Source organism: Qiania dongpingensis (genome assembly GCF_014337195.1).
GTDB classification, from domain to species: domain Bacteria; phylum Bacillota; class Clostridia; order Lachnospirales; family Lachnospiraceae; genus Lientehia; species Lientehia dongpingensis.
Genome location: NZ_CP060634.1, coordinates 2,479,011 through 2,536,681, shown reverse-complemented (window position 1 = coordinate 2,536,681; position 57,671 = coordinate 2,479,011). Strand labels below are relative to the sequence as shown.

At 51.3% G+C, this 57,671-nt stretch carries 55 protein-coding genes (2 of these 55 cut by a window edge); 11 read left to right on the top strand and 44 right to left on the bottom strand.

The annotated features are described in order from the left end of the window. From uvrA to uvrB, 3 genes are all read right to left on the bottom strand, one after another. A protein-coding gene (gene uvrA, locus H9Q78_RS11825) for an excinuclease ABC subunit UvrA (protein WP_249301927.1) crosses the window boundary here: on the bottom strand, positions 1-54 show its 5' end (the start). The gene continues 2,778 nt to the left of window position 1, outside the view; the window shows 54 of its 2,832 coding nt (coding positions 1-54); the start codon lies at positions 52-54; its stop codon lies beyond the left edge, outside the window. 6 nt (positions 55-60) lie between these two features. Continuing rightward, positions 61-873: a hypothetical protein gene (locus H9Q78_RS11820; protein WP_249301926.1), complete on the bottom strand. Its 813-nt coding sequence runs from the start codon at positions 871-873 to the stop codon at positions 61-63. 105 nt (positions 874-978) lie between these two features. After that, on the bottom strand, positions 979-2,973 hold the full coding sequence (gene uvrB / locus H9Q78_RS11815; protein ID WP_249301925.1) for an excinuclease ABC subunit UvrB: 1,995 nt from the start codon (positions 2,971-2,973) through the stop codon (positions 979-981). Positions 2,974-3,385: 412 nt separating this feature from the next. Here uvrB and H9Q78_RS11810 point away from each other — a divergent pair, with 412 nt between their 5' ends. Then, positions 3,386-3,838, top strand: coding sequence for a MarR family winged helix-turn-helix transcriptional regulator (locus H9Q78_RS11810; protein WP_249301924.1), 453 nt, complete (start codon positions 3,386-3,388; stop codon positions 3,836-3,838). 2 nt (positions 3,839-3,840) lie between these two features. Further along, positions 3,841-4,440 (top strand): nitroreductase family protein, encoded by a 600-nt coding sequence (locus tag H9Q78_RS11805; RefSeq protein ID WP_249301923.1) that lies wholly within the window; start codon positions 3,841-3,843, stop codon positions 4,438-4,440. 334 nt (positions 4,441-4,774) lie between these two features. Here H9Q78_RS11805 and H9Q78_RS11795 read toward each other — a convergent pair whose 3' ends face one another. The 9 genes from H9Q78_RS11795 to H9Q78_RS11755 form a co-directional block, all read right to left on the bottom strand. Continuing rightward, positions 4,775-7,492, bottom strand: coding sequence for a sensor domain-containing phosphodiesterase (locus tag H9Q78_RS11795; RefSeq protein WP_249301922.1), 2,718 nt, complete (start codon positions 7,490-7,492; stop codon positions 4,775-4,777). A gap of 294 nt (positions 7,493-7,786) precedes the next feature. Next, positions 7,787-7,966 carry a hypothetical protein gene (locus tag H9Q78_RS11790; protein WP_249301921.1) on the bottom strand — a complete coding sequence of 60 codons (180 nt, stop codon included), beginning with the start codon at positions 7,964-7,966 and terminating at the stop codon, positions 7,787-7,789. Between the two features lie 490 nt (positions 7,967-8,456). Then, positions 8,457-9,659 (bottom strand): S41 family peptidase, encoded by a 1,203-nt coding sequence (locus tag H9Q78_RS11785; protein WP_249301920.1) that lies wholly within the window; start codon positions 9,657-9,659, stop codon positions 8,457-8,459. 112 nt (positions 9,660-9,771) lie between these two features. After that, entirely contained in the window at positions 9,772-11,148 is a 1,377-nt protein-coding gene (locus tag H9Q78_RS14505; RefSeq protein WP_283245049.1) for a murein hydrolase activator EnvC family protein, read from the bottom strand. Positions 11,149-11,196: 48 nt separating this feature from the next. Continuing rightward, complete coding sequence (gene ftsX, locus H9Q78_RS11775; protein WP_249301919.1) at positions 11,197-12,105, bottom strand: permease-like cell division protein FtsX; 909 nt, start codon at positions 12,103-12,105, stop codon at positions 11,197-11,199. Then, entirely contained in the window at positions 12,095-12,793 is a 699-nt protein-coding gene (gene ftsE, locus H9Q78_RS11770; protein ID WP_147595009.1) for a cell division ATP-binding protein FtsE, read from the bottom strand. Before ftsE ends, ftsX begins: the two co-directional genes overlap by 11 nt. Positions 12,794-12,806: 13 nt before the next feature. Continuing rightward, on the bottom strand, positions 12,807-13,895 hold the full coding sequence (locus H9Q78_RS11765) for a PucR family transcriptional regulator (RefSeq protein ID WP_147595010.1): 1,089 nt from the start codon (positions 13,893-13,895) through the stop codon (positions 12,807-12,809). Positions 13,896-14,102: 207 nt separating this feature from the next. Next, on the bottom strand, positions 14,103-15,077 hold the full coding sequence (locus tag H9Q78_RS11760) for an ABC transporter ATP-binding protein (protein WP_249301918.1): 975 nt from the start codon (positions 15,075-15,077) through the stop codon (positions 14,103-14,105). Between the two features lie 206 nt (positions 15,078-15,283). Then, entirely contained in the window at positions 15,284-15,574 is a 291-nt protein-coding gene (locus H9Q78_RS11755) for a hypothetical protein (RefSeq protein WP_249301917.1), read from the bottom strand. 230 nt (positions 15,575-15,804) lie between these two features. Here H9Q78_RS11755 and H9Q78_RS11750 point away from each other — a divergent pair, with 230 nt between their 5' ends. Beyond that, positions 15,805-16,251, top strand: coding sequence for a helix-turn-helix domain-containing protein (locus H9Q78_RS11750; protein ID WP_249301916.1), 447 nt, complete (start codon positions 15,805-15,807; stop codon positions 16,249-16,251). A gap of 223 nt (positions 16,252-16,474) precedes the next feature. Here H9Q78_RS11750 and H9Q78_RS11745 read toward each other — a convergent pair whose 3' ends face one another. From H9Q78_RS11745 to H9Q78_RS11690, 12 genes are all read right to left on the bottom strand, one after another. Next, entirely contained in the window at positions 16,475-16,942 is a 468-nt protein-coding gene (locus H9Q78_RS11745; RefSeq protein WP_249301915.1) for a hypothetical protein, read from the bottom strand. A gap of 59 nt (positions 16,943-17,001) precedes the next feature. Further along, positions 17,002-17,865, bottom strand: coding sequence for a DUF4367 domain-containing protein (locus H9Q78_RS11740; RefSeq protein WP_249301914.1), 864 nt, complete (start codon positions 17,863-17,865; stop codon positions 17,002-17,004). Between the two features lie 20 nt (positions 17,866-17,885). Continuing rightward, positions 17,886-18,440, bottom strand: a complete 555-nt coding sequence (locus tag H9Q78_RS11735; protein ID WP_249301913.1) for an RNA polymerase sigma factor — start codon at positions 18,438-18,440, stop codon at positions 17,886-17,888. A 95-nt stretch (positions 18,441-18,535) separates the two neighbouring features. Beyond that, positions 18,536-20,326: an aminopeptidase P family protein gene (locus tag H9Q78_RS11730; protein ID WP_249301912.1), complete on the bottom strand. Its 1,791-nt coding sequence runs from the start codon at positions 20,324-20,326 to the stop codon at positions 18,536-18,538. A 122-nt stretch (positions 20,327-20,448) separates the two neighbouring features. Then, complete coding sequence (hemL, locus tag H9Q78_RS11725; RefSeq protein ID WP_249301911.1) at positions 20,449-21,726, bottom strand: glutamate-1-semialdehyde 2,1-aminomutase; 1,278 nt, start codon at positions 21,724-21,726, stop codon at positions 20,449-20,451. A gap of 28 nt (positions 21,727-21,754) precedes the next feature. Then, positions 21,755-22,738: a porphobilinogen synthase gene (hemB, locus tag H9Q78_RS11720; protein ID WP_249301910.1), complete on the bottom strand. Its 984-nt coding sequence runs from the start codon at positions 22,736-22,738 to the stop codon at positions 21,755-21,757. Between the two features lie 32 nt (positions 22,739-22,770). Further along, on the bottom strand, positions 22,771-24,273 hold the full coding sequence (gene cobA, locus H9Q78_RS11715; RefSeq protein ID WP_249301909.1) for a uroporphyrinogen-III C-methyltransferase: 1,503 nt from the start codon (positions 24,271-24,273) through the stop codon (positions 22,771-22,773). A 35-nt stretch (positions 24,274-24,308) separates the two neighbouring features. Beyond that, positions 24,309-25,220, bottom strand: coding sequence for a hydroxymethylbilane synthase (hemC, locus tag H9Q78_RS11710; RefSeq protein ID WP_249301908.1), 912 nt, complete (start codon positions 25,218-25,220; stop codon positions 24,309-24,311). After that, positions 25,220-25,678: a precorrin-2 dehydrogenase/sirohydrochlorin ferrochelatase family protein gene (locus H9Q78_RS11705; RefSeq protein ID WP_249301907.1), complete on the bottom strand. Its 459-nt coding sequence runs from the start codon at positions 25,676-25,678 to the stop codon at positions 25,220-25,222. The genes hemC and H9Q78_RS11705 overlap by 1 nt, the downstream gene beginning before the upstream one ends. A 41-nt stretch (positions 25,679-25,719) precedes the next feature. Beyond that, on the bottom strand, positions 25,720-26,958 hold the full coding sequence (hemA, locus tag H9Q78_RS11700) for a glutamyl-tRNA reductase (protein WP_249301906.1): 1,239 nt from the start codon (positions 26,956-26,958) through the stop codon (positions 25,720-25,722). Between the two features lie 152 nt (positions 26,959-27,110). After that, positions 27,111-28,031: a LysR family transcriptional regulator gene (locus tag H9Q78_RS11695; protein WP_249301905.1), complete on the bottom strand. Its 921-nt coding sequence runs from the start codon at positions 28,029-28,031 to the stop codon at positions 27,111-27,113. 167 nt (positions 28,032-28,198) lie between these two features. Further along, positions 28,199-28,702 carry a hypothetical protein gene (locus H9Q78_RS11690; RefSeq protein WP_249301904.1) on the bottom strand — a complete coding sequence of 168 codons (504 nt, stop codon included), beginning with the start codon at positions 28,700-28,702 and terminating at the stop codon, positions 28,199-28,201. Between H9Q78_RS11690 and H9Q78_RS11685 the strand changes: the two genes are divergently transcribed. The 5 genes from H9Q78_RS11685 (at position 28,701) to H9Q78_RS11665 (ending at position 31,351) form a co-directional block, all read left to right on the top strand. Continuing rightward, positions 28,701-28,826 (top strand): spore coat associated protein CotJA, encoded by a 126-nt coding sequence (locus H9Q78_RS11685; protein WP_249301903.1) that lies wholly within the window; start codon positions 28,701-28,703, stop codon positions 28,824-28,826. The two genes, H9Q78_RS11690 and H9Q78_RS11685, sit on opposite strands and share 2 nt — an antisense overlap. Next, positions 28,823-29,107, top strand: a complete 285-nt coding sequence (locus tag H9Q78_RS11680; protein ID WP_249301902.1) for a spore coat protein CotJB — start codon at positions 28,823-28,825, stop codon at positions 29,105-29,107. Before H9Q78_RS11685 ends, H9Q78_RS11680 begins: the two co-directional genes overlap by 4 nt. Beyond that, positions 29,071-29,694, top strand: a complete 624-nt coding sequence (locus H9Q78_RS11675; RefSeq protein ID WP_249301901.1) for a manganese catalase family protein — start codon at positions 29,071-29,073, stop codon at positions 29,692-29,694. Before H9Q78_RS11680 ends, H9Q78_RS11675 begins: the two co-directional genes overlap by 37 nt. A gap of 3 nt (positions 29,695-29,697) precedes the next feature. Continuing rightward, positions 29,698-30,195: a superoxide dismutase family protein gene (locus H9Q78_RS11670; protein WP_249301900.1), complete on the top strand. Its 498-nt coding sequence runs from the start codon at positions 29,698-29,700 to the stop codon at positions 30,193-30,195. Positions 30,196-30,361: 166 nt separating this feature from the next. Beyond that, on the top strand, positions 30,362-31,351 hold the full coding sequence (locus H9Q78_RS11665; RefSeq protein WP_249301899.1) for a diguanylate cyclase domain-containing protein: 990 nt from the start codon (positions 30,362-30,364) through the stop codon (positions 31,349-31,351). A gap of 40 nt (positions 31,352-31,391) precedes the next feature. On the opposite strand, the gene H9Q78_RS11660 is transcribed toward H9Q78_RS11665, so the two are convergent. The 7 genes from H9Q78_RS11660 to H9Q78_RS11630 form a co-directional block, all read right to left on the bottom strand. Further along, positions 31,392-32,186 (bottom strand): SH3 domain-containing protein, encoded by a 795-nt coding sequence (locus H9Q78_RS11660; protein WP_249301898.1) that lies wholly within the window; start codon positions 32,184-32,186, stop codon positions 31,392-31,394. Positions 32,187-32,234: 48 nt separating this feature from the next. After that, on the bottom strand, positions 32,235-33,029 hold the full coding sequence (locus H9Q78_RS11655) for a PHP domain-containing protein (RefSeq protein WP_249301897.1): 795 nt from the start codon (positions 33,027-33,029) through the stop codon (positions 32,235-32,237). Positions 33,030-33,252: 223 nt separating this feature from the next. Further along, positions 33,253-34,323: an ABC transporter substrate-binding protein gene (locus tag H9Q78_RS11650; protein WP_249301896.1), complete on the bottom strand. Its 1,071-nt coding sequence runs from the start codon at positions 34,321-34,323 to the stop codon at positions 33,253-33,255. A gap of 6 nt (positions 34,324-34,329) precedes the next feature. Next, a complete protein-coding gene (locus H9Q78_RS11645; protein ID WP_249301895.1) occupies positions 34,330-35,115 on the bottom strand; it encodes an ABC transporter permease in 786 nt (261 codons plus the stop codon). Then, complete coding sequence (locus tag H9Q78_RS11640) at positions 35,115-35,927, bottom strand: ABC transporter permease (RefSeq protein ID WP_147595032.1); 813 nt, start codon at positions 35,925-35,927, stop codon at positions 35,115-35,117. The genes H9Q78_RS11645 and H9Q78_RS11640 overlap by 1 nt, the downstream gene beginning before the upstream one ends. Continuing rightward, complete coding sequence (locus H9Q78_RS11635) at positions 35,920-36,993, bottom strand: ABC transporter ATP-binding protein (RefSeq protein ID WP_249301894.1); 1,074 nt, start codon at positions 36,991-36,993, stop codon at positions 35,920-35,922. Before H9Q78_RS11635 ends, H9Q78_RS11640 begins: the two co-directional genes overlap by 8 nt. Positions 36,994-37,004: 11 nt before the next feature. Then, complete coding sequence (locus H9Q78_RS11630; RefSeq protein WP_147595034.1) at positions 37,005-37,538, bottom strand: cupin domain-containing protein; 534 nt, start codon at positions 37,536-37,538, stop codon at positions 37,005-37,007. A gap of 296 nt (positions 37,539-37,834) precedes the next feature. On the opposite strand from H9Q78_RS11630, the gene H9Q78_RS11625 reads away from it, so the two are divergent. Next, complete coding sequence (locus tag H9Q78_RS11625) at positions 37,835-38,890, top strand: lactonase family protein (RefSeq protein WP_249301893.1); 1,056 nt, start codon at positions 37,835-37,837, stop codon at positions 38,888-38,890. A gap of 17 nt (positions 38,891-38,907) precedes the next feature. Here H9Q78_RS11625 and H9Q78_RS11620 read toward each other — a convergent pair whose 3' ends face one another. After that, positions 38,908-42,216, bottom strand: coding sequence for a PAS domain-containing protein (locus H9Q78_RS11620; protein WP_249301892.1), 3,309 nt, complete (start codon positions 42,214-42,216; stop codon positions 38,908-38,910). 31 nt (positions 42,217-42,247) lie between these two features. Continuing rightward, positions 42,248-43,099, bottom strand: coding sequence for a Cof-type HAD-IIB family hydrolase (locus H9Q78_RS11615; RefSeq protein ID WP_249301891.1), 852 nt, complete (start codon positions 43,097-43,099; stop codon positions 42,248-42,250). Positions 43,100-43,190: 91 nt separating this feature from the next. Here H9Q78_RS11615 and H9Q78_RS11610 point away from each other — a divergent pair, with 91 nt between their 5' ends. After that, entirely contained in the window at positions 43,191-43,745 is a 555-nt protein-coding gene (locus tag H9Q78_RS11610) for a manganese efflux pump (RefSeq protein WP_249301890.1), read from the top strand. Here H9Q78_RS11610 and radA read toward each other — a convergent pair whose 3' ends face one another. The 8 genes from radA to H9Q78_RS11570 all read right to left on the bottom strand — a co-directional run bounded on the left by radA (position 43,746) and on the right by H9Q78_RS11570 (position 52,629). Beyond that, positions 43,746-45,137 (bottom strand): DNA repair protein RadA, encoded by a 1,392-nt coding sequence (gene radA, locus H9Q78_RS11605; RefSeq protein ID WP_249301889.1) that lies wholly within the window; start codon positions 45,135-45,137, stop codon positions 43,746-43,748. A gap of 114 nt (positions 45,138-45,251) precedes the next feature. Then, a complete protein-coding gene (locus H9Q78_RS11600; protein ID WP_249301888.1) occupies positions 45,252-45,665 on the bottom strand; it encodes an endosialidase in 414 nt (137 codons plus the stop codon). 76 nt (positions 45,666-45,741) lie between these two features. Further along, positions 45,742-48,186 (bottom strand): ATP-dependent Clp protease ATP-binding subunit, encoded by a 2,445-nt coding sequence (locus H9Q78_RS11595; protein WP_249301886.1) that lies wholly within the window; start codon positions 48,184-48,186, stop codon positions 45,742-45,744. Between the two features lie 17 nt (positions 48,187-48,203). Then, on the bottom strand, positions 48,204-49,241 hold the full coding sequence (locus H9Q78_RS11590) for an ATP--guanido phosphotransferase (RefSeq protein WP_249301885.1): 1,038 nt from the start codon (positions 49,239-49,241) through the stop codon (positions 48,204-48,206). Next, positions 49,228-49,785, bottom strand: coding sequence for a UvrB/UvrC motif-containing protein (locus tag H9Q78_RS11585; RefSeq protein WP_249301884.1), 558 nt, complete (start codon positions 49,783-49,785; stop codon positions 49,228-49,230). The genes H9Q78_RS11590 and H9Q78_RS11585 overlap by 14 nt, the downstream gene beginning before the upstream one ends. A gap of 39 nt (positions 49,786-49,824) precedes the next feature. Beyond that, positions 49,825-50,232, bottom strand: a complete 408-nt coding sequence (locus H9Q78_RS11580) for a GntR family transcriptional regulator (RefSeq protein ID WP_249304821.1) — start codon at positions 50,230-50,232, stop codon at positions 49,825-49,827. A gap of 149 nt (positions 50,233-50,381) precedes the next feature. Continuing rightward, complete coding sequence (locus tag H9Q78_RS11575; protein WP_249301883.1) at positions 50,382-52,058, bottom strand: cadherin-like beta sandwich domain-containing protein; 1,677 nt, start codon at positions 52,056-52,058, stop codon at positions 50,382-50,384. 202 nt (positions 52,059-52,260) lie between these two features. Further along, on the bottom strand, positions 52,261-52,629 hold the full coding sequence (locus tag H9Q78_RS11570; RefSeq protein ID WP_249301882.1) for an arsenate reductase family protein: 369 nt from the start codon (positions 52,627-52,629) through the stop codon (positions 52,261-52,263). Between the two features lie 417 nt (positions 52,630-53,046). Between H9Q78_RS11570 and H9Q78_RS11565 the strand changes: the two genes are divergently transcribed. Further along, positions 53,047-53,358 carry a hypothetical protein gene (locus H9Q78_RS11565; protein ID WP_249301881.1) on the top strand — a complete coding sequence of 104 codons (312 nt, stop codon included), beginning with the start codon at positions 53,047-53,049 and terminating at the stop codon, positions 53,356-53,358. 64 nt (positions 53,359-53,422) lie between these two features. On the opposite strand, the gene glyA is transcribed toward H9Q78_RS11565, so the two are convergent. The 3 genes from glyA to hisS all read right to left on the bottom strand — a co-directional run. Then, positions 53,423-54,661 carry a serine hydroxymethyltransferase gene (glyA, locus tag H9Q78_RS11560; RefSeq protein WP_249301880.1) on the bottom strand — a complete coding sequence of 413 codons (1,239 nt, stop codon included), beginning with the start codon at positions 54,659-54,661 and terminating at the stop codon, positions 53,423-53,425. Between the two features lie 63 nt (positions 54,662-54,724). Continuing rightward, on the bottom strand, positions 54,725-56,524 hold the full coding sequence (gene aspS / locus H9Q78_RS11555; protein WP_249301879.1) for an aspartate--tRNA ligase: 1,800 nt from the start codon (positions 56,522-56,524) through the stop codon (positions 54,725-54,727). Positions 56,525-56,561: 37 nt separating this feature from the next. Further along, positions 56,562-57,671, bottom strand: the 3' portion of a protein-coding gene (gene hisS / locus H9Q78_RS11550) for a histidine--tRNA ligase (RefSeq protein ID WP_249301878.1). The gene runs 147 nt beyond the window's last position; the window shows 1,110 of its 1,257 coding nt (coding positions 148-1,257); its start codon lies off the right edge, out of view; the stop codon is at positions 56,562-56,564.

Here is a 57,671-nt window from a genome sequence, read left to right as displayed (position 1 = left end):
CTTCAGATTGTGCTCGTTGGCACCACGTATTTTGATATATTGCTGCTTTGCCATGTCTTTTCACCTGTCCAATTCCCAATATTCTTCCCTGGTAACAAAAGACGGTTCCAGATACAATATGCTGAAACTGTCCTCTCCATCTTTGATCTCTGCCGCGTACTCAGCAGCAGACTCCAGTGCCGGCTTAACCAGCTCGATGAATAAGTGCGTTACTGAGCTGTCCTTTTCCAGAAGAGAAGGAACCTCTTCCTCCGTGACATATACAAACACGTCATTCGGATCAATCCCTTTCTCTGCGCAGACCTTCTCTATTTCCCGGAGGAAGAGTGAATCATCTGTGGAGCCGGAGCCGGATACCGCCGCACATTTCCCAAATCTTTTCTTTCCGCCCACAACAAGTTCATCCAGAACTTCTTCGATCCTGGCATAATCATATGAAATATAGATTGCCTTGTAAATTCCCTCCGGCGGTATCATCGCCAGCGCGATCTCGTCGGAAGGAGAATGATTGAAGATGAGCACCGGTGTCTCCTCCGATACTTCCTTCACGATCTTTTCCGCTTTCTCCTTATCCATCGGAGCCGCCATGATGATATCAGCGCGCTCGCCTCTCAGTTCTTCCAGGCTTCCGGTGATGACCGTGATCCCTTTCGCCTCCAGACATGCAGTCAGATAAGGAGCGAACTTTGTCATGATTGCTTCATCATCACCCGTCAGACATAGTCCTGCCCGGAATCCCATTTCTTCATTCGCAGCGGAGCGTCCGTCTTTTAATGCCGGAGAACCGCCTTTTATTTCTTTTTCATCACAACCCAGCAGAAAACATAAAACCAAAACCGTTATGCACGCAGAGATCCTGCGCCTCCTTTTCACATTCATTCCCTCATCTCAATCTCAGTGATCACTGAATCCTTTTTTCCCCGGCGTTTTCTGCTTTTTCAATACTCTTGTTTCTCAATCCCCCATACGGCCGGCCTGTCAGGCCTCCGCCGAATATAACTGCTTCTTTAAAAGCATCATCTGATCTCTCAGCTCGGCCGCCTGCTCAAAGTCAAGTTCCGCCGCCGCCTGCTGCATCTTTTTCTGAATGCTCCCGATCAGCTTTTGAAGCTCCTTGCTGCTCATGGACTCCGGATCTTTATCCAGCTTAATGCCACGCGCAGGTTTTTCCTCCGACTTGGAAATACTGATCAGATCCCTTACCGCCTTTTTAATGGACGTCGGCGTGATGCCGTGCGCCTCATTGTATTCCTGCTGGATCTTCCGCCGCCGCTCTGTCTCATCTATGGCCACGCGCATGGAGTCTGTGATCCTGTCCGCATACATGATGACATGTCCGTCCGCGTTCCGGGCCGCCCTGCCAATGGTCTGTATAAGAGAGGTTTCCGAACGCAGGAAGCCTTCCTTATCTGCATCCAGTATGGCCACCAGTCCGATCTCCGGTATATCCAGCCCCTCCCGGAGCAGGTTGATTCCCACCAGGACATCGAACATATCCAGTCTCATATCCCGGATGATCTCACTCCGTTCCAATGTATCTATATCAGAATGCAGATATTTGACACGGATTCCAACCTCCCGCATATAATCGGTCAGATCCTCCGCCATCCGCTTTGTCAGGGTCGTCACCAGGACCTTCCGCTTCTTTTCTACTTCTTGATTTACCTCGGAGACCAGGTCGTCGATCTGTCCTCCCACTGGCCGCACCTCTACTCTGGGATCCAGAAGCCCGGTAGGACGGATGATCTGCTCCGCGCGCAAAAGCTCATGATCCGCTTCATACGCGCCCGGAGTGGCGGACACGAACAGAAGCTGATTGATCCGTTCCTCAAACTCTGAAAAATTAAGAGGACGGTTGTCCAGGGCGGAGGGAAGACGGAATCCAAATTCCACGAGAGTCGTCTTCCTGGACCGGTCCCCCGCGTACATTCCCCGAATCTGAGGGATGGTAATATGAGATTCATCTATCATGATCAGGAAATCGTCCGGGAAATAATCAAACAACGTGCACGGCGGCACTCCCGGCTCCTGCCCGGTAAGGTGCCTCGAATAGTTCTCTATGCCGGAGCAAAATCCGGTCTCCTTCATCATCTCGATATCAAAATTGGTCCGTTCCGAGATTCTCTGGGCCTCCAAAAGCTTGTCCTCACTCCGGAAATATGCCACCTGCGCCTTCAGCTCCTCAGCGATGGTTTCAGCCGCCTCCAGCATCTTATCCCTGGGGACTACGTAATGGGATGCCGGAAAGATGGCGATATGCTCCAGGCGGCTCTTCGCCTCACCTGTCAACGGATCTATCTCCGTGATCCGGTCCACTTCATCACCGAAAAATTCAATACGGTAAGCGACTCCGTCGCAGTAGGCCGGATATACCTCCAGCACATCGCCTCTCACCCGGAAAGCGCCTCGTTTGAAATCCATGTCGTTCCTGTTGTATTGGATCTCAATCAGCTTGTGCACCACCTCATCCCTGTCACGGATCATGCCGGGCCTCAGGGATATCACCATGTTCTTATAATCGATGGGGCTTCCCAGGCCATAAATACAGGAAACGGAAGCAATGATGATCACATCCTCCCTCTCCGACAGTGCCGCCGTCGCCGAATGGCGGAGCTTATCGATCTCGTCATTGATGGAGGAATCCTTTTCTATATAAGTATCCGTGGAAGGCACATAGGCCTCCGGCTGGTAATAGTCATAGTAGGACACAAAATATTCCACCGCATTGTTGGGAAAAAATTCCTTGAACTCCCCATATAGCTGCGCCGCCAGCGTTTTGTTGTGTGCAATGATGAGCGTCGGCTTCTGAAGCTCCTGGATCACGTTGGCCATCGTAAAGGTTTTTCCGGATCCTGTGACACCCAGCAAAGTCTCAAACTGGTTCCCTTCCTTAAATCCCTGGACCAGTTCTTTTATAGCCTGCGGCTGATCGCCGGTAGGAGTGTATTCTGACACCAATTCAAATTTGTTCACCGCAGCAAACCTCCTTACTGTTTATACTGCCTCCGGAAGCTTCTTGCATGAATCCCCAATTCCTGCATATACCCGCCAAAAACAACATAAAACCCTCAATGGTATAGTATACCATAGTTCATCCCATATTAACACGCTACGCGTTAAAAACCCATGCCGCAGAAAAACAGATCCGTCTGCCGCCCTCAGAACATACGTTCATTTACCAGTATAACTGCTATTCCCTTTCACGTCAATAGGCGAAAATCCGGCGGCTGTAACGGATCTGCGCCGACCATCAGAGCTAAAAAAGAGCGTTCGGAAAAGGTATATTTCCAGGTAATCTTTAGAGCTTGAAATAGAATCAGAAGTATGCTATACTTTCATAAGTAAATTAATTGACAGTAAATAAATAGACAAAGGACAGTGAGTTATGACTAAGGAAGATAAGAAAAACGCATATTTGTATTGTAAGTTCAGAGACGAGCAATTTGCCTTATATGACGAATACGCCAAACGCCACGGGATGCTGATGAAAACACTGTTGGTCGTCAATGCCCTCTTTTATGCAGAGGGCGGAATGACGCAGACAGAAATATGCAGGCGAACATTTCAGTCAAAGCAAACGGTGAATTTAATCATCAAAAATCTTCTGGCCGATCACTATGTCACCGTTACGGAAATGCCGGAAAACAAGAGAAACAAAACCGTAAGGATGACAGAGGCCGGCCGGGCATATTGTGAAAAGGTAGTTCGTCATATCACATGGGCAGAGGACACGGCGATGTCAATGTTTACAGCAGAGGAACAAAAGCGGCTTATTGATTTGTCAAGGACATTTACCAGGAACCTCACCATGCTGGTGAACCAAGAAACGGAGAATTAAAAATGGAATTTTACGATGTGATCAACAAGAGAAAAAGTATTCGCCAATTTGCAGATAAAGAGATCCCGCAAGAGATATTGGAACGGATTTTGGATGCAGGGTTAAAAGCGCCTTCTTCCAATCATCAAAGAAGATGGGAATTGGTGACGCTGACAGAAAAGGCCGTCATTATGGAGCTGGCTAAATTTATCCGCCCTTACCCCTGCCGGATTCAGGAACCAAAAACTCCGCAGCAGGAGATGTTTAAGATCGCTTATCCGCGCCAGCGCAGCATGATCGAAGAATCTGCCTGCGTGATTTTGCCCTGCTTCAAACAGAAGTATACCTTTGACAATGATAAAAACGGCTACGGCCTTATGGATTACGGCGCAGCATGGGCTCTGATAGAAAACATGCTTCTGGCGGCAACCGCCGAGGAGTTGGGCTCTGTCGTACACATCCCTGTCAAAAAGGAGCCGGAACAGATCAAAACGTTTATGAAGATCCCCGATAGCTACTACCTGCCTGCCATGGTTATTCTCGGTTATGCGGCAAAGGATGCGCTCCTGCCTTCACAGGTCAAAGCAACAGTGGAAAACAAAGTTCACTGGAACAGGTGGTGATTCAGCAAAAAGAGGTGCAGAACAATGGGGAACCTTTTTAGATGTAAAGGTTTGGCCGGCGATCAAGAATCCCAGCAAATATGCAGGCAAAGAACTGTTCATCGGTTCCGTCACAGACCCCTATCTGCCGCAGGGGGAACAATACGGGCGCACACGCGCTTTGCTGGAGCAGCTTCAGGGCAGCGGCGCAAAGCTGAATTTAGTAAACAGCTTGCGGGACAAGCTATTAACCGTATGGAACGCTTCTCCGATACCCCGTCGTTTTGGGCGGTTATGGCTGCTGAGAAAAAATGAAACGGACCGGTACAGCGGGATTGAAAAGCAAATCGTATCCTTACTGCAGATATTCCTTCTCATATTCCTCGATTGGAATCGGCTCGCTGAACAGATATCCCTGAACCAGTTCTACACCGCAGGATTTTAAAGCTTCCAGCTGCTCTTCCTTTTCAATTCCCTCCGCCACCAGTTTAATCTTCATCTTCTTACAGATATCCACGATCGCTTTTATGATCTCCCGGGTTTTCCCATTCTCGGCCACATCCCTCACCATGCTCCTGTCCAGCTTGAGAACATCAAATTCCACGGCCGAAAGCAGGGACAGATTGGCGTAATTGGTGCCAAAATCGTCGATTGTCACCCCGAAGCCTTCCCCGCGAAGTGCCGTTATCAGCCGGCTGATATCCGTCCCTTCCACATCTCCCACATATTCCGTAATCTCAATTTCCAGATGCGTAGGCGATATGCCGTGCTTCTGGCAGATTTCCTTCAGCCTCTCCAGAAAATTTGGCTGTGTCAGAGAAAAGCGGGAGAAATTGACCGACACCGGGACACTCCGCTTTCCACCCTCCAGCCATTCTTTGATCTTCGCACAAACGAGATCAAATACATAAAAGTCAATCTGGCTGATGGTCTTCGCTTCTTCCAGTACAGGAAGGAAATGTCCAGGCAGGACCAGGCTTCCATCCTTTGACAGATATCGAATCAGTGCTTCCGCACCGACTGCAGTGCGGTCGGAAGAAGATATCTTCGGCTGAAGATAGACCACAAACTGCTGCTTATCGATTTCTCCCTGCAGCACCACCGGATTTGCCAGCTGCAGTACTTCGTCACTATGATGGCGGTATCTGCCCGCTTTTTTGTTCTTTCTGTAAAACAGTTTCTTGTCTTCGTACATACTGGCATCCGCGTCTGCCACGATCTGGTTGATATTCAGTGCGGAATCAGACCACCGGCTCCCTATCGCTGCCCTGCATTCATCCTCATATTCAAAGCTTCGCCTGAGCTCCGCCACTTTTTCCCCGAACATTTCCTCTGATATATTCAAAGAAATAATGACAAATTCATCACCGCCCACCCGGTAGCAATCATCTTTTCTGAATACGGACTTCATCTTATCTGCCGCCCGGATTAGCAGCCTGTCTCCTTCACTGTGTCCCAGCCTGTCATTCACTTCCTTCAGGCCGTTTACATCCAAATAAACAATGCCAACCGGACTGTTCTCCCGGGACAGCATCTCCAGATCTTGCATATATTTATTACGGTTATAAAACGATGTGAGGGTATCATGAAAGCTCAGTGTCGAGAGCTGCCGCTCATTTTCCGTCCTCCTATAAGCCAAAAGCAAAAAATAACACAGAGACTGGAGAGGCGCGCTTATATTCTCTATCTTTTCAGCCGGCGGATTATCCACTCCCAAAGCTCCTGTCAGAACTCCGTCAGTCTCCATTGGGGCGACCACGAGACTTTTGATATTCTGCACCTTGAGCGCCTCATATTCTTCCGGAGAACTGTCTTTGTAAGCCTCCACGTCCTCGATCACAACACATTTCTGCTCAGAAAACACCGGCAGCCAGCGGTCGATGATAGAAATCGGCAGATTTTGCAGCATCTCCTTCTGCGGCTCTACTCCCTGCCTGCACCACTCATAGTCGTTGTTCAGCATATCATCTTTGAAGCTGAATATGTAAGTACGCTCTGCCTGAAGGAACTCTCCAACCAATCTAAGGACTTGATCCACCGCCTTGTCCAGATCCCTCCCCTGATACAGTATCCTTATACATTCCACGACCATATTTTCCATATCAAGCGCATATTTCAGCTTTTCCTTCTCCGTCTCCACCTGAGTCATATCAAAAGCTATTTCCATCCGCGCTTTCCGTCCGTCCCACTCTATCAGCCTGTCTTTCAGCATATAGTGGCATTTCGTCAGAGGATTCGTGATCTCCCAATTATAATTCTCTCCCGGCTTTAACCTGCCGTTGGTGCAAAAAGAACAGGGAGAATCCATTCCCTGAAGGACCTTATAGCATTTTTTTCCGCTGATGTCGTCCACATGAAACGTTTTTTTGCCTGCTTCGTTAATAAACAAAAGATCGTAGTTCTCCAGGTCAGACACATAGATGAGCTCAGAAATCTCATTCATAGGCGCCTGTATCGCCCTTTCCATTTGGGAAAGACGCTCCTGTTTCTTTCTGTTCTCCGCTTCTGCTTCCTGCAGGACCTTCTGCCTCTTACTCTGAACCGAACTGAGCCATACCAAGGCGCACGCGACTACGATAAAAAATGCGGTCAGCGCCAAAGAGCAGATTTCCGCAATCTCCGCGTTTTTTTCTGAATACTGCTCCGCCTCCGTCACAGTCTGGTCCGCCAGCTCAAAGTATTCCTGGCTGATAACAAACAGGGCCTCCTTGTCTCCGCCCTGACGGACCGACATGATTGCCTCTTTCAATTCCTGAAAGCGGTCCTTCATCTGAGTCATCAGGCTTTGAAAGTCCTTGTCATTCAGCCGTATCAGCCCCAGCTCCCCCTCGCCGGTCAGCAGTTCTTCTATGATATCATCCAGGCGCCGAATGAGCGCATCATCCTGGGTCCCCTGCAGTTCTTCTTTGATCAGCTTCTGTGTGCCTCCGCGCACCACCCCCGCATAATTGATCACTCTGGCGTTTCCCTGCAGTTTTCGTATTGAAATAAATGAAAATATCCCCACAAACGCCACCGCGACGGCTAGTACGACAACGATCATTTTCCTCTGTATTGTACTGTTTCCAGTCATAATCTCTTCCTTCCGGGCCGGGCAGGAAATTCCACGCTAATTCCGCCCCTTGGCCTGTTATACATTAAATAAGTCCATGATACTCCTTTTTCATCACTTTGTATACCGATATCTTTCTGGGTACGATACAAGATACTTTTTGAAATCATTTCTTGAATTTCCAGCCAAATACCAGCAGAAGTTCCGGACCGTCACGATTTCGGTTCGCTGGCGATGCAGGGGCCGCTTTATCCCTGCTCCGAGAGTACCGCTCACATGTCGACGGGAAAATCTTTATGATTTCCCGTCTCCGGTTCACTCAGAAACGAAATCGGTATTTTTCGTTTCTGTCTCCCTCCGCCTGGGGAACACCGGCCGCTGCCCTGCGGCGCTCACCTTTAGGCCGGCCCGGAATCTTTCTGCCGGTATTCTTTCTGCCGCACCGTTTCGGATGACTTCCATCTCCCTGATTTCATTAAAGGATCGGATATCCACACAGCCCGCGCGCCTTATGGCTGCGGGCTGCAGTGGGCCGCCCCAATAGCTTTCAAGGCAATCGGAAAATACTTTGGTGCGGGAGGAGGAGCAGGAGGAATGATCCGATTCCATCGTAAGGCGAGCGCCGCAAAGGCGTTAGCAGGATCTTCCCGGCCGCAGGGAGGTAAAAACCGAATTTCATACAGGTTTTTATTGGAATCTGACATGGAAAAATATCGATTTATCCATGTCAGTTGGAAAGGACCGACTGGAGGCCGTAAAGATCCTGGTTACGGCTGCCAGCGAGCCGCCTGGATGGAATCGGATTTCCTCCTGTTTCATTTGATTGAATAAGATAAGTTTGTTTCAAAGATATTCAAAGGTGTACACTAACAGACGTCCGCCGCGGCACCGTGTACTAATTCAGGGCAGATGTCTCCATCTGCCCTGTGTCTTTTATTCCGTCATTCTGCCGATTTGCCGATGGCCGCGGATTCCGCGGGATTCCTCACTGCATTTTCCCTTTTATGATCTCCACAGCCTTATCCAGCTGATTGTCATTCTCGCCTTTTTCCGCCTCGATCACTACGTCCGGCTCGATCCCCACTTTATGGATATTGGTCCCATTCGGAGAATAGTAATTGGAAACTGTCATTTTCATAGCGGTCCCGTCTCCCAGAGCCACAATGTTCTGGACGATTCCTTTTCCATAAGTGGTGGTCCCTACTATGGTCCCCTTCTGGAAATCCTTGATGGCGCCTGTCAGCACTTCTGAAGCGCTGGCAGAATTCCCGTTGACCAGAACGGCGATCGGACCGTCATATTTCATATCCGCATCCGACTCAAAGGTACTTCCCTCTCCATTTTTATCCTTTGTGGATACGATGGTTCCCGCCGGAAGCAGATCATCGGCGATCTCTATCACACTGTCCAGAAGGCCGCCCGGATTATCCCGCAGGTCAAGGACAAGCCCTTTCATCCCCTGGCCCTCCAGCTCCTCCAGAGCCTGTGAGAACTGGGCATAGGTAACGCCGTCAAATTCTGTTATCTGGATATAACCGATGCCTCCGTCCAGCATCTTCCAGTCTACAGTATCCATGCTGACCTCCCGCCGTACCACATCCATGGAAACATAATCTGCCGCCGATTCCCGGTATACTTCGATATTGACCGTGGTCCCGTCTCCTCCGCGGATACTTGACACCACATTGTTGATATCTTCCTGGGTGATATCCACGCCGTCCACTTTATACAGTATGTCTCCCGGCTGCATCCCCGCTTCCTCCGCGCCCGAACCCCGGAACACGCGGATCACCGTGATCAGGTTCGTCTTAACATTCTGGCTGATCTGGACTCCGATTCCTTTATACTGCCCGCTGGAGGACTCCAGGAGCTTATTGTACTCCTCTTCCGTGTAATATACGGTGTACGGATCGCCCAGGCTGCTGATATAGCCTTTGTAGATGCCCTCCGTCATTGCGTCTTCATCCACGTCAAATAAAAAGCCCTGGTCTATCTTTCCTTTCAAAAGGCTCAGCTTTTTGTCTATCTCCTGATAATTCAGCCCTATTTCTTCACTCTTTGCAGCATCTTCCCGGTTCCTCGTCTCAAGCATCGAGTATAGTCCCCAGGTAGCCGCCGCCACTACGATGAGACTGCATAAAACTCCGGTCAGCAGTCCTTTCAGAAAGCGGTTGTCACGTCTTTCCATGCGTTATTCCTTCTTTCATTCTTTATTGCCCGAAATCCGCATCCGCGCGTAAATGGGCCGCATGCTTTTCCGTTCACTCATCCCCCCGCCGTCTGGCTCCCGTCCTCCGCTGTCATGGCGGCGATACATAATTCAGAGGGTTCCGGGAATAGGCGGAGGTGCTGAACCCTCCTACCCTTACCTCAAAATGCAGGTGCGGGCCTGTGGACCAGCCTGTGCTCCCGACCAGCCCTATGGTTTCCCCCTGGCTCACCGTATCTCCTGCCGATACCAGCAGCTTCTGGCAATGCATATATACGGTATAAGTACTGTTTCCATGATATAAGATGATCCAGTTTCCCGCCGAGGAACTAAAGCGGGATATGATCACCTCTCCGTCCGCCGCGGCTACAATGGATGCGCCTGCCAAAGCGCCGCCGGGCAGGGCGATGTCGATTCCGTGATGGTCGCTTAAGGTTCCGTCGGATTCACCGGTGATCGGATCGTCCCTTCCTCCGTAGCCGGAAGAAATCCTGCTGCAGCTGGGCACCGGCCAGATAAATCCGGTATTTACCACCGGCGGCTTCGTCGGCGCTTCCGTCGGGGCCTTTGTCGGAGCATCCGTCTGAGTCGGCTGCGTCCCTTCGCTGCTCTCCGGCTTCTCCGTGGAAGCAGCAGTGGGTTCTTCCCCTCCGTCTGCCACAAGCGTTGTCTCGGCCTCCGTCTTCTCAGCCGCGAGTGAAGCTTCTGCGCTCTCCTTGGCTTCTTGTTCCCGGATGGCCTCTTCCATGACCCGGAATTCCTCCAGCTCGCCTTTCAGCGCTTCGTCATAATCTGCCATCAGGTCCTGATTTTCCGAAATCTGCTCATTCAGGTTCTGAAGCTCTTCTGTTTTGGCCTCCTGGAGAGTCACTAAAGACTCCTGCTTTGCCACCGCTTCTTCCTTAAGAGCATCCAGGCCGGCATAAGCCGTCTCCAGTTCTTCCGTCTTATCCGCGATGGTCTGCTTCGTCTCCTGATAGGCAGTCAGCATATTCCTATCATATTCGGATATCCTGGAAATATACTCGGCCTGATTCAGGAAATCACTTAAATCTGCCGAATCAAATAAAAGCTCCAGGAAATACGTATCCCCTTTTTCATACATATACTGGATTCGGAGCTTCATCTGGTCATACTGCTCCGTCTCCGTCATTTTCGCAGCCTCCAGCTCCGCCTGAGCTGCCTCTATTTCCGCCTGTGTTTCCTCCATCTTATCCTGGAGCTCATTCAGGCTGTCCTCTGTCTGAGACACTTCTTCATTGATGCCTTCAATGTAAGCGCTGGCATCTTCTCTGTTTTCGTTCAGTTCATCCAGTTTTTTCTGTACCCGGTCCTGTTCTTCTTCAATGGCGTCGATCCGGTCCTGCCGGCTTTCCAGGTCCCCTGATGCGCGCACTCCGGGCATGCTTCCTGCCAGGAGAATAAACGCCCCTGCCAGGCATATCAATCTTCTGTACCGTGATCTCATTTTCTCCTCCATCAGCCTCTGTCCAGTGTATGCCTTGCCCGTCTGTCCTCAGGCCCTGAGGTGCTTCCGGACGGAAAAGAGACTGCCAAACAGGCCGATGCCAAGCCCAAGGCCCAAAGAAACCGGGACCAGCACCTGGAACACCTGGCCGACCGGAAGGAGCGTCAGGATCCTGGACAGGATACTAAGCCTGCTCAGGCAGAAACGGACAGCATATTCATACGCATAGTATACGAGGATCAGGGGAAGCCCCGCCCCCAAGAGGCCAATAATCAGCCCTTCCACCACAAAAGGCGCGCGGATCAGATAATTGGTGGCGCCTATCATCCGCATGATCTTGATTTCTTCTTTTCTCGCTGTAATGGTTATGGCGATGGTATTGCTGATGAGGAATACCGCTACCCCGAGGAGGATCAGGATGATCCCCGCCGACACATAGCCCACCACATTATTTACACTGGCAAGCCCGGTGGCCGCCATTTCCGAATAATTGACCTTTCGGACGCCGTTTATGGATTTCAGATATTCCACAAAGCTCCCCTGATCCTCAATATCGTTCAGATACAGCTCATAGGAAGCGGAATTAGCCAGGGGGTTGTCCTTTGCAAATCCCTCCGCCAGCTCCGGCGCGTCTGCGAAATAATCTGTTTTGTAGCTCTCCCACGCTTCTTCCGCCGACACATATTTCATATCGGCCACCTCAGCCCTGGCGGAGATCATGTCTCCGATGGACTGTATTTCTTCCTCCGGCAGCCCCTCCTCAAAAAATACGGTCACGCCGACCGTGTTCTCCACCATTTTCACCATATTCTGTACGTTCACCACAATGGAATAAAAGATGCAGAACAAAAATACGCAGGCCGCCATGGTTCCCACGGACGCCAGGGAAAATAATTTATTCCGCCGGATACTCTGGAGGCCCTGTTTTATACAATACCAAAACGTACTAATCCTCATTTCCGTACCCGCTTTCTTCCTTGTCATTCACGATCACGCCATGCTTCATCGTGACCACCCGCTTCTTCATCCGGTCAACGATTTCCTTGCTGTGCGTCACTACGACCACAGTGGTCCCCATCTGATTGATCTCCTCCAGAAGCTTCATGATCTGCCAGGCATTGCCCGGATCCATGTTTCCGGTAGGCTCATCAGCCAAAAGGATCTCCGGACGGTTGACCAGCGCTCTCGCGATGGCCACTCTCTGCTGCTCTCCGCCGGACAGCTGACTGGGAAGCGATTTATATTTGGAAGACAGCCCGACCATGGAAAGGACCTCCGGCACCCGTTTTCGGATTTCTCTGGTGGGGGTCACCACGACCCTCTGGGCAAATGCCACATTCTCGTAGACATTTTTATCCTTCAGCAGACGGAAGTCCTGAAAAACAACGCCCAGGCGCCTTCTGTACCTGGGTATCATTTTGCGCTTCATTCCAGTAATATCCGTGTCGCCGACACGGATATTACCGGAAGTAGCATCGATTTCTTTTAACAGCAGGCGAATCAGCGTCGTCTTCCCCGATCCGCTGTTCCCCACTATGAAAACAAATTCTCCCTTCTCGATCTTCAGGCTGATATCACGGACCGCTTTCGTTTCCCGGTCCGTAGATCTGTCATAAGTCTTGCATACGTGTTCAAACTCAATCATAAAAACCTCAATTCTAATTATCCAATGTCTCAATATAATTCATATATTTGACTACCATCAGTGCTATCTTAAATGTAATGGCATCTTCAAACACACGCAAATCCAGCCCCGTACTCTTCTGCAGCTTATCCAGACGGTAAACAAGCGTATTCCTGTGGATATAAAGCTGCCTCGATGTTTCTGACACATTCAGATTGTTTTCAAAAAATTTGTTAATTGTGACAAGCGTCTCCTCATCCAGATCGTCGGGAGACTTGCCGTCAAATATCTCCTTGATGAACATCCGGCAAAGAGATAAAGGGAGCTGATAGATCAGCCGGCCGATGCCCAGGTTGTTGTAGGCCACAATGTTTTTGTCACTATAAAAGATCTTTCCCACGTCCAGGGCCATCTTGGCCTCTTTATATGAGCGCGACACTTCCTTTACCTCGTTCACGATGGTCCCGTAAGCCACATGGACCGTCGCCATCGCCTCGGTATTCAGCATATCCAGGATCATCTTGGCTACTTTATCCATATCCTCGTAGCCCTCGTTGGACTTAAGCTCCTTTACCAAGATGATGTTTTTCTCATCCACAGCGGTGATGAAATCCTTCGACTTGGCGGAGAACATACTCTTCACCGTCTCAAGGGCCACCGTGTCATTTTCTGTCTGCGTCTCGATGACAAACACCACCCGGCGCACATTGATATCAATATGCAGCTTTTTCGCCCGGTTGTAAATATCCACCAGGAGCAGGTTGTCAAGCAGCAGGTTCTTTATAAAATTATCCTTGTCGAAGCGTTCCTTGTAGGCCACCAGCAGGTTCTGGATCTGGAATACCACGACCTTGCCCACCATATAGGCGTCATCCCCCGAACCTCTGGCCAGGAGAACGTATTCCAGCTGGTGCTCATCAAACACCTTAAAGAACTGATAGCCCTGAATCACCTGGCTGTCCGCCGGAGATTCCACAAAGGCCAGCACGGAAAACTCATATTCTTCCGCATCGGGAAACGTGGTCGCAAGGACCTTCCCCTCCGTGTCGCAGATACAAAGCTCGATCCTGGTGATTCCCTTTAAGCCCTCAATCGTATTCTGCAAAATCTGATTCGATATCATAGTTTCACTCCCTGATACATTCTCAATCCACATCTATTAGTTATATTTTTTATCTACACCTTGCAAACCCTTCTATTATCTTAATGCAAAATGCGTAAAAATAAAAGAGTTTTTTGGATATTTTTCATGTTTTTTTAACAGAAAAAGAGATTCGGCCTCTTTTCCCCCTGTTATTTCAGGAAAAAACGCCGAATCTCATTGCGCATATTACACAATAACTTTTTCTGTTTCTTTGTCGAAAAAGAACACCTTGGAGTCCGGCTCCGGGGCCATTTCCTCCGGCATGTCCTCATCCTCTGGAACATTACCCGCCGTGACCGTATAGCCCATCAGAACTCTGCGGCCGATACAGCCGGCCCGTTCCAGCTTCGGCACCCATTCTGACGGCACATCCAGGCTGAATTTATCTCCCAGGGCCTCCACAGCGGTATGGCCCTTTACAATCTTTACTTCACTGGTGTAAAATCCCGGTTCATTCATGAACTGTGCCACGAACAGATTGCACGGAGATTCCAAAAGCTCCTCCACAGTTCCTGCTTGTTCGATCTGTCCGTGATGCATCACGACGGTACGCGCGCCCATATGGGCCGCTTCCTGTGCATTATCCGTCACATAGATGAGCGTAGTGCCAAGCTCTTTGTATAATTCCTTAAGGCGGTTCCTGGCTTTCGCCCTGGCTGAAAATTCCAGATTCCCCAAAAGATCCAATAGTAAGAACGCCTCCGGATGGTGTACCTGTGCCCTTGCCATGGCCACATACTGCTTCTGCAGCTCCGTGAGTTCCCTGGGATAACAGGACAGCAGCTTTTCTATCCGGAACAACGCCGCAGTCTCCTCCACTGCCCGGCGTATCTCTTCTTCCGGCACCCGGCGAAGCTTCATGGCAAACGCCATATTATCATACACCGTCATACCCGGATACAAAGTAAAATGCTGAAAGATCATCCCCACATTCCGCTTCTGTATCTTTCCATCTTCCACAAGCTCACCGTCAATCCGCAGCTCACCCCCGCTGACCGGCTCCATGCCTGCGATCATCCGCAGCACCGTCACCTTTCCGGAACCTGAGGGACCTGTCAGTACCAGGAATTCCCCGTCTGCAATATCCAGATTGAAGTTCTTCACTGCCGCTTTTCCGTTGGGAAATGTCTTCGTCACATTCCGGAATGAAATATCTGCCATTCGCCAGCCTCCCGTTATCGTATATTTCTGTGCTTCTCCAGCCCTGATGCTTTGTTCCAAGACAGTTAAATTCATCATATCCTATCGCCCTGTAAAAAGCCATGACCGAAATCCACAAAAAGCCTTTTTACTCTTTAGCAACTTTGTACACCCGTTCTCACAACCGCCAATCGGCTCCGTACTTTCATCCGTTTTCCTGTAGACTTTTACCAAGAGTCTTTTTCGAAGCTGACCAGAATACGGCCGTTCTCCTCTTTTTTCAGCAGAGTACAGGTCACATGAGCGCCTTCATCCAGCCAATCCAGGATACTGGCCGCTGTCTGTACGTCGCATGGAACGATTCCTCCGCCAGATCCTGTGATTTCCACCAATTCCCACTCAGAAATCGTATCATACCGGCGCAGAATAGTCAGTAAAGAACCTTCCTCCCAGTTTTTCACTTGTGTCTCTTTCCCTTTTTGGGGCCAAAGCCAGGCCTGAAGTTCATAATTCTCCATTCGCTGTGTTCCTCCTTGCGCGGATGCGTTCCTAAAAAGCGCACTTCCTTTTTATTATAACATAATTCTGCTTAATTCGTTCTTGTTTTATACGTATTAATCCATTCTTTTCATTCCATTTCTCATATATGAGAATATTTAATATCCTGTGGAAGCAGAATAGCCGTAATAAAAAACAAATCGCCGGAAACAATCAATGTTCCATTTTCAGCAACGATAAAGGGGAATATATGGGTCAACAAAAGCAAAATGCCGGAGAACAAATCCAGCGGCTTCGCAGCTTGTGGGGATTATCCCAGTCTCAGCTGGCAGAAGCGATCGGTACTTCCGCTGATTATATCAGCGATATCGAAGGAGAGAGAAAGCCTCTGTCTCTTCGTTCTGCCTGGAAATTCTGTACTTATTTTGGCGTCGGCCTGGATGAATTGTATTTTGGAAGGGAATGGAAAGAGGCTCCGGATTCCGTAGCCGAACCAGAAAGCCCATACCATACGGACCATCCCGTTTCGTCAAAAGATTCTCTTTGGGAGATATTGGAAACCTGCACAGAAGAAGAATGTGAAATTTGTGAGAAAATTTTAAGACAGACCTTGGATGTCCTGAGGCAAAGTTCCAATGCTCCAATCGTATCAAAGTCCGATGAATATCCAGATGATGATTCCAGATATAAAGAATAAATGTCCTGTCTAAGAGGGGAAAGGCTGTCAGGCGTGTATGCTACACGGCTGACAGCCTTTTTATATGCCGCCGGTGAGATGAGGTTAAGGCCGGCGGCGACGGCTTAGCCGTCACTCAACTCCCTCCGCGGAAAAATAGAAAACCACGGTGGAGAATGAGGCAAGGTAATAAAAATGTTGCTACAAAATCATGTCGTATTAGAGGGATAGCTAAATGTTTTGATCAAAATGTCGACTCTGTGCTCAAGTAAATAGGTTCTGAGCCGGTAGTACCATAAGCAGTTCCGTCGAATACTAGTTTATAGGTATAACCACGAGAGACGGCATATTCTTTTTCTCTTGAAAGGTAGTCTCCTGTAGTTGTCAGCCCCGACCAAGTAATCAGTCTAGTAAAACTAGAACCCGACTTTTTGTATAAAATCAAATCACCTGTTATTTTAGTACAATTATTCATTCCTGAAATATACACATAACAAACTGCACCGGATCCATTATATGACAACGATAACGAAGTATTGCTGATATATGCCCATCTGGGAGAAGGTCCAATCAAATCATAACGAATGGGATCTTCCGTAGTTACACCGCTTTCGTCAATGACAACGCCTTCATCTTCAGAAGCATATGTAACTAATGAGAAACTACTTAACAAAACTATACACATTAAACATAACCAATAATGCTTTTTCACTTTTAATGTTCCTCCTGTTTTCTAGCCTTCTAGCCCTCTATTTATTCAACGACTTTTCTTTAATAATTATTACGATAATCCATAAAACTTTCTGCAATTTTTTTCATTTCATCTAAAGTTATATCGGCTTCTATACTATATTTTATTTCATTATCGTTCCATCGTAATACATCTCTGCATTCATCGCTAATCCAGTACTTACCTTCATACCCATATATGTCAACTTCTGTTTCTTGATATTCCTCAGAATTAAACTCATCTTGTGTACTTTCAAACATTGAAGCATAACTAATAATCATCTTCTCATTTTGTTTTTTATACTCCCACAACTTTCCACTTTGAGATTCTATAGTGTTTATTAATTCAAACCCACTTGGGATATACTCCGGCGGTTCTATATCATATTTTGTTGTCCAGTACTCCGATACTTCATTTTTTATTTCTACATGATCTTCAAACCACTTCACCACTACATCGACTACAGTCTCGATACTGGCGTCAACGCTCTTCACGATTGCAGACTGTACCACCACCGCCAGCACCAATACGGCTGCTGATGCTGAAATGATACGCAGGATACGGTGTTTCTTTTTTCTTTCTTTCCTTTCCGCTTTCTTTCTCATTTTACGGACATGAGCGATACGGGCCTCTACTTCTTTTTCTTCCTCTGCGGAATACTCATGAGGACCCTCTTCTTCTATGCTCTTCTGAATGGCCTCCCAGCACTCTTTTTCGTCTTCCCGCACTGCGGCTCTTATGAGGTTTTCAAATTTTATTTCCAAATCCTCTTGTTCGCCGCCGGCACCGGAAGTACTCTTTCCATCGGCATGATAAGAATTGTCATCCTGATCCTTGTCACCGCCTCGTTTGCCTTCCATCTCGTTTCCGGAATTTTGAACACAGCTTTCCTCCGGTTTTTTCATAAGGCCACGCTCCGGTTTTCTCATTCCGTCAGCCCCTTTCTCACTAAGATTCTTTTCAGGTGTTCCTTCGCCCTCATGATCTTTACACCTACAGAACTGGTGGGAATCTTTAAAAGCTCTCCAATTTCGTGATATTTCATCTCTGACACGAAGTAGAGCTCCAACACACGCCGCTCACTTTCAGGCAACTCGCTCAAAGCTTCTCTAACGATATCAATCCGTTCCATACGGATGATTTCTTCCAGCGGATTGCCTTCGCCAAAGTCGCTTCCGGTCTCTTCATTTGTCTCCATTATCTCATCTAAAGAAGGTTCCCGTCTAGTCCTCCTGAAATAATCCTTGTACTGACTGTCCACGATTCTCCATAAATAACCGTATGTAGCAGAAGGGTTATTCACGTCCAGCTTTTCCAAATGTTTGTCGGCGACAATAAATGCCTGTTCCACAATATCCTCCGCCAAGTGCGAATCGGATACAAACCTGCTGATCGCACGAAGCAGCGGCCGGCGAAATGTCTTGTACAAATACGAGAGCTTATCCCTGCTTTCTTCAGTATCAAAAGTCATCAAAAGCATGGCAGCTCCTCTCCCAGTCAGTCCTAACCATTTTGCCCATCCTCATAAGTTTCTCCGTTTCCCTAAACCTTGTCCTCTGTACAGTTGCCGTATCTTTACACCAGCTGCCTGGTGGCCTCCCGCAGCCACGCAAGCTCCTCCCCTTTAAAATATGGCGACAGGGTTTCGTACACCTGTCTATGATACCGGTTCAGCCTGTCTATATCCTCTGGCCGCATTTCTTCTCTGTCTATCCCGTCTAAATCTATGGGGACCATGGTCAGAAATTCAAATTCCAGGAACTGTCCGTATTCTGTCTTTTCCGCCTCTGTGCACAGAAGCAGATTCTCTGTGCGGATGCCGTATTTACCAGCCAGATAAACACCAGGTTCATCGGAGGTCACCATCCCCGGCTTAAGTACCGCGCTGTCCACCCGTTCCGGGACCATTTTCCAGCGGAATCCATTGGGAGCCTCATGAACATTCAGCAGATACCCGACTCCGTGTCCGGTGCCGTGCTTATAGTCCAGCCCCATGGCCCAGAGAGGCTCCCTTGCCAGATAGTCCAGATTAATCCCTCTGCATCCCTGCAGGAAACGAGCGCCGCCGAGGGCCAGCATCCCTTTCAGTACAGCCGTAAAATGCTTTTTCTGTTCTTCTGTTATATTCCCCAATACAACGGTCCTGGTGATATCCGTGGTTCCTTCCAGGTACTGTCCTCCGGAATCCACCAGGAAAAACCCTTCCGGTCTGAGTACCGCGCAGCTTTCCTTCGTCGCGCTGTAATGCACCACTGCGGCGTTCGGACCGTACGCCGCAATCGTCGTAAAGCTGGGCTCCAGATAATGGTCCTGTTCTCTGCGGCAGCTCTCCAGATATTCCGCCGCCGACAGCTCCGTGATTTCCTCCCGGCCTATCTGTTTTTTCAGCCAGTAAAGAAATTTGGTGACCGCGATCCCGTCTTTTCTGTGGGCCTCTCTGAGATTATCTGCCTCCGTTTTATTTTTAACGGCCTTCAAAAGCTCCGAAGGATTCGGGCAGTCTACGATACTCTGCTCCGGTTTCAAAGCTCCGTATACCTGCTCGTTCACCTTTCTGCTGTCCAGCATGACAGTCCTTCCGCCGCAGACGGCCGGAATTGCTTTATAAAATGTATCATACTCTCTCAGCTCGACGCCGTCCCTCTCCAGCTTTGCTCTAAGCTCCGGAGAGACAGCCGTTTCTTGTATGAATAAATACACGGACGACAATGTCAGCACACAGTAACTCATGAATACCGGATTGCAGGGAACATCGCTGCCGCGCAGGTTCAGGAGCCACGCGATGTCATCCAAAGTTGTCAGAATATGTGCCTCCGCCCCGGCTGCTTCCATCTGCTCCCTGATTCTCCGTATCTTATCTGTCCTGGTCTGCCCCGCATACCGGATATCCAGTTCAAACACAGGTTCCGAGGACAGCGGCGGCCGGTCTGCCCATATCTCTCCCGGCAGATCCTCCAAAAGGATCCGGCCGGATTTCTGTTCTGCCGACCGGCGCATGCCTATTCCCAGTCTTCGGTTGACTACAGTCCCATCATAAGCCAGCGTACCGCCATGGGGAAGGCGCGCCGAAATTTCCTCTTCCAGAGCGGGCACTCCCTCTTCCCCCATCCTATATAATGTAATCCCGCTGCCTTTAAGCTGCGCTTCCGCCTGCAGAAAATATCTGGCGTCTGTCCATAATCCGGCCCAGTCCGCCGATATTGCCAGGGTGCCTGCGGATCCGGTAAATCCGGACAGATACCGCCTGGCTGCAAAATGAGCGCCTGGATACTCCGATTCATGGGAATCCGCCGTGGGTATCAGACAGATATCCACGCCTTTTTTCTTCATCAGCTCCCTGAGCAGCTCCAATTCCTGTTTTGCCATGTAAATCCTCCTGTTTTAAAAAGGCGGCCATTTCCCAAACGACGGCCGCCTTCTGAACGTTTCTCTTTCTATTATCTGTCCGCTCTCCGTTCGCCATTTCCCGGGGCAGATACCTGCTGCTCTTATTTCCTCCAATAATCCTCGATCACCGACAGCGTTTTGTCCACATCCTCCCTTGTATGAACGCTGGACATGAATACTGCTTCAAACTGAGACGGAGCCACATAAATACCATGGCTCAGAAGATAGCGGAAATATTCTCCGAAAGCCTTTACATCCGCTGTCTTCGCGGAACGGTAGTCCGTGACCGGCTCCGCGGTGAAAAACAGGCAGGAAAGGGAACCGACGCCGTTCACCTGGCACGGAGCGCCGCTTCTGGATACGATTCCCCGAAGCTCATTCCGGAAATATTCGCCCATTTCATTCATATTCCGATAAATTTCAGGATGATCCTTCAATATATGAAGCTGTGCAAGTCCCGCGGCCATGGCTACCGGATTCCCGCTGAGGGTGCCCGCCTGATAAACATTTCCCACGGGAGCCACCATTTCCATGATATCCCGCCGTCCGCCGTAGGCCCCCACCGGCATGCCTGCGCCGATGATCTTCCCAAAGGTGGTCATATCCGGCTCGATTCCGTAGTATCCCTGTGCGCCGTCAAAGCCAAGCCGGAAACCGGTGATCACTTCGTCAAAGATCAGCAGCGCCCCCTGCTCCGTGCAAACCTGGCGCAGTTCCTCCAGAAACCCTTCCTTGGGAGCCACCACGCCCATATTGGCCGCCACCGGCTCAATGATCACCGCCGCGATTTCCCCAGGACATTCCGAAAACAGCGTTCGTACGCTCTCCATATCATTATAGACTGCCGTCAGGGTATCTCTGGCACAGCCTTCCGGCACTCCGGCGCTGTCCGGCACTCCACTGGTCATCACTCCGGACCCTGCCTTTACCAGCATCCCGTCGCTGTGTCCGTGATAGCAGCCCTCAAATTTTATCACCTTGCTTTTCCCGGTATATCCTCTGGCCACTCGGAGAGCGGACATCACTGCTTCCGTCCCGGAGTTCACCATCCGGATCAGTTCAATGGAAGGCACCATCTCACAGATGAGCTCCGCCATCTCCACCTCCGCCGGACAGCTGGCTCCAAAGCTCAGGCCTTTTTCAGCCGCTGCCATGGCGGCGGCCTTGATGGCCGGATGGTTATGTCCGAGGATCATCGGTCCCCAGGAGCCAATATAATCGATATATGTATTCCCGTCCACATCCGTGATCATTTCCTTTTCTGCATGGGCAATAAAACGTGGGTTTCCTCCCACCGCCTGAAATGCGCGGACCGGACTGTTGACGCCGCCGGGAATCACACGTTTCGCCCTTTCAAATAATTGCTCCGATATGCTCATATCCTGTCTCCTCTTCTCTCTGAGTCCTTCATCCGATCCTGCCCTCGTCCATATATCTTGCCAGCTCTTTCGCATAATAGGTGATCAGGATATCCGCGCCGGCCCGGTATATGGAAGCAGCCGACTCACATACAATGGCCTCTTCCTTGATCCAGCCCTTTAAAGCGGCCGCCTTTATCATTGCGTATTCTCCGCTCACACTGTAGGCCGCCACCGGCACATGGACCGTCTCTGAGACTCTCCGTATCACATCCATATAGGAAAGGGCCGGCTTCACCATGACGAGATCGGCTCCCTCCTCCACATCCAAAAGTGCTTCCTTTATCCCCTCTTTTACATTGTGGAAATCCATTTGATAGGTCTTCCTGTCCCCAAAGCTGGGGGCGGAATCCGCCGCCTCCCGGAAAGGGCCGTAAAAGGCAGACGCATATTTCACAGCGTAGGACATGATCGGCGTATTCACATATCCATTTTTATCCAGCGTCTCCCGTATCGCTCCTACTCTTCCGTCCATCATATCGGAAGGCGCGACCATGTCGGCCCCCGCCTGTACGTGGGACAGCGCCGTCTTCGCCAAAAGAGGGAGAGTCGCGTCGTTGTCCACATCATGGCCACACAAGGCGCCGCAGTGTCCGTGGGAGGTATATTCGCACATACAGACATCGGTGATATAATAGAGCTCCGGCACCGTATCCTTCCCGGTCCTGAGCGCCCTCTGAATGATTCCGTCCCGGTCATAGGCGCCGCTGCCGAGCTCATCCTTTTTGTCTGGTATCCCAAACAGCATAATACTGGAAACTCCCGCATCTGCTGCTTCCTCCAGAGCCGCCGGCAGCATATCCAGACTATAATGATACTGACCAGGCATGGAAGGAATCTCATGCCGGATTCCCTTTCCTTCCACCACAAACATCGGATAGACCAGAGAAGCCTTATCCATCCTGGTTTCCCGCACCATTCTTCTCAGCGTTTCTCCGCCTCTCAGACGCCTGGGGCGCTTCACCATATCCATTTCCTTTTTCCTCCTTCTGCATACATGCCCGATTATTTCCATCCGCTATCCTTTACATCCAGCAGCTTTTCTACCATACTTTCCACATCCGCGCGGTCCGATATTTCCACGCGGATCCCATGCCTCGCAGCCTCCTCCGCCGTCTGCCCGCCGATGCAGAGGCCCCGTATCCTGCTTAGATCGGTCCCATGCATCATCTGCACGAATCCTTTCACTGTGGACGCGCTGGTAAAGGTCACAATGTCATCCGGCAGAAGTTTAAATTCTGTTCCGCCGATCTGCTCCCACACAGTATCGTAGACTGGAATATCCTCAAACAGAATCCCCGCCTCCGTCAGCGGCCCGATGATCTGTTCTGTGCCAATCCTGGCCCTTGGGAGAAGAAGCCTCTCGCCAGGAGCCATCGACTGGGCCAGAAGCTTCCCGAATGCTTCCCCTGTGTATGTCTCCGGCTGCAGTTCCACCAGAATCCCCCTCTTTTCCACAGACCTTCTGGTCGCCGACCCGATGGCCGCAAACCGTATCCCTGCCAGGCTCCTCACGTCCATCTTCCGGCGATAGAGCGCATCAAAAAAGCAGTCCGCCCCTTCTGAGCTGGTAAAGCCGATCCACTGATACCGCTCCAGGCCTTGAAGCGCATCCTCCAGCGGTTTATTGTCTTCTATCGGCCTTGTCTCTATGGCCGGAAGCAGAATCACCTCCGCGCCAAGAGCCTCCAGCCTGTCCGCCAGCTTCCTGCTCCTTTTCTTCGGCCTGGTGACAACAACCCTCTGTTTCCCCAGGGGCCTGTCCTCTGCCCAGTGAAAGGTATCTGCCAGGCCGCAGACCTTTCCAACCACGATCAGAGAAGGAGAGCCTATATCAGCTTTATCGGCCTCCTCTTTCAGTCTGGAAAGGGTCGATACCACCTTCCTCTGCGCGGCAGTTGTCCCCCGCTCCAGCACCGCCGCCGGCATATCCGGATCCACGCCGGCTTTTAAAAGCCCTCCGCATATATCTCCCAAGGCGCTGAGGCCCATATAAAACACCAGGGTCCCATCCAGCCTGGACAAAGTATCAAAATCCAGCTCTTCTTTGCTCCCCCGCTTCTTATGGGCGGTTATCAAATGCACGGAAGAACAGTAGTCCCTGTGGGTCACCGGTATTCCGGCATAGGCCGGTACGGCAGCAGCCGCTGTCACTCCCGGCACGACCTCAAAGGGAATCCCGTTTTTCACCAGAAGCTCCAGCTCTTCTCCTCCCCTGCCAAATACAAATGGGTCTCCCCCCTTTAGCCGGACAACGCGTTTTCCCTCTTTCGCTTTATCCAAAAGGATCTGGTTGATCTCTTCCTGAGGCACCGGGTGCGCGCCGGACCGCTTCCCTACATTTATCTTCTCCGCCGTCTGCGGCATCATCCGAAGGACTGCCTGCCCCACCAGACGGTCATATACCACTACCTGAGCCTGTTCCAGCACCCGGAACCCTTTTATCGTAAACAACCCGGGATCCGAGGGGCCGGCTCCCACCAGCCATACCTTGCCGATCTTATCCATATCTGACTGCTGCCTTTCTCATTATAATCCTAAGTTCATACTCCGTCCGCCGCTTTCAGCCGGAGCATATCTGCCAGGTCCGCGCCCAGCTTTTCCGCCTCCTCTGGCCGCCCCTGTATGCAACCGGCCGAATGCCGGCCTGTCTCTTCATCATAGAAAAGCCCCCGCAGACAGAGCCGTCCTCCTTTTTTTTCCGCATACGCGGCTATGGGGGAGGAACACCCTCCATTAAGCTTCTTCACAAAGCTTCTCTCCGCTCCGGCTGTCTGCCAGGCTTCTTCATCATTTATACAGTCCAGATAAGAATAGTCTTCACCCGTTCTGCCCTGGACTGCCAGCACCGCCTGCCCCGCAGCCGGAATCACCTGTTCCGGCTCTAAATATGTATCGATCCGCGTTCCAAGCCCCAGACGGATGAGACCCGCGGCAGCCAGTACAATGGCGTCATATCCGCCTTCATCCAGCTTTCTGAGCCTGGTCAGCACATTTCCCCGTATCAAAAGGAATTCCGCCTCCGGAAACAGCTTTTTCAGCTGAAGGCGGCGTCTTTCACTGGATGTCCCGATCCGGAACGGTCTGCCGTCCTCCGGTTTCCACGTTTTCCCGCCTTCGGGATAAACCAAGACATCCCTAGGTTCACCCCGCCGGGATAAAGCCACGATGGGCATACCCTCCGGCTGTTCCATGGGCATATCCTTCAGGCTGTGTACTGAAAAATCAATCTTCTTTTCCCGGAGTGCCTTATCCAGCTCTTTGACAAAAAGCCCTTTTCCACCCACCTTATCTAAGCTTCGGTCCAAGATGATGTCACCGGTGGTCTTCATGGTCACCAGCTCAAACCGAAGCTCCGGATGATGCTCCTCTATTTCCCGCAGAAGCAGCATGGTCTGTTCCACCGCCAGCCTGCTCTCCCTGCTTCCCACACGGATCACTCGTCTACCTTCCATTAAACTCCCGCCTTTTCCTTCCATAATTCCCGAATCTCTTCTGCCGCCTGTCTGGCGAGCCTGTGATTTTCACCTCCGGCGCAGATCCCGGCCACGAGACTTCCCTTTTTGGCGATCCCCGGGAAATAAAAGCTGCATTCTTCCTTCTTATCCGCCACATTCACCAGAATACCCGCTTCTGAGCACCATTCATAGACCTGATGATTGATCTCCCGCTTATCCGCAGCGGCCACGACTAAATATGCCGGTTCCATATCCTGTTTTTCCACAGGCCGCAGCTCACATTGAATTTTCCCGGCCTGCCAGAGGCTTCTGACCTCATCGGATATTTCCGGCGCAACGACCAGTACGCTGGCCCCGAATTCTGCCAGGACTCTGATCCGCCTGGTCCCAATGGTCCCGGCGCCAGCCACGACTACTCTTTTCCCTTCCAGCTCCACAAACATAGGAAATCGCATGTATTACCGTCCTTCCCGCCAGCTTCCGACTAAAGCGCCGTTTATTCCAGATGCTCCGCTGAACGTCTGAGTCCATCCAGACACAGCTTCCAAGCCTCCGGTTCCAGCTCTTCCCGAAGCCCATAACAAAGCTTTGCCACCACCTTGGAGGCTGATCTCCCGATAGCCCGTTCCAGCTCTTCTCTGGCTTCCAAGGTCAGGCCCAGGCGCTTGAGTTCCTTTCGAAGCCTAGCAGAAGTATCTTCTCCCGCCGCTTTGGAAATCTCTTTCACCACCGGGACGTACTCCCGGAATTCATACCACTGCTCGTATTCCAGCTCATATTTCGTGAGGATTCCGTCGGCCACCGCGATCTGCCTGACATCTCCCTCATATTTAAGCCCGCTGAAGCTGTCCATATCATAAAGCTTTATTCCCGGCAGCTTCGAAAGCTCCGGTTCCATATCCCTCGGTATGGCCAGATCTACAAATACCTTCTCTCCCCCGTCAAGGCAGGCCTCCGCCTTCTCCTTCGTCAGAGTATAATGGGGACTGACTGTCGCGCTGACCACAATATCCATCTGGGCCAGCTGCTCATACCTGGCGTGATAATCAATCACCCGGCAGCCGGCCGGGATGATGGCCTCTCTCGTCTTATACTGCCGCAGGGTCATGAATACCTCTCCGCCGGCTTTCACCAGCTCCGCCGCCGCCAATCTCCCGATCTCACCGTTTCCGATGACCATACAGCGTTTTCCCTGAATGAGGATCTGTTCTTTTTGCAGCAGAAGAGTCATAGCCGCCGCCACAGACCGGTCCACATTGGTCAGCAGAACCTCTGTCTTTACCTTTTTTGCGCCGGTCACCGCCGTACGGAACAAAGTCTCCAGCACGGAATCCACCGCAGCCTGCTCTCTCGCTGCATCCAGTGCATGCTTTACCTGGGTGATGATCTGGTCGTCCCCAAATATCTGGGACCGCAGTCCGCAGGACAGCTCCATCAGGTAATGGACCGCCTCCATTCCTTCTCTGACCGTAAAATACGGCTCATATGCTTCAAAGGACTGCCCCTTTTCCTGTGCAAGAAGGGCCGCGGGATTCAGGCTGTCGAAGCTTTCATCCTCTCCGCTCATCCAGTATTCCGTCCGGTTACAGGTAGAAATAATGACACAGCCGGTCATACCCTTTACCTCTCTGCTGTTCTTAAGCGCCCTTTCTACCACGGAAGCCGTCATGGAAAACAGCTCCCGTACCTGAACCGGCGCTTTCCGGTAATCAATACCGGCCATCTTTATCCTCATGAAAATTTTAATCCTCTTTTCTGTACGTATCCATCTATTTTTATCTGGAAAAAATCCTATTAATGGCCCTGATCAAGCCCAGCCTGAAGAATCTTTTCCTGTTTTAGAGCTATTCAAATTTATGTCCTCCTTGCTCATTATATCACATATTCCTATGTCTGCAAGATGCCGACATATTTTCCGGGAGGCAGCTCCGGCTCCCGATAGGTATGCAGGATCTTCTCCAGGGCTTTCAGGTCCTCTCCAATAAATTTATTTTTATGATATACGATTTTAAACGAACGGTCCCATTCTCTGGTACTGCTCCCAAACGCTCCTATACTCCCCTGTTCTATCTCTTCCAGGATCAGCCGGATAGACAGCACAGCCAGGCACCCGTTCTTCATCACCGCTTCTTTCATAGCCTCTGAGGACGCACATTCTCCGCAGATACGGATATTCACATGGCGGCTCTCCAGAAAACTCTCAAATAAAGCCCTGGTGCCGCTTCCCCCTTCGCGCATGAGGAACTGCTGTCCATGAAGATCCTGCAGCGTCAGCTCCTTCCGGCCAAAAAACGGATGCTCCTTCCCGCAGGCCAGGACCAGATAGTCCTGTATCATCGGGATACTCACAAGCTCCGGACTCTTCACCCTTCCTTCCAGAACGCCCACATCCAGCTCTGCTTTCAGCAGCTGCTCTTCCACAAATGCCGTATTGTTCACGCAAGTATAGACCTCTGTCTCCGGCCTCTCCTTTTTCAGAGCTTCCAGGATTCCGGACAGCAGGCAGTTTCCGACTGTGACAGATGCTCCGAGCTTTAACAGCCGTTTCCGGCCCGTTAAAAACATGGCGGCCTCCAGTTCATCAAACTGGCGTATCACCTGTCTGGCGTAGGTCAGCAGCATTTTCCCCTCTTCTGTGATGAAAAGCCGCTTGGACAGGCGCTCAAAGAGCTTCACTTGGTAATGCTCTTCCAGCTCTCGGATGGTCTGGCTGACCGTGGGCTGTGAGATAAAGCAGCGTTCTGCCGCTGCGCTCATCTTCCCGGTGTCCGCCACCTCCACAAATATTTTCAGATGCCGTATCGTCATATTTTTATCCTTTATAGGTTTTTTCTATATGTTCAAAGAAATCATATCACTTTCCCGATGAATACGCAAGGCTCCCGGCTTGCAATCCTGCACCTTCTATCCAGTTTTTCATACATTACTAATAACCATACCAATCTGAAAGGAGTTCTTATATTGGAACGTTACAATCAGCGCCGCTGTGACTGCCGGCGCAATGCAGCTATGTCCAGTTCCTGCGGCAGCCCTGCGTCTTGTAATACAGCCGGGCAGAATTGCTCCTGCGGAAATTCCGCATCACGTGCAATGCCCGGTTCTTGTGATACCCCTACGCCCCGCACCATGCCCGGTTCCTGCGGCTGTTCTTCACCCCGCAATACGTCCGGCTCCTGCGACGGCTCTTCCCCCCGCAACACATCCGGTTCCTGCGGATGCTCTTCACCCCGAAACACGTCCGGTTCCTGCGGATGCTCTTCACCCCGCAACACATCCGGCTCCTGTGGCGGTTCTTCCCCCCGCAGCACATCCGGTTCCTGCGGATGCTCTGCGCCCGGTACTGCATCTGGTTCCTGCGGCGGCTCTTCACCCCGCACCGCACCCAGGCAGAACTGTCCCCGCCAGTCTGGCTCCTGTACAGACAATAATGTCTGCCGTCCAGGAAGCTGCCCTCCTTCCGCAAACCAGAACGTCGCCATGGCCTTTGTCCCCTGGCAGCAATGGGAATGTACGTATCCCCTGGATCAGGCTCTCTTTATTGGGACGGTCTTTCCGTCTCTGGATAAACCATTTGTGATCGGGAGGTGCGCAGTTCGTCCATGAATGAATTAATGACTCAAATCTATCAATACAGCTTTGCTGTGGATGATGTCCTGCTGTATCTGGACACTCATCCGGATGACCAGGATGCCCTGGCCTACTATCAATGCATGAGAGATGCCAGAGAGACCGCGGTTGCGGCTTATGAATGCCAGTTCGGCCCTCTGACAAAAGACGGCGTGAAAGATTCCGCCGATTATTGGACCTGGGTGAACGGCCCCTGGCCCTGGGAAGGAGGTGGGAGCACATGTGGAACTATGAGAAGAGGCTGCAATACCCGGTAAATATCACGACTCCCAACGCAAAACTTGCTAAAATAATCATGAGTCAGTATGGTGGCCCTGATGGTGAAATGGGCGCTTCCATGCGCTATCTCTCCCAGCGCTACGCCATGCCCTACAAGCAATGCCAGGCAACTCTGACCGACATCGGTACCGAGGAACTGGCTCATCTGGAGATCGTGGCAACTATCGTTCATCAGCTGACCCGCAACCTGACTGCAGAGCAGCTGGAGGCTGAAGGCTTTGCCCCGTATTATGTGGACCACACAACGGGCATCTGGCCCCAGGCGGCCGGCGGCATCCCTTTCAATGCGTGTGAATTCCAGTCCAAAGGCGACCCTATCACAGATCTCTATGAAGATATGGCCGCAGAACAGAAGGCACGTACGACTTACGACAACATCCTTCGTCTTATAAAGGACCCGGATGTATGCGACCCCATCCGCTTCCTTCGTGAAAGAGAAATCGTGCATTTCCAGAGGTTCGGTGAAGCGCTCCGCATCACTCAGGATAATCTGGATTCCAGGAACATTTATGCCTTTAACCCTGCTTTTGACAAGATGGGCGGCGACTGCCCCTGTAGGAAATAATCTATGAGAAGCGAATTAAACGATGCTTTTGATACCATTCTGCGGATGACGCCCGTTGCCCATTCTGACATGTATGGCAGCGATAAATACCCGGATATTCACGGCACGGTATACTTTTATCCCTTTTGGGACGGAACCTTAGTTGTCGTGGAAGCCGCCGGGCTTCCGTTTACAGACCGTGCCTGTACAGAAGGAATCTTCGGATTTCATATCCATGAAGGGGATTCCTGCCAGGGGACTCCGGAAGAACCGTTTTCAGAAACGGGAAACCACTATAACCCGGACAACTGCGAGCACCCGAATCACGCGGGGGACTTTCCTCCCCTGTTTGGAAACAACGGCTACGCCCTCGGCATGTTCTATACCAACCGGTTTCAGCCGGATGAAGTCGTCGGACGTACCGTCATAATTCACGATCAGCCGGATGATTTCCACACACAGCCTTCCGGAGATTCCGGTACTAAGATGGCCTGTGGAGAAATCGTAGGCGATCTGGTATAACAATATGCCATAACAAAGCCTGGAGAAAGCGTCTGCTTTCTCCGGGCCTTTTTGCTGGAAATATCCGTTCCATTCGTTGACATCACTGCCCTTTTCTAATATGATAATCTCAATAGGATTTTTATTTCCACAATTGGATTTTTATATACGAACTCAGGAGAAAATCATGACAGAACGAGAGTTGATCGACATCACCAAACGCTTTTGGAATTTTTATCTCATGGAACCCACGCCGGAGCATTTTCAAGAGATTCTTTCCTGCTGCAGTGACAGCCTGACCATAATCGGCACCGGCAAACATGAAATCTATCAATCTCTGGAGGAAGCTGCTCACGCTCTTCTCGTAAACCAGCAGCAGGCCGCACAAATCCAATTTGAGATCGTGGACGACTGGTATGCTTTCCGCTCCCTCTCCGATTCGGTCTGCCTCGTATACGGCGGGCTGTGGGTCCGCGAAAAAGGAGCCGCGGGCTCTCCGTTCCAGATCAACATGGATACCCGTTTCAGCGTCATTTTCCGCAGGGAAGAAAACGAAACATGGAAAATCCACCACATCCATCAATCTACCCCCAATATCGACCAGGCAGATCATGAATTCTATCCCAAGACCTTGTCCCAGCAGGTAAAGGACGCCCTCCAGCTGGCAGATGAATTCCGCTATAAATCGGAGCTGGATCTGATGACCGGCCTTTATAATCACGTTTCTTTCCACGAAAAAGTAGAACGGTATCTGGAAAATAGCCAGGAAGCTACTTTTTTTCTGATCGATCTGGATTATTTTAAATCGGTAAACGATACTTATGGACACGGGGAAGGCGACAAGGTCCTCAAACGATTCTCCCGCCTTCTTCAGATATACAGCTCTTCTTCCAGCATACTGGGACGTCTTGGCGGAGATGAATTCGCTGTTTTAGAACCGGGAGTGCAGCCTAAAAAAGACCTGGAGCAAAACCTCTTTTCTTTTCAAAAACAATTCCGTGAGCTGATGGAGCGGTATGACCGCTGTCGGAGCCTCGGCTGTACCGCCGGTATTTGCCGGAGCGGCGGTCAGACGATCGATTTCGATACTCTGTACCGGAATGCGGATGAAGCCCTCTATTACGCCAAGCGGCACAACAAAGGCTCCTATTTCTTCTTCGAGGATATCACCCGTTAAACAGTAATAAACAAGCGGCCGGATCACTCCGGCCGCTTGTTTATTGTACGATTTCCAGAAGGCTGGTCACCGCGTATACTTCTGTTCCGTTATAATCAAGCTTTGACCATCCGTTGCTTCCAATACCGGTTCTGGCCACGGTCGTCCCTTTTGTCAGTGTAGCGACCACATTGTCATCGGATGCAGAATCCGGTGACGAACGAAGATAAACTTCTACTTTTGCCGTCACAGTGTCGCCCGCCGCCTGATAAGTGGGCTCCGAAGAAGAAGATCCGTCTGTCGAAAGATAACTGGTCACCGCATACAAGACCTGTCCGTTGTATTCCACTCTGGACCAACCGTTATGTCCGATTCCGGTCCGCTTTATCCAGTCCCCATTATAAATCGTGGCTATGATATCCTCATCACTGTTGGTGCTGGGTACACGGCGGAGATTCGTTTCTATCTTGGCTGTTACATTCTCATCCACAAGCTGGAAATATACTCCATATTCATTGATGGTATCTCCCAATGAAGGCGCAGCCGCTCCTGCCGCCGTCGTTTCAGAACCGCCCGCCGCTGTCGTAGCCGCGGTAGCAGCCGTTTCCGTCGGCTGTGTCTCCGAAGCGGATGTCTGATCCGCAGAAGACGCTTGTCCTGAAGTACTCTCCGAAGCGGATTCCGTTGTCGCTCCGCTTCCGGCCTCTGTCGTAGTCTTCGCTTTTTTTCCGTGGCCGCCGTCAACCGCATAGCTGATGCCGTAAGCTGCGCCGCCCACCACTATCACAATCAATAAAAATACCAGGATGCCTGTGATCTCACTGTGGTCAGACATCCATTGTCGAAACCCTCGCATAGAATTCCTCCGTCATTATCGTCTCCTGCCTGCCGCCAGGTCAGGCTTTTATAAGCTGTGTGGAACTCCCCTCAGGCCCAGTTCCCTGAGCCCCAGTATTCTGGCGTGGTATTTGACTGCCGCCAGTCCCCGGTTATAAACCTTCCAGACGGCGCCAAGAGCCATCTTCGTAATAGGCGCCTGTTCCTTCGGCGCCCGTTCCATGCCGCCGCATTCCACAATCTCATGGGCCTTCACCAGCCGGATCAAGTCGTCGCAGCAGGTCACGGGCGAATCAATCTCCGTATACGCCATTCCGATATAATCCGTCCGGTGGGAATCTGAGCCTCCGAAACAGACCTTTCCGTATCTCTCCGCCAAAGCCCTGGCTTTTTCATTGGACTCCGGCAGCTCACACGTATTAAATGCCTCCACAAAATCAAAATCGTGAATCAGCCGGATATCCTTCTCCAGCCGTTTCGAACACATGGCACTCAAAAACTTGGCGCCGTAAGGATGCGCCGGCCCCAGAATCCCTCCATACCGGTGCACCACTCTGACGAGCATATGAATGGGAAGGCCTCTTACCTCCAGAATCTTAAGATCCACATTTTCGGGCATGACCACCAGGATATGTCCTGCATCCAGTGTATCATACTCAATCCCTCTTAAAACCGTGAAATCCTCCAGCGCTCCGTACTGCTCCTTATATTCAAGCCACGCACGATATCCGTTGTAGCTGTTATGGTCAGTAACCATCATGCCTCCGAAGCCCTTTTCTTTCAAAAGCTTCGCATACTCCCAAACGTCCACCCTGGCATCCAGGGAACCGTTTTTCGTATGGCAATGAAAGTCAAATTTCAATTTATCATCCCTTTCCGATCAGAAATTCCATATCGCTTCTATTTATTATACGCCGGTTCCGGCAGATATTGCAACCCGTAATCTTTCCCTGCCTCCGCAGTTCTGTCCCCGCGGAGCATTCTTTTATACACGGATACTCCCGGCAGAATATCTGACGACATTCTACCATGTTTTCCAAATCAGGTAAAGGGATATTCGCCGTTTCCATTCAATTCATAAATAATTAAGATTTCACCGCCGCATCCTTGATCTCCAGCCACAGATCGTTAAAAAGGGTATCCCCTTCCTCCCCGAGTGAGTGGAAGACCTCACATTTTTTCAGGATCTCTTCTCCGGGAAACACAGCCGGGTTCTCCAGGAGCGACTGGTCCATGAGCTCCTGGGCGCCGGTATTCGGCGTAGAATATGTAATATATTCAAAGTTTTTCAGAGCGATCTCCGGATCGTTCAGAAAATTGATCCAGGCCTCCGCATTTTCTTTATTCTCCGAGTTGGCAGGAATCACCCAGGAATCGATGAAATAATTGCTTCCTTCCTCAGGCACCACATAGGCCAGATCCGGATTTGCCTCCTGGAGCTGGAGCACCTCTCCGGAATATGCCATAGCCATGGCCGCGCTTCCCGATATCATGATGTCCTTTATCTGATCCATGACATACCTCTGAAGCAGGGGCTTCTGCTCCAGGAGAAGCTCCTTCGCTTCTCCAAGCTGCGCTTCATCCGTGGTGTTGATGGAATATCCCAGAAGCTCAAGAGGCGCCGTAAACAGATCCCTTGGGCTGTTGTACATCAGAATCTCGCCTTTGTATTTTTCATTCCAAAGGGCGTTCCAGCTGGTCACCGGCTCTTCCACCATGGCCGTGTTATAGAGAATCCCCAGCGTGCCGAAGGTATAAGGGACTGAATATTTATTTTCCGGATCAAAGGCTTTCGAGCCTTCCATGATGCTCTCGCTTAAATATTTCATGTTGGGGATATTATCATAATCGATCTCCGCCAGCAGATTATTTTTTATCATTTTCTCGATCATATAGTCGGAAGGACAGACAGCGTCATAGGAAGTCCCTCCCGCTTCGATGATCGGATACATTTCCTCATTGGTCTCGAAGGTATCATAGATCACTTCTATTCCAGTCTCATCCTCAAACTGCTGGATCACCTCTTCATCGATGTACTCTCCCCAGTTATATACCTTGACCACGCCCTTTGAATCTTTCTTTCCTCCGCCGCAGCCGGCCAGGCAGGAAAGGCACAGGGATACTGCCAATACGAATACTATTATTTTCTTTTTCATGTCTCGTCATTGCTCCTTTGCTATTTCTTTGCTCTTCTTCTTTGGCAGGTTGGCTATGATAAGGAGTACCAGGACCGCCAGGAAAAGGATCGTGGACAGCGCGTACAGACTGGGCTTTATGCCCTTGCGTACCTCGCTGTAAATGAGAGTGGACAATGTATTGACTCCCGCCCCCTTTGTGAAATGAGTAATAATAAAATCATCCAGGGACATCGTGAAGGAGAGCAGGAATCCAGACAGGATGCCGGGCAGGATATCGGGGAATACCACCTTGAAAAAAGCCTGGAGAGGAGAAGCTCCCAAATCCAGAGCCGCCTCATAGGTGCTCTTCTCCGTCTGCTTCATTTTCGGCATGACACTGAGCACTACATAGGGAATATTAAAGGTGATATGGGAAATCAGCACAGTTCCAAACCCCAGGCTGACTCCAAACGCGATAAAACAGAGCATCAGGGAGATGCCGGTCACGATATCAGCGTTCATGAGCGGAATGCTGTTCATCCCCATTACCAGTGTCCTGGGCACCTTCTTCATATGATTAATACCGATACAGGCCGCCGTTCCGATCACTGTCGCGATGAGCGCGGACAGGAACGCGATGATCAGTGTCGTCTTTAAGGCCGACATGATAAGCTGGCTGGAGAAAAGCTGCTCATACCATTTCAGGCTGAAGCCGCCCCACTTGGACATATACTTGGAGCTGTTGAAGGACAGCACCATAAGCGCCCCGATGGGAGCATACAAAAACACGAACATGATAACCAGATAAAACCGTTTGAAGAATCTGCCCATCAGAATGCTGCCCCCTCTCCGTCTTTATCATATTTGGCCAGCAGCGCCATGCTGATCAGAATAAATACCATGAGTACCAGGGAAAGGCCTGAACCCAGGTTCCAGTTGGCCGTGAACGTAAATTCCTGTTCGATCACATTGCCGATCAGGAGGACCATGCCTCCGCCCAGCAGGTCGGAGATGACAAAGGTCGTGAGCGCCGGCACGAACACCATGGTGATGCCGCTTATGACGCCCGGCATGCTCAGGGGAAAGATCACCCGGAAAAACGTCTGCGCGCTGTTGGCTCCCAGATCCCTGGCCGCTTCCACCGTATCGTCCCCGATCTTCACCAGCACATTATAGATCGGCAGCACCATAAAAGGCAGGAAATTATAAACCATGCCGAATATGATCGCCGTCTGCGTATTGATGATGTTGAGCGCCGGCAGATGCAGAAAATTCAATATGCTGTTGATTACCCCATTCCGGTCCAGCAGAGTCTGCCACGCCATAGTCCGAAGCAGAAAATTCATCCACATGGGAAGGATAAAAATAAATACGATAAAGCTGCTCTGCTTCACCTTGAGGCTCTTCAGTATCATCGCCAGCGGATATGCCAAGAGCAGGCATATCCCCGTGCTGATGAGCGACAGCTTCAAGGAGCGGAGGAGCGCGTTCATTCTCTCCGGAGTGGCGATCGACAGGATATTCTGCAGCGTGAAAGCCCCTGTCTTATCCGTGATTCCGTAATATACCACCAGAGCCAGGGGAATCATCGTAAAGCCGATCATCCATATTAAATATGGCGTGGACAACAGTTTCTTACTCATCGACTCCCACCGCCTCCTCATCTTCGGACTCCGGCTTTTTCATGATCTGTATGTTGAAGGGATCCACATGTATGCTTACCTTGGTTCCCACCGGATAGCAATTGGTGGAATGTACCAGCCACTCATAGCCGCCGGCCATGACCTCCATCTCATAGTGCACCCCTTTAAAGATCAGATGAGACACCGTGCCTTCCATCGTGCCCTTTCCAGGCTCCCAAAGCTCGATGTCCTCCGGACGGATGACCACATCCACCGGCCGGTTCCGCCCAAAGCCCGTATCCACGCAGGAAAACCTGGTCCCCAGAATCTCCACCAGCTTATCTTCTATCATCAGGCTGTCTATGATATTGCTGTCGCCGATGAAATCCGCCACAAAGGCGTTCTCCGGCTCATTATAGATGTCCTCCGGAGAGCCCATCTGCTGGATATAGCCCTGGTTCATGACCACAACTGTATCCGACATGGTGAGAGCTTCCTCCTGGTCATGGGTCACATATACAAAGGTTATCCCCAGCTCATTTTTAAGCCGTATCAGTTCATACTGCATATCCTGGCGAAGCTTCAGATCCAGTGCGCCCAGGGGCTCATCCAGGAGCAAGACCTTCGGTTCGTTCACAATGGCCCTCGCAATGGCGATCCTCTGCTGCTGTCCGCCGCTTAAAGACGCCACACTGCGCTTTTCAAACCCATCCAGATTCACCAGCTTCAAGGCATAGCGGACTTTATCCTTAATGTATGCTTTGGATTTTCCCTTTATCTTCAGTCCGAACGCGATATTCTCCTCAATGTTCATATGGGAAAATAAGGCGTATTTCTGAAATACGGTGTTTAAAGAACGCTTGTTGGGCGAAATCTCGGTGATGTCCTTTCCATCAAAAAACACGGTTCCCGTGTCCGGCTTCTCAAAACCCCCGATAATGCGGAGGGTAGTAGTCTTTCCGCATCCGCTCGGCCCAAGAAGTGTCATGAACTCATTTTCCTTAATGGACAGGTTAAGCTCATCCAGCACCAGGTTTTTGTCAAAGGCCTTCGACACATTGACCAGATCAATCAGTGGTGTACTCATCCCGTTACCTCCTAAAAACTGGGCGGCGAGCTGACCCATAAGAGCACAGCGCCTGCCTTCGATGTAAGATAATGCTTTTTATCCGGTGTGAAATAAAAGGATTCCCCTTTTTTCGCCTTATAGCTCTTCGTGCCCACATGGATCACGAGACTTCCCTGAAGCACATAGCCGAATTCTTCTCCCTCATGGGGGGTGTCCGGATAGGTGGAGCCTCCCTTTTCCAAAGTCAGCAGGATTGGCTCCATGATGTTTTTCTGGGCGTTGGGGATGATCCACTGGATACAGTTCCCCAATTCCCCGTCCTTTTTCTCAAAATAGTCCTCTGTCCCGAATACCACCTGCTCCTCCGGCTCCGCGGTGAAGAACTCATTGAGGCTGGTGCCCAGACATTGGAGAATGTCCGTCAGTGTAGCAATGGAAGGAGACGTCAGGTCACGCTCCAGCTGGGATATAAATCCCTTGGACAGCTCCGCGCGGTCCGCCAGCTCCTCCTGAGTCAAGCCCTTCAGTATCCGAAGTTCCTTCAGCTTCTGACCAATATCCATTTTTCGTCCGTCTTCCTTTCCACTGTTTCAGACACTCTGAAGCAGTATGCGCCCGGTATCCTGACAAAGTAAAAATAAACAAAAAGTTTAGTATCTCTAAACTCCGAAACAGATTTAATTATACAGGTTTCCAGGAAAGTGTCAATGACTTTTTACAGAATTTTTCATTTTTTTACTCAGGATATCCGCACAGCATATTATTCCCTGCAGAATCTTGACAGGACGGGGGTTAACAAACTTTTTTGGATATGATATGATGGGAATAAGATCAAGAGACGACAGAAGGAGGACACGTTTTGGGAAATAGATATGCAGCGTATGTAGGTTCTTACACATACATCGGGAACAGCAAGGGGGTCACCATCCTCGATGTGGACCCGGAAAAAGGGACCATGTCCCGCAGAAAGGAGATCCGGGTCAACAATGCTTCCTATGTCTCGTCCTCCAGGGACGGCACAAGACTTTACTCCATCGCGGATGACGGCATCGTCAGTTTTCGTATCCTCCCCGACGGAGATCTGGAGCGCATGGGAAAAGCGACCATCCGCGGCATGCGCGGCTGTCACATTTCCACAGATCAGGCCAACCACTTCATGTTCGTATCTGGTTACCATGACGGAAAGGTCACAGTCCTCCGCATGGAAGAAGACGGAAGCGTAGGTGAGATCACAGACAGCTTTTATGACAAAGGCATCGGAAGCATTGCCGAGCGGAACTTCCGTCCTCATATCAGCTGTTCCCGTCTGACGCCGGATGAAAAATTCCTCTGTATCACGAATCTCGGCATCGATCAGATAAAGGTGTTCCATTTCAATAAAGATACCGGGAAGATCAAGATGGCGGATGTCATCCGCTGTGAACTGGAATCCGCTCCGAGGTTCCTCCGTTTTTCTTCCGACGGAAAATTCATGTACGTGATCTCCGAGCTTAAAAACTATCTTTCCGTATATTCCTACGACGGAAGCGACGGATTGCCCAAATTTGAGCTTCTGCAGACAATCTCCACCGTAGGGAAAAAAAGCAGCAATGTAAATGCCGCGGCCGCCCTGCGCTTCTCTCCCGATGAGAGCCTGGTCCTGTGCTCCAACGCGGGAGACAACAGCATCGGCATCTATGACCGGAATGCTGAAAGCGGTCTTCTGACCCAGCGGGTGGTCCTCCCTGTCAGCGGAGAATACCCCAAGGACATCGGCATGTTCCCCGGTGAAAAGTTCATTTACTCTGTCAACCATGAAACCAGTACCATGACCTTTTTCACCTGGGTTCCGGATAAGAACTATTTCTATATGCACACGCCTCCGCTGAAAATCGACCAGCCCAACTGCTGCGCGCTGGTGAAGCTTCCTGACTGAGTCCGCGGCGCGTCCGGCTATCTCACCCAGCGCAGCAGCACCTTTTTCAGCCTTTCAATATCCAGCGGCTTCGCCACATGCTCGTTCATGCCTGCCTGTTCCGAACGGCTGATATCATCGCTGAAAGCATTTGCCGTCAGAGCTATGATGGGCACGCTCTCGGCGTCGGGGCGGGAAAGTCCCCGAATCTTCCTGGCTGCCTCATAGCCGTCCATGACAGGCATCTGGATATCCATGAAAATAACAGAATAGTATCCCGTTTCCGAAGCGCTGAATTTTTCCAGCGCTTCTTTTCCGTTATCCGCCGTTTCCACCCGGACCCCGCACATGCTCAGCAGCTCACCGGCTATTTCCTGGTTCAGTTCATTATCCTCTGCCAGAAGCACAGTCCTATTCTCGAGCAGACAGAAGCTGCCGCCCTGTCTTTCTTCAAATGCCTCTTTGTATTCCCAGTTTTCATTTTTCGTCCAGATCTTCAAATATACCGTCACCCGGAACAGAGAGCCTTTTCCCAACTCGCTGGAAACGTCGATGGTCCCGTTCATCATCTGGACGATGTTGAGGGCAATGGAGGTCCCCAGGCCGGTGCCCTGTGCTTTGCTGACCCTGGAATCCTCAGCCCGCTCAAAGGGCTCGAATATCTTTTTCAGAAATTCCTCCGACATGCCGATCCCGTTGTCCTCTACCAGGAATTCATAGCATCCGACCCCCGCCATATTGGAGGGCTTTTCCAATGCCCGGAAGGAGATCGTCCCTCTCTCCTGGGTATATTTCACCGCATTGGACAACAGGTTTATGAATACCTGCTGTAGTCTGGCCATATCCCCGAGGACACAGTCATGGACAATATCCCTCATGGACATCTGGAATACCTGGCTCTTTTTCTCTATTTCCGGCTTCATCATAACTTCCACTTCTTCCACCATATCCAGGATGCTGAACGCCGATTCCTTCAGGGAAGCCCGTCCGCTTTCTATTTTGGACATGTCTAGAACTTCGTTGATGAGAGTGAGAAGATGACGGCTGGAAACCTTGATCTTATCCAGGCAGTCCTCTATTTTATCCGGTTCGCCCAAATGGGCTCCTGCTATGGAGGTCATGCCGATGATGGCGTTCATAGGCGTGCGGATATCGTGGGACATCCTCGACAGGAATGTGCTCTTTGCCTCATTTGCCTTATTCGCGGCTTCATAAGCCTGAGTCAAAGCTTCTTTGGCTTTCTGCTCCTCCAGAAGCTTTTCCAGCTCTCTGCATTTTTCTCCGCTTATGTTGATAAATGTGATGACCATATAGCCCGGCCTGCCTCCAATATCCGCCGCCAGGTTTATTTCCATTCTCAGCCAGACCGGCGGCTTTCCCTCCGCGCGCTTCTGCCTGAACTCAATCTCCATATGGTCTTTCCCGTTTCGGAACCCTTCTCCCGACGCCGCGGCCGCGGTGAACTGTTTCATCCGCTCCTGTTCCTCCGGCACTACAAAATCCTTTATATATCCGGACATGATCTCCGAATACCGTCCCCGCTTCGGCACCGCCATCGTGTCCGCGCCCTCCGGTATCCTCACCCCATAGTAAGAATCCTGAAGCAGATCCACATAAAAGATGCTGACATAAACATTGCTCACCACCTGAAGCGTCATCTGGCTGACGCGCAGCTCTTCCGTCTTCTCCGACATGCTCTGCTTCATTTCGTGGATATCCCGCAGAGTCCCCACCACTCTGGCAGGCTTCCCTTCATGCCGTATCATCCTTCCGGTCACCCGGTTCCAGCGGAGCTTCTTTTCCCCGCCCCGGTAATCATAGACGCGCGCTTCCGCCTCCGGCGTTTTTCCGCAGCAGATGGTCTCCATAACAAACGGAATATCATCTGCGTATGCAAATTTCCCGAGATAAAGCTGTTCACGAAACCCCGGGACCTCAAGGCGCAGGATATTCTCCCCTTTCTCCTGTTCCCGAGAGGCCACATAAGCGACGAGCAGATCCTCATCCACCCTGTATTCGTATATGGTATCCGAACTGCTTTCCATCGCCGCCCGATACATTTCCTGCTCTCTGTCCAGCTGCTCCTGGAGGCGTTTTCTTTCCGTGATATCCACCAATGTCCGCTGGATGACCGGTATCCCGTTTCTTTTTTCTACCATCATATTCGTGGAGGAGACCCAACGGATCTCACCTCTTTTGCGCAGGACCCGGTACTCCACCTCCGCCTGTCCTCCGTCACGGCAGATCTTGTCATACACCTCATACAGGTTCTGATGATCCTCCGGCACCACATGGGACGCGACTCCGCGGAAGCTGTCCGCCACACATTCTTCCACACTCTCATAATCCAGGATATTTAGAGCCGCCCGGTTCATGGCCACGATCTCATGCTCTTCCCTGCCGTGCAGAAAACGGAAAATGCCGCAGGGAATCGTATCATAGATACTGTCCAGCAGCTCCTTCTGCTCCCGTATCCTTCTCTCATCCTCTTCTGCCTTGCTCACATCCAGATAAAGACTGTTGATGACCACGGTACCGTCGTCATTTTTCACCTTTTTTCCGCTGTCCAGAATCCATTTGACACCCCCGTCCTTACAGCGGACCCGGTACTTGATGGCATAGCTGCTTTTTCCGTCCTGAAAAGCCTCCACACATTCCTGAGTCACCCGAGGGACATCCGGCGGATAAACGGCTCCGAAAGCGTTCCCTCCGGTCACCTCCAAAAACTCTTCTACCGTATAGCCGAACAGGCCTGCTGCCTCTTCGCTGACAAAGGCATAGGTGTAGAGTTCATCATCCAGGCTCATTTTCAGTCCGCCTGAGATTGAAGACATGATCACGTCCAGCTGCTGTGCTTTCCGGACTTTTTCCGTCTCCAGAGCATTCAGCCTTTCCTGGATATACTCGTAGGTATGCTGGCCGATTTTTTCCGGGAACAGCTCGTCCTCCACCATTTCCTGATAAGGATTGGAGCAGTGCAGATAAGAGCACTTCCATTCCCCGTCAAGCTTTTTTACGGCAAACGTCACCCGCTGATGGACCTTCAGATACATCTTCGTCCTGGGGACTGTGGCCACCCACATGATTCCGGTACAGATATAAAGATCCTCCGCGGCTTTCTGCACTTCATACTGATCATCCCAGATCCTGCACTCCGGAATCTCATTTTTGAACCGCCGGAAAAATCCAGACACAGCCTCGAAACCGGAGGCCTGCTGCCCTTCTCCCGCCCCTATCCAGACAATATCCGGCGCAAACATGCCGATGACGCCTTCCACGTCATTCTCGCAATAATGCAGCCTCATCATTTTTCTGGCAAACTGTATCACTTCTGTCCTCACGTCCATACGCTTCCTCTTTCCCTCATTGGTATTCCGTTCACAGTCCTCTGGCCGCTTCCGCTAATATCCTTCTTATCTCCCTGGCCGCACCGTCCTCGTCATTGGATGCCCCTATCCGGTCTGCCGCCGCCCGGCATGCCTCCGTGGCGTTTTCCACCGCGACCCCCAGCCCGGCATAAGCCAGCATGTCCGCATCATTATCGGCGTTCCCGAATGCCGCCGCCTGTTCCGGTCCGAGTCCCAGCCGTTCCAGGACAAAGGCCAAAGCAGAGGCTTTTCCGGAAGCCTCGTCGGATATTTCCAAAAATCTCGGCACAGATGCCGTTATATACACATTCGGCACATATTTTTCCAGAAGAGCCCATATCCGCCGTTTTTCCTGCTGGTCATTGACGATCAGGTCCAGGCTGTCCAGCTCCTCCAGATGGCTATATAGAAAATCAAGCATGTCCCGGCAGGGCTTCCTGGTCGCTCTCACGTATGCCGCCGCTCTTTCATCGGCGCCAAAGGCCTCAGGGTCCGCCACGTATTCTGCCGGAGCATAAGCTGTCCCATCTACAAATGCCTCATACAAAGGCTCTTCCACAGCCTCCCCCACCAGGGACAGGACGGCCTCCACAGCCTCCCGGCGGAGCTTATGTACGCAGATACACTCCGATGTGGGTACCCGGTAGACAGCCGCCCCATTGGAGGTGATCGCATATTCAATACCGGGAATGGACAGTACTGCTCCCGGAAGTGTGGAATAGGCCCTTCCGCTGGCCACCACCACATGCACGCCCGCTTCTATGGCCGCCGTGAGGGCCTCTCTGCTCTCTTTGGAAAGGGTTCCGTCCCCCGCCAAAAGGGTTCCGTCCAGATCCAGTGCGATACATCGGCATTCTTTCATTGGAAATCACGTCTCCTTCTTCTCTTGTCCCTGCACCCGGGTGATTCTTCCGGAATACCATACAAACAAACGATATTCTTGGTGTTTATCCATGACAGCGATCATTTTAGAGATAATTGTACTGGCTGCCGCGCTCTCCGTTGACACCTTTGCCGCCAGCTTCGCCTATGGGATGGGCCGCATCCGGATACCCGCGGCCTCCATCGGCATCCTTGCCGCCATATCCAGTCTCACCCTGGCCGCAGCGCTGCTGGCAGGAAACCTTCTGAGCGGGCTTCTTCCTCAAAGTCTGACCAATGACATCAGCTTCTTAATCCTGTTTATTCTCGGGATAATCAAATTATTCGATAAATCTTGTAAAAAACAAGCCGAACAGGCTAATAAGGACAAAGACAATATACTTTCGCCGGCAGAAGCGGTCCCTCTGGGCGCCGCCCTTTCCATTGACAGCGTGGCGGCCGGTATCGGAGCCGGCGTATCGCCGGCCCATATCATCGCAGCCATACTCGCGACGTTTCTCATGGGCATAGCAGCCATACTGGGAGGAAGCTTCCTGGGGCGCGCCGTTTCCCGCCATTCCGAAGCAAATCTTTGCTGGATCAGCGGAGTCCTGCTCATAGTCCTGGCTTTCATGAAACTATTCTGATCAGCGGGCGATCAGGTCAATGGCCTCCTGGACATTGCCGACTCCGATTAGCTTAAGGCCCGCGGGCGGCTCCTGGATCCGCCCCAGACACACTCTGGGAAGGACACAGGAGGTAAAGCCCAGCTTAGCCGCCTCCTGTACCCTTTTTTCTACCATACTGACCGCGCGCACTTCACCGGAGAGGCCCACCTCACCGAAAACCATCATGCTGTCGTCCACCGGAATGTCCCGGTGGCTGGAAGCCAGCGCCATGACGATCCCCAGGTCCAAAGAAGGCTCATTGACTTTAAGGCCTCCGGCTATATTCACGTAGGCGTCACAGTCGGAAAGGCGAAGCCCTGCACGTTTTTCCAAAACAGCGATCAGCAGATTGACACGGTTATAATCTGTCCCGGCCGCCGTCCTTCTGGGCATACCGAAATTCGTGCGGCAGACGAGAGCCTGGATCTCCAAAAGCACAGGCCTTGTCCCCTCCATGGAGCAGGCCGTCACAGATCCCGATGCCCCCACCGGTTTTCCGCTCAGCATATATTCGGAAGGATTCGGGACCTCCGCAAGCCCGTCTCCCCGCATCTCAAATACTCCGATCTCATTGGTGGATCCAAACCGGTTCTTCACTCCACGCAGAATCCGGTAAGAAGCGTTCCTCTCTCCTTCGAAATAAAGGACCGTATCCACCATATGCTCCAGCATCCTGGGCCCTGCCACAGTCCCTTCTTTGGTAACATGTCCCACGATGAAGATCGTGATGTCGTTCCCCTTTGCCAGCTGGAGCAGCGTATTCGTGGATTCCCGGACCTGCCCCACGCTGCCCGGCGCGGTGCCGGCATCCTCCCGGTACATGGTCTGAATAGAGTCGATGACCACCGCCTCCGGCCTTTCCTCAATAATCACATCCGAGATCAGCTCCAGGCTGGTCTCGCACAAAAAAGACAGCTCTCCGCTGAAGGTCCCCAGCCTGTCAGCCCTGAGCTTGATCTGGCTGAGAGATTCTTCTCCGGAAATGTAAAGGATCTTATGCCCTGATTCCGCCAGGTTCCGGCATACCTGGAGAAGGAGGGTCGACTTTCCGATGCCCGGATCTCCTCCCACCAGAATCAGGGAACCTCCTACAAGCCCCCCTCCCAGAACGCGGTCCAGCTCCTCCATGCCCGTGCTCATCCTTGCCTCCATGGCCGACTGGATCTCCGACAGCTTCTGGGGACGCCTTTCCATGGCGGCGCCTGTACCCGCGGATCCGGCTCCCAGGCCTCTCGCCGGGGACGCCTTCTTCGCAGTAGGCGCTTCCACAAAGGTGTTCCATTCCCGGCACCCAGGACACTGGCCCATCCATTTAGCGGATTCATATCCACATTCCTTACAGAAAAATACCGTTGCTCTCGCTTTTGCCATACTAGCTCCGTTCCTATAAAATAAAACAAACTGCCGCAGGCTTCTCAAAGCCCCGCGGCAGCCTGATGAAAAACAATTCCGACTGTTTCTATTACCACTGCAGTCCCGGCTGTCCTATCTTTTTTTCACTTCAACCACTGTGGATTCTCCCTCAGAAAGCTCCACGCTCAGCGTCAGCTTTCCGCTCATATTAGCCTTGATCATACCGGCATCTTCTTCGCCGATCCGCACGTCGTACTCCGTGTCATCCTCCAGTTCCAGCGTGATCTGAGCGTCCTGACTGCCTTCCACAATGAAATGCACTCCCGTATCATCCGCTTCAAACTCATTCACTGCTGTCCCCGGAACCGATTCATAGACAAACATGCCGTTCCGCTCCAGCTTTGTGATGTCACAATACGTCTTTACCTTATATAGATCGCCGTTGAATTCATAATCCTGAAGCTTCGACTTTGCGCCCAGTGTGTAGTCTCCAAAGCTGAGTGTACCATTTTGTTCTGTGCGTATTAATTCCTTTACTGCTGGCATGATTCATCCTCCCGATGTTTTCGTCACTAAAATACTGGTTTCATTATAGTATAGAATTCGACTTTTTACCAGACGTTTAAACAGAAAATTTCAGTTTTCCATCCTCTACCGTTACGGAAACCGTATCTCCCTTTTTCACGGCGCCGTCCAGAATCTCTTCCGCCAGTTTATCCTCGATCTCGCTCTGGATCGTCCGGCGCAGCGGCCGGGCGCCGTATTTTTGATCATACCCTTTGTCAATGATCCAGGCCTTCGCTGTGTCATCCATTACCAGAGTGATGTCCATCTGCTCCTTCGTCCTGCTGCAGAGTCCCTTCATCATGATGTCCACGATCTGTCCCATGTCCTCCTTGGTCAGAGCATGGAATACGATCGTCTCGTCAATCCTGTTCAGGAATTCCGGCTTAAAGATTCGCCGGACCTCTTCCATCACTCCGCTCTTCATAAATTCATAGTCCTCTTTATCCGTGCTGGCGGCTCCAAAGCCAAGCTTTTTCGGCTCAATGATCCGCGCCGCCCCTGCATTGGACGTCATAATGAGCACCGTATTCTTGAAATCTATTTTTCTGCCCTGGGCATCTGTTATATGTCCGTCGTCCAGGACCTGGAGCAGAATATTGAACACGTCGGGATGCGCCTTCTCTATCTCATCAAAAAGTATCACAGAATACGGATTCCGGCGGACCTTTTCGCTGAGCTGCCCGCCTTCGTCATAGCCCACATATCCTGGCGGCGATCCAACCATTTTGGATACGCTGTGCTTCTCCATGTACTCTGACATATCGACCCGTATCATAGCGTTTTCCGTACCGAACATGGCCTCCGCCAGCGCTTTCGAAAGCTCTGTTTTTCCTACGCCGGTAGGTCCCAGGAACAAAAACGAACCGATCGGACGCTTCGGATCCTTAAGGCCCACGCGCCCGCGGCGGATGGCCTTTGATACCGCCACCACGGCTTCTTCCTGCCCTACCACTCTTTCGTGGAGGATACTTTCCAGATTCTTAAGGCGCTCTGCCTCTCCTTCTTCCAGCTTTTTCACCGGTATCTTCGTCCAGCCGGACACGACATCGGCAATCTCATTTTCTGTAACATAGAGCTTTTTGCTGCTCTTCTCTTTTTCCCATTTGAGCAGAATCTTTTCCTGACGTTCCTTCTTCTTCTGCTGCTTCTTCTTGATCTCGCCGGCTTTTTCGTAAGCTTCCGTCTGAATAGCCGCGACCTTCTGCTCCTCCAGCTGGGCAATATCCTCTTCCAGCTTTTTTATCTCCTCCGGCTCCACAAAGGTAGTCAGCCGCACCTTCGAGGATGCCTCGTCGATCAGGTCGATGGCCTTATCGGGCAGAAACCGGTCGTTGATATACCGGGCCGACAGATTCACCGCCGCCTGGATGGCATCTTCTGTGATCGTCACCTGATGATGCTCCTCGTATTTGGATTTAAGCCCCCTTAAAATGGAAATCGCTTCCTCCGCCGAAGGCTCTTCTACCATCACCGGCTGGAACCTTCTCTCCAGGGCCGCGTCCTTCTCGATATATTTCCGATATTCGTCAATGGTCGTAGCTCCGATCAGCTGAATCTCGCCCCTGGCCAGAGAAGGCTTCAGGATATTGGACGCGTCTATGGCTCCCTCCGCTCCTCCGGCTCCGATGATGGTGTGTATCTCATCAATGAACAAAAGGACGTTGCCGTCTGCCCGCACTTCCTTTAGTACATTCTTGATTCTTTCTTCAAACTCACCGCGGTATTTGGAACCGGCGACCATTCCGGACAGGTCCAGCGTCATCACGCGCTTTCCCTTTACCGTATCCGGCACATTTCCTTCCACAATCTTTCCTGCCAGACCTTCCGCGATGGCGGTCTTGCCCACGCCAGGTTCGCCGATCAGGCAGGGATTGTTCTTTGTCCGGCGGCTGAGAATCTGAATCACTCTTTCGATCTCGTGCTCTCTTCCAATGACCGGATCGAGCTTTCCTTCCTTTGCAAGAGCAGTCAGATCTCGGCTGTAATTGTCCAGCGTGGGTGTCGCACTTTTTTCCTGCCCCTTGCCTTTTCCCTCCAGCTCGTCCTTATACTGACTGGCATCCGCTCCCATGGTAGCCAGAAGGTCCACGTACATCCTCTGGATGTTCACGTTCATGGTATTCAGAAGCCGTGTGGCAGAACAGTCACTGTCCTTGAGCATTGCAATCAGGATGTGCTCAGTCCCGATCAGCGGGGACTTAAATTGTACGGCCTCCCGATAGCTGTTCTCCAGCACCCTGGCGGCGCGGGGTGAATATCCTCCCCGGTCGGCCATATGCACCGGCGTCATCGGGGCGATCAGCTGCTGGACCAGAGCCAGCACCCGTTCTTCCTCTATCCCGTGACTGGAAAGTACCTGGGCCGCCGCGCTGCTTCCTTCACGGATAAGCCCCAGGAGGATATGCTCGGTGCCCACATATCCCTGCCCCAGAGCCTCCGCCATTCCCACGGCCAGCTGAAGCGCTTCCTCTGCTTTATTTGAAAATCTGTTGTTGTACATATTTTCCTCCTATTTCTTCAGACCAGCTCCGGCAGCATGGACCGGATGTAGGACGCCCTGGCCTGCTTTAAGTCTGTCTTTTCATTTTCCGGCGCCAGCAGCTTCATATTCGTTGGCTGTATCTCCATCATGAGCCCGTAGAAATTCAAGGGCTTCTCAAGCTGCAAAAGTCCTTCCATCTCTCCTACCCGCACCTGAGAAAGATATGTCATCGCTTCCTTTACAGAAAGTTTCTTCGCATATCTCAGGACACCATAGGATTTATATATCTCATCCTCCAGATCCAGCCTGTGGTTCCGGAGCGTCAGCGATTTTACCTTTCGTTCACTGGCCGCCAGGCGGTCCGCCATCTGCTGTACCAGTGCTATGATCTCTTCTTCGGTCTGCCCCAGCGTTTTCTGGTTGGACACTTCATAAAGGGAACCGTAGTTTTCGCTCCCTTCCCCATAGAGTCCCTGGACAGAGACCCCGAAGCGGCTCATCTCGCTCACCAGCTTGCCGAACTGTTTCCCGGCTGAAAGCATGGGAAGATGCAGCGTCACCGCCGCCCGCAGGCCCGTCCCCACGTTGGTGGGGTAGGCCGTCAGGTATCCGTATTTTTCATGGAATGCGTAGGCAAACCGCTCGTTGATATAATCATCCAGACGGCTGGCCTCGTTCCACAGTCCGTTCAGATCTACTTTATGCGAAAAGCACTGGAGCCGGATGTGATCCTCTCCGTCCAGCGTAATGCTGACCGTCTCATCTTCCGACAGCAGCAGGCTTTCCGGGCCCTTTTTCTCCACTCCGGCCCCGTTTATGGCACGGCGCTCTTTTAACGCCTCTTTCTCCTCCGTCCCCATCGCTGACAGGGGAATCGTATGAAAGATCCGCTTATCTACCGAACCGATATCTTTCAGTCCATTTTCCAGTTTGCCTACCAGCTCCGCGCCGTCCTCTTCCGTAAGCTTCACCGGAAAGGGATAATGCTCCAGGTTCCGCACCAGACGGATGCGGCCCGCCAGAAAGACATCATGCTGGTCCTCCGTTTCCTGATACCATTTAAGCATCTGCATTCAACCTCTCCTTCAATTCTCTGATCTCATCCCTATACTTTGCCGCCATCTCATACTCTTCTTCCCGGATGGCTTCCTGCAGCTTGGATGACAGGATTTCAATGGAGTTCTGGATATCTTCCGTTTTCTCCGTCCCTTCATGGTCCTCTGTGGCTTCATGTCCATACAAAGGGCGCTTTCCCGTATGGGTGTCATTGCCTTGAATTTTCTTGATGTTCTCACTCATCAGCAGGTCGAAGACCCGGTAACAATCCGGGCAGCCAAAACGGCTGTCCTTTACAAAATCACTATATGCCGTATTGCAAGTGGGGCAGACCACCTGGTCCATATCCATCTCGTCACTGTCCCCGCGCTCTGCGTCCAGCCCAAACAAATCCGACAAAAGCTTCCCTATCGGATAATCCGTATCAAACATCGCTGTATAATGTCCAAAATCCATTTCCTTGGCGCAGTGGCTGCACAGGTTGTGCTCTGTCTTCACTCCGCCGATCACTTCCGTATATCGGATATTGGCCTCTCTTATTTTACATTTTTCACATAACATGGTCTATCCTCCCAAACTCAGCCTGTCAGGATCCGGGTGTCACTCCATATCGGAGCAGTCCTCCGAAGCTTCCGGCGAACAGTCAAACTGGTTCATCACCATATCCACCAATTCATGGATTTCCCTCCGGCTGATGTTTTTACATGCCGCTTTTGCAAGCAGCACCTGCATGTCGGACATCAATTCCTCCATTGCCCGCATTTTATCAAAGTCGACGGCAATGACGGCTCCCTTCCGGCGGTCCAGCTTTACAAAACCTTCCTGCTTCAGGACCGTATATGCCTTATTTACCGTATGCATGTTAATTCCAATGGTGTCAGCCAGACTCCTGACCGACGGGAGGGCTTCTCCCTCCTTGATGGTTTCGGTGGCGATGCCAATGATGATCTGATTTCTCAGCTGTATATATAATGCTTCGTCACTGTTAAAATCTATTTTCATTATCATCTTCTTCACCCGGCCTCTTTCGTTATATTTGTTATAACAATATTAGCACAGTCTCATAAGAATTGCAAGTGGCAGTGTCTGGATGGAATTAGGATACCCCTCAGAGACAAAAATGCAGTCCCCTCCCGGGGCTGCACTTTTGTTAGAATCTATAAATCGAAAATTTCAAAATCATCATCGTCTTCCAAATTCTGAGAGGGCCTCCTGGCTGGCTGCGGTTTCACGGCCTGCTTTTTCCGTTCCCTCTTCTCCGGTTCACGGACCTTCTGTTTTTCCGGAACGGGCACCGGCTGCTCCTTAGGCCGCTTCCCGGCTTTTTCCGCCGCCCGGTTCACGATACTATCCGCGTCATCCGGCTTCACACTCCGGACGGAATCCGACAAAAGGGCCTCCAGCAAATCAAAGTCTGCGTCCAGATCCTCCTCCTCTTCATCCGAAGCTTTGGGCTGTTCTGTTTCCTCTTCCTCCTGATAATCTTCACTTTCTGCTCCGTCCATATATTCCTCGGACGGTTTCTCCGTTACTTCCTCCGGATATGACTCTTCCTCTTCAGCAGGCGCAGAATCTGTCTCCGGTTCTGAAGCATGCTCCTCTGCGGATACCCGCGCAGGCTCCTCATCCGCTGCATCCTCGGCATCTAGATCATAGAGTTCCTCATCATAAGACGCTTCCCCATAGGATTCTTCCTCATTAGGCTCCTCCTCATAAGACTCTTCCCCATAAGATTCTTCCTCATAAGGCTCTTCGTCATAAGGCTCCTCCTCATAGGATTCTTCCCCATATGGCTCTTCGTCATAAGGCTCTTCTCCCGCTTCCTCATAATCATCTTCATCCGGCTCTCCGCCATAGCCTCCGCGGGGACCGTCATCATGAAAGTCATCCTCCCCATGCCCATTCTTTCTCCGGGTCATAGCGGCGGTAAAGGCTATCAAAAGGATAAAGCACAGCACAGAAAGACCAATAATGATCAGCATCCGGTTTTTCATGGATTTCTGGTAGGCTTCCTGAGCCTTTTGCAGCTGCACCTGTGAAATCTCATTCTCCTGTCCGGCCGACAGGATGCCGTCCGGCGCTGTGATCACGGTGCCTTCTGTCTCATCATAGATATAAAACGCCGTTTTTCCGGCCTCATCGGTCCCGTATAACAGATAAAACCCTTCCACATCATATTCTGAAGGGAATTTCCAGACCTTTACAGTCTGCTCCCCGATTTTCAGATCCATCGCCGTATATCCATCCGGTATCGCGGATGCGTCCGGCTCAGACAGGGTATACGTCTTGCCCGTAGTCGTGATCGTGCCTGCGGAAGCAGAACTGGAGCTCTGAGACTCCTGACCTTCCGTACTGCCCGTTTCTGCAGCGGTGCCAGAACTGCTGACCAGAGGGTTATTGGCGATCTGGCTCTCAGAAGATTCTGCAGCCGTACTTTCACTTCCTGCCGCGGAGGACTGTGGCTCACCGGCGCTCCGCACTGCCTGAATGGTATATTTGGCCGTCGTCACTCCGTCGGCCGCCGTCACATTTATGATGACAGTATTCGTCCCCACCTTCAGTCCAGAATTTCCGGCTATCACCATTTTGGCCCCGCTGTCGGAGGTCTTGGCATTTACCAGAAGCTTATCACAGTCCGCGTCCACCTCCACCTGATATTCATACACATCGGATGAAAACTCAGGGCTGAGCGTACCCGGCGAAATCTCTAAAGAAGCCAGCGACGCGTCGTTGGTCCCACTGGTCCCCGCAGCGAATGACGTGATTCCCACTCCAAACAGCAGGGTGCAGCATATGATCAAAACAGAAAATATTCGTTTTATTTTTTTCTCCATATTGTCTCCTCGAACCGGCACACTAAGCTTCTCTCGATATTATTCCATGTCCAAAACGGACACGGGCCTCCGGCGGTTGTGCAGCTGTCTTCTGCAGTATATGCAAAAGCCGCCTATGCACAGGTATAATATCTTGCTTCTCTCGATATTATACCGAGTTCTGACGTTCATTGTCAACCGCACGGAAAAAGATTCGAAAAGATTAAGAATTAAACGGAAGCTTTAATTTTTCCGCCCATTCCTTCTCCCGGAATCCGGTGAGGACGAAATCCTCCCCTACCAGAACCGGCCTTTTCACCAACATTCCGTCTGTAGCCAGAAGGGAAAACTGCTCTTCTTCACTCATATCCGGAAGCTTATCCTTTAATTCAAGAGCCTTATATTTCATACCGCTGGTATTAAAGAACCGTTTCAGAGGCAGACCGCCTTTTTCTTTCCATGCTTTCAGCTCTTCCGCCGTTGGATTATCTTCCACGATGTGACGGTCTTTAAACTCTATTCCATTTTCCTCCAGCCATTTTTTTGCCTTCTGGCAGGTACTGCATTTCGGATATTCCACAAATAAGACCATTTGAACTCTCCTTTCCCTGTAAAACCAAAAAAGACATTGTGAGCTTTACTATACCTTTAAATATCTTTAAAACAAGCGTATCTTTATAACCAGATGAGGCAGGAGGAAATCCGATTCCATCCAGGCGGCTCGCTGGCAGCCGTAACCAGCATCTTTACAGCCTCCAGTCGGTCCTTTCCAACTGACATGGATAAATCGATATTTTTCCATGTCAGATTCCAATAAAAACCTGCATGAAATTCGGTTTTTACCTCCCTGCGGCCGGGAAGATCCTGCTAACGCCTTTGCGGCGCTCGCCTTACGATGGAATCGGATCATTCCTCTTTGCCTTTCTTCCGCACCGAAATAAGCGCTCATTTGCCTCGAAAGCCATTGGGGCGGCCACCTCAGCCCGCTGCCATAAGGCGCGCGGGCCGTGTGGATATCCAATCCTTTTCTGGGATCAAGGGAACGGAAATCAGCCAAAATGGTGCGGCAGGCAGGGCGCCGGCAGAACGATTCCGGGCCGGCCTAAAGGTGAGCGCCGCAGGGCAGAGGCCGGTGTTCCCCTGGCGGAGGGAGGCAGAAACGGAAATACCGATTCCGTTTCTGAGCGAACAGGAGACGGGAAATCATAAAGATTTCCCGTCGACATGTGAGTGGTACTCCTGGAGCGGGGATAAAACGGCCCCTGCATCGCCAGCGAACCGAAATCGTGACGGCCCGGAGCTACTGCCGGTATTTAACTAAAGCTCAATCGGAGCTTACTCAGAATGATTTCGTAAAATATTAGGAAGGCGGCCCCTACAGATATCTAGTACAGCGGATATTTATCCGTAAGTTCCTTCACCATGGCTTTTGCCTTCGCCGTATTGGCTTCATCCTGTGTGATCACCAGACGGATAGCTTCCGCAATGGTCTCCATATCCGCTTCGACCACTCCGCGGCTGGTGACTGCCTGGGCTCCCAGACGGATGCCGCTGGTCACGAAGGGCTTCTCCGGATCATTGGGGATAGCGTTCTTGTTGCAGGTAATGTTAGCCGCATCCAGCAGCTTTTCCGCTGCTTTTCCGGTCACACCAACTGGACGGAGGTCCACCAGCATCAGATGATTGTCGGTACCGCCTGATACGATGTCAAAGCCTCTCTTTATCAGCTCCTCTGCCAGCTTGGCCGCATTCTTCTTCGTCTGAGACATGTATGTCTTAAAGCTGGGATCCAGAGCTTCTTTAAAGCATACGGCCTTGGCCGCGATCACATGCATCAGCGGACCGCCCTGGATACCGGGGAACACCGCTTTGTTAAAGTTGAATTTTTCCTGCATCTCATTGCTGGAAAGGATCATCCCGCCTCTCGGGCCGCGGAGTGTCTTATGGGTCGTGGTCGTGGTCACATGGGCGTAAGGAATCGGGCTCATATGAAGTCCCGCCGCCACCAGGCCGGCGATATGGGCCATATCCACCATCAGATATGCTCCCACCTCATCGGCAATCTCCCGGAAGGTCTTAAAATCAATCTCTCTGGCATAAGCGCTGGCGCCTGCCACGATCAGCTTCGGCTTGCACTCATGGGCAATCCGGCGCACTTCTTCATAGTCGATCACACCGGCGTCTGTCACACCGTAGGGCACAACATGGAAATAAGAACCGGACATATTCACAGGGCTCCCATGGGTCAGATGTCCGCCATGGGCCAGGCTCATCCCCATCACCGTGTCTCCGGGCTTCAGCATCGCAAAGAAAACAGCCATATTGGCCTGTGCGCCGGAATGGGGCTGCACATTGACATATTCACAGCCAAACAGCTCTCTGGCGCGCTCCTGGGCGACAGTCTCCACCACGTCCACGAATTCGCATCCGCCGTAATAACGCTTTCCCGGATATCCTTCCGCGTACTTATTGGTCAGGGGGCTTCCCATGGCCGCCATGACGGCCTTGCTCACAAAGTTTTCAGAAGCGATGAGCTCGATGTGGCTCTGCTGTCTTCCCAGCTCGTCCTGCATCGCCTGAGCGATAACAGGATCAAAGGAAGATACCTCTTCAAATGAATACATTTTATTTCCTCCATTTAAGTGATTTATAGTGATATTTTAGATAACATAGTAAATCAGAAGCTCTTATTCCCCGGCTCCGTCCTGTTCTGAAACTGCAATCTTGAGCTCTGTAAGCTGAACCTCATCCACCCGTCCCGGTGCTCCTGACATCAGGCAGGAGGCATCCTTTACCTTTGGGAAAGCAATGACCTCGCGGATATTGTCCGCTCCTGTCATCAGCATTACCAGCCGGTCCAGTCCATAAGCCAGGCCTGCATGGGGCGGCACGCCGTATTTAAACGCATTCATCAGGAAGCCAAAGCGTTCTTCCGCTTCCTCCTTGCTGAATCCAAGACATTCAAACATCTTCGCCTGCACGTCGCTCTGATGGATTCTCACGCTGCCGCCGCCAATCTCACAGCCGTTCAGCACGATATCATAGGCTTTCGCGCGGACCGCTCCTCTGTCCGTATCCAGCAGAGGCAGATCCTCATCCATGGGCATTGTAAAGGGATGATGCATCGCCACGAACCGCTGTTCCTCCTCCGAATATTCAAATTGGGGAAATTCCGTGATCCATACAAATTCAAAGGTATTTTCTGGAATCATCTCCAGACGCTTCGCCAGTTCCACGCGCAGAGCGCCCAGGCTGTCAAATACCACCTTATTTTTATCTGCCGCAAAGAGGAGCAGATCGCCGGGTTCTCCATCCATCGCTTTCACCAATGCGGCCAGCTCATCCTCGGTCATGAATTTCGCAAAAGATGATTTATAGCTGCCGTCCTCCTGGACGGCCAGATATGCCAGTCCTTTGGCGCCGTAGGTCTTCGCAAATTCCACAAGAGAATCGATTTTCTTCCTGGGCATACCTGCCTGGCCCTTCACCGTAAGGCCGCGGACGGATCCGCCTGCCTCCAGGGCATTTCGGAATACGGCAAAGCCGCAGTCCCGGACCGCGCCGGACACGTCATGGAGCTCCATCCCAAACCGCAGGTCCGGCTTGTCGGAGCCAAAGCGGTCCATGGCCTCCGCATAGGTCATGCGCCGGATCGGAAGCTTCACTTCCACATCGCATATCTCCTTCATCAGATAAGCGAGCAGCTTTTCATTCACTTCGATAACATCGTCCACATCTGCAAAGGAAAGCTCCATATCCATCTGCGTGAATTCCGGCTGCCGGTCGGCGCGCAGGTCCTCATCGCGGAAGCATCTGGCGATCTGAAAATACCGGTCAAAGCCAGAGCACATCAGAAGCTGCTTGTATATCTGAGGCGACTGCGGCAGCGCATAAAAATTTCCCGGATGGATTCGGCTGGGCACCAGATAGTCCCTGGCTCCTTCCGGCGTACTTTTAACCAATATGGGAGTCTCCACTTCCAGAAATCCCTGCTCCTGCATAAAATTCCGGGACAAAATGGCCACTCTGCTCTTCACTGCCAGATTTCTCTGCAGGTTCGGCCTTCTGAGGTCCAGATACCGGTATTTCAGGCGCAGCTCCTCCTTGGTGCTGCATTCCTCTTCAATGGGAAAAGGCGGAGTCAGTGCTTCGGAAAGAATCCGCAGGGACTTTGCACGTATTTCAATATCCCCCGTCTTGAGATTTTCATTCACGGCGCCTGAACGGACTTCCACCGCTCCCTCTACCGCGATCACATATTCATTTCGGAGCGTTCCGGCTTTTTCAAAGCCTTCGCTGCCCACATCTTTTTCATCAAACACAATCTGCAGCAGGCCGGAACGGTCTCTCAGATCCACAAAAACCAGGCTTCCCAGGTTTCTTCTTTTCTGCACCCAGCCCATAACCGTCACGTTCTCTCCCACATTGCCCCTCGACACCTCGGTACATCTGTGGGTCCTGTGGAGACCTCTCATCGATTCTGCCATATCTTCCACGTCCTTTCTTATAGGGAATTTCTCACCGTCACTGAAAATCCTTGTAGAATTCCCGGAATTCCCCGTAGCCCTCTTTCTGGAGCTGCTCCTTCTGGAATTTCTTGTTTTTATTCATATTTGAGACCAGCACCTGTATGCCGGCCTCCCTCTCTTTTTTGGCCTCTGCCAGCACCTTCACCATGGTCTCGGCCGGCATGCCCTTTTCTATCAGATATGCTTTCCTGGCCCCTGACTGCGGCACCTGGAAACCTTTTTCCATCAATATGGTGATGATCCGCTCAAATCCGATGGAAAATCCGCAGGCCGGAGTATCCATCCCGGTAAATTTCCCTATCATCTCATCATAGCGGCCGCCTCCGGCCACGGAGCCTCCCAGCTCCTCCATCTTAATTTCAAAGATAGAACCTGTATAATAGGACATTCCGCGCACCAGCGTCGGATCAAATACCAGGCTGAATTCACAGGATGCCGTAGCTCTCACGCTCCCGATGATGGTCCTCATACCGGCGATCACGCCTCCTGCCACCACGCCGTCCAATTTTTTCTCCAGATAGGCCAGACTGTCCGGCGCCTGCTCCAGCTCGGCAAAAAGTCCCATATATGTTTCAACGGCATCTCCGGCAAAGCCGTTCTCAGACAGCTCCGCGGCTACGCCTTCCATGCCTATCTTGTCCATTTTATCCAGGATGATGAACACCTGGTCATAATCCTTCTCCGCAAAGCCGCTGTACGCCGCCATGGCTTTCAGGACCCGCCTGTCGTTAAAGCAGACCTTAAATCCGGAAAAACCAAGTTTCCCCAGAAGAGTCGTCGTCGCTGACATCAGCTCGATCTCCGCCAGGCAGGAGGCATCGCCGAGAATGTCGATATCGCACTGCATGAACTGGCGGAACCGTCCTCTCTGAGGTCTGTCGGCACGCCAGACATTGCCCATCTGAAGCGCTTTGAAAGGCGCGGGCAGCTGTGCAGAATTATTGGAATAATATCGGGAAAGGGGCACGGTCAGGTCGTACCGCATGCCGCAGTCCACCACGTCCGCCTCTGTCTGGGCTTCCGGTATATGCAGCTTCTCGCCTCTTTTCAATACTTTAAAAATCAGTTTTTCATTTTCTCCTCCCTGCTTGCTGCTCAGGTTGGA

What these genes read in the sequence shown, in the direction of transcription:
- ftsE (WP_147595009.1), bottom strand. Translation starts at nt 12,793, where the DNA reads ATGATTGAGTTTGAACACGTATGCAAGACTTATGACAGATCTACGGAC.
- H9Q78_RS11760 (WP_249301918.1), bottom strand. Translation starts at nt 15,077, where the DNA reads ATGGCAGATATTTCATTCCGGAATGTGACGAAGACATTTCCCAACGGA.
- hemB (WP_249301910.1), bottom strand. Translation starts at nt 22,738, where the DNA reads ATGGATATGGTGAAGCGCCCCAGGCGTCTGAGAGGCGGAGAAACGCTG.
- cobA (WP_249301909.1), bottom strand. Translation starts at nt 24,273, where the DNA reads ATGGATAAGATCGGCAAGGTATGGCTGGTGGGAGCCGGCCCCTCGGAT.
- H9Q78_RS11660 (WP_249301898.1), bottom strand. Translation starts at nt 32,186, where the DNA reads ATGCGAGGGTTTCGACAATGGATGTCTGACCACAGTGAGATCACAGGC.
- H9Q78_RS11810 (WP_249301924.1), top strand. Translation starts at nt 3,386, where the DNA reads ATGACTAAGGAAGATAAGAAAAACGCATATTTGTATTGTAAGTTCAGA.
- H9Q78_RS11635 (WP_249301894.1), bottom strand. Translation starts at nt 36,993, where the DNA reads ATGAGTACACCACTGATTGATCTGGTCAATGTGTCGAAGGCCTTTGAC.
- H9Q78_RS11765 (WP_147595010.1), bottom strand. Translation starts at nt 13,895, where the DNA reads ATGATATCGAATCAGATTTTGCAGAATACGATTGAGGGCTTAAAGGGA.
- H9Q78_RS11575 (WP_249301883.1), bottom strand. Translation starts at nt 52,058, where the DNA reads ATGGAGAAAAAAATAAAACGAATATTTTCTGTTTTGATCATATGCTGC.
- H9Q78_RS11630 (WP_147595034.1), bottom strand. Translation starts at nt 37,538, where the DNA reads ATGGATATTGGTCAGAAGCTGAAGGAACTTCGGATACTGAAGGGCTTG.
- H9Q78_RS11670 (WP_249301900.1), top strand. Translation starts at nt 29,698, where the DNA reads ATGAGAAGCGAATTAAACGATGCTTTTGATACCATTCTGCGGATGACG.
- H9Q78_RS11730 (WP_249301912.1), bottom strand. Translation starts at nt 20,326, where the DNA reads ATGGCAAAACAGGAATTGGAGCTGCTCAGGGAGCTGATGAAGAAAAAA.
- H9Q78_RS11785 (WP_249301920.1), bottom strand. Translation starts at nt 9,659, where the DNA reads ATGGAAAGACGTGACAACCGCTTTCTGAAAGGACTGCTGACCGGAGTT.
- ftsX (WP_249301919.1), bottom strand. Translation starts at nt 12,105, where the DNA reads ATGAGGATTAGTACGTTTTGGTATTGTATAAAACAGGGCCTCCAGAGT.
- hemA (WP_249301906.1), bottom strand. Translation starts at nt 26,958, where the DNA reads ATGAGGATAAAGATGGCCGGTATTGATTACCGGAAAGCGCCGGTTCAG.
- hemL (WP_249301911.1), bottom strand. Translation starts at nt 21,726, where the DNA reads ATGAGCATATCGGAGCAATTATTTGAAAGGGCGAAACGTGTGATTCCC.
- H9Q78_RS11750 (WP_249301916.1), top strand. Translation starts at nt 15,805, where the DNA reads ATGGGTCAACAAAAGCAAAATGCCGGAGAACAAATCCAGCGGCTTCGC.
- H9Q78_RS11675 (WP_249301901.1), top strand. Translation starts at nt 29,071, where the DNA reads ATGTGGAACTATGAGAAGAGGCTGCAATACCCGGTAAATATCACGACT.
- H9Q78_RS11585 (WP_249301884.1), bottom strand. Translation starts at nt 49,785, where the DNA reads ATGTTATGTGAAAAATGTAAAATAAGAGAGGCCAATATCCGATATACG.
- H9Q78_RS11805 (WP_249301923.1), top strand. Translation starts at nt 3,841, where the DNA reads ATGGAATTTTACGATGTGATCAACAAGAGAAAAAGTATTCGCCAATTT.
- H9Q78_RS11645 (WP_249301895.1), bottom strand. Translation starts at nt 35,115, where the DNA reads ATGGGCAGATTCTTCAAACGGTTTTATCTGGTTATCATGTTCGTGTTT.
- radA (WP_249301889.1), bottom strand. Translation starts at nt 45,137, where the DNA reads ATGGCAAAAGCGAGAGCAACGGTATTTTTCTGTAAGGAATGTGGATAT.
- H9Q78_RS11735 (WP_249301913.1), bottom strand. Translation starts at nt 18,440, where the DNA reads ATGCTTTTGATGACTTTTGATACTGAAGAAAGCAGGGATAAGCTCTCG.
- H9Q78_RS11615 (WP_249301891.1), bottom strand. Translation starts at nt 43,099, where the DNA reads ATGAAAGAATGCCGATGTATCGCACTGGATCTGGACGGAACCCTTTTG.
- H9Q78_RS11695 (WP_249301905.1), bottom strand. Translation starts at nt 28,031, where the DNA reads ATGACGATACGGCATCTGAAAATATTTGTGGAGGTGGCGGACACCGGG.
- H9Q78_RS11665 (WP_249301899.1), top strand. Translation starts at nt 30,362, where the DNA reads ATGACAGAACGAGAGTTGATCGACATCACCAAACGCTTTTGGAATTTT.
- H9Q78_RS11755 (WP_249301917.1), bottom strand. Translation starts at nt 15,574, where the DNA reads ATGGAGAATTATGAACTTCAGGCCTGGCTTTGGCCCCAAAAAGGGAAA.
- H9Q78_RS11705 (WP_249301907.1), bottom strand. Translation starts at nt 25,678, where the DNA reads ATGCGATTTCCTATGTTTGTGGAGCTGGAAGGGAAAAGAGTAGTCGTG.
- H9Q78_RS11690 (WP_249301904.1), bottom strand. Translation starts at nt 28,702, where the DNA reads ATGGCGACGTTCTGGTTTGCGGAAGGAGGGCAGCTTCCTGGACGGCAG.
- H9Q78_RS11600 (WP_249301888.1), bottom strand. Translation starts at nt 45,665, where the DNA reads ATGCCAGCAGTAAAGGAATTAATACGCACAGAACAAAATGGTACACTC.
- hemC (WP_249301908.1), bottom strand. Translation starts at nt 25,220, where the DNA reads ATGGAAGGTAGACGAGTGATCCGTGTGGGAAGCAGGGAGAGCAGGCTG.
- H9Q78_RS14505 (WP_283245049.1), bottom strand. Translation starts at nt 11,148, where the DNA reads ATGAGATCACGGTACAGAAGATTGATATGCCTGGCAGGGGCGTTTATT.
- H9Q78_RS11795 (WP_249301922.1), bottom strand. Translation starts at nt 7,492, where the DNA reads ATGACTGGAAACAGTACAATACAGAGGAAAATGATCGTTGTCGTACTA.
- H9Q78_RS11680 (WP_249301902.1), top strand. Translation starts at nt 28,823, where the DNA reads ATGAATGAATTAATGACTCAAATCTATCAATACAGCTTTGCTGTGGAT.
- H9Q78_RS11610 (WP_249301890.1), top strand. Translation starts at nt 43,191, where the DNA reads ATGACAGCGATCATTTTAGAGATAATTGTACTGGCTGCCGCGCTCTCC.
- H9Q78_RS11640 (WP_147595032.1), bottom strand. Translation starts at nt 35,927, where the DNA reads ATGAGTAAGAAACTGTTGTCCACGCCATATTTAATATGGATGATCGGC.
- H9Q78_RS11685 (WP_249301903.1), top strand. Translation starts at nt 28,701, where the DNA reads ATGGCCTTTGTCCCCTGGCAGCAATGGGAATGTACGTATCCCCTGGAT.
- H9Q78_RS11580 (WP_249304821.1), bottom strand. Translation starts at nt 50,232, where the DNA reads ATGATAATGAAAATAGATTTTAACAGTGACGAAGCATTATATATACAG.
- aspS (WP_249301879.1), bottom strand. Translation starts at nt 56,524, where the DNA reads ATGGCAGAATCGATGAGAGGTCTCCACAGGACCCACAGATGTACCGAG.
- H9Q78_RS11620 (WP_249301892.1), bottom strand. Translation starts at nt 42,216, where the DNA reads ATGGACGTGAGGACAGAAGTGATACAGTTTGCCAGAAAAATGATGAGG.
- glyA (WP_249301880.1), bottom strand. Translation starts at nt 54,661, where the DNA reads ATGTATTCATTTGAAGAGGTATCTTCCTTTGATCCTGTTATCGCTCAG.
- H9Q78_RS11570 (WP_249301882.1), bottom strand. Translation starts at nt 52,629, where the DNA reads ATGGTCTTATTTGTGGAATATCCGAAATGCAGTACCTGCCAGAAGGCA.
- H9Q78_RS11740 (WP_249301914.1), bottom strand. Translation starts at nt 17,865, where the DNA reads ATGAAAAAACCGGAGGAAAGCTGTGTTCAAAATTCCGGAAACGAGATG.
- H9Q78_RS11650 (WP_249301896.1), bottom strand. Translation starts at nt 34,323, where the DNA reads ATGAAAAAGAAAATAATAGTATTCGTATTGGCAGTATCCCTGTGCCTT.
- H9Q78_RS11595 (WP_249301886.1), bottom strand. Translation starts at nt 48,186, where the DNA reads ATGTACAACAACAGATTTTCAAATAAAGCAGAGGAAGCGCTTCAGCTG.
- H9Q78_RS11590 (WP_249301885.1), bottom strand. Translation starts at nt 49,241, where the DNA reads ATGCAGATGCTTAAATGGTATCAGGAAACGGAGGACCAGCATGATGTC.